Source organism: Pseudolactococcus laudensis (assembly GCF_013449735.1).
GTDB classification, from domain to species: Bacteria; Bacillota; Bacilli; order Lactobacillales; family Streptococcaceae; genus Pseudolactococcus; species Pseudolactococcus laudensis.
The window spans coordinates 1-52,675 of record NZ_JACBNY010000015.1; the positions used below are offsets into that span (position 1 = coordinate 1).

At 39.9% G+C, this 52,675-nt stretch carries 50 protein-coding genes and 3 pseudogenes; 6 read left to right on the top strand and 47 right to left on the bottom strand.

Translation table 11 applies throughout. The features are described from left to right. On the top strand, positions 1 to 73 hold a 73-nt coding region (locus HZR21_RS12055), incomplete at its 5' end, for an IS3 family transposase (RefSeq protein WP_330872713.1). A gap of 10 nt (positions 74 to 83) precedes the next feature. On the opposite strand, the gene HZR21_RS08145 is transcribed toward HZR21_RS12055, so the two are convergent. The 19 genes from HZR21_RS08145 to fabT form a co-directional block, all read right to left on the bottom strand. Further along, a complete protein-coding gene (locus HZR21_RS08145) occupies positions 84 to 1,112 on the bottom strand; it encodes a hypothetical protein (protein WP_180747224.1) in 1,029 nt (342 codons plus the stop codon). Positions 1,113 to 1,354: 242 nt separating this feature from the next. After that, on the bottom strand, positions 1,355 to 2,290 hold the full coding sequence (locus HZR21_RS08150; protein ID WP_180747225.1) for an AAA family ATPase: 936 nt from the start codon (positions 2,288 to 2,290) through the stop codon (positions 1,355 to 1,357). Beyond that, on the bottom strand, positions 2,287 to 2,478 hold the full coding sequence (locus tag HZR21_RS08155; RefSeq protein ID WP_180747226.1) for a hypothetical protein: 192 nt from the start codon (positions 2,476 to 2,478) through the stop codon (positions 2,287 to 2,289). Before HZR21_RS08155 ends, HZR21_RS08150 begins: the two co-directional genes overlap by 4 nt. Positions 2,479 to 2,652: 174 nt before the next feature. Continuing rightward, positions 2,653 to 2,808, bottom strand: coding sequence for a hypothetical protein (locus tag HZR21_RS08160; RefSeq protein ID WP_180747227.1), 156 nt, complete (start codon positions 2,806 to 2,808; stop codon positions 2,653 to 2,655). 8 nt (positions 2,809 to 2,816) lie between these two features. Next, entirely contained in the window at positions 2,817 to 4,415 is a 1,599-nt protein-coding gene (locus tag HZR21_RS08165) for an NAD(P)/FAD-dependent oxidoreductase (RefSeq protein WP_180747228.1), read from the bottom strand. A gap of 148 nt (positions 4,416 to 4,563) precedes the next feature. Next, positions 4,564 to 5,160, bottom strand: coding sequence for an endonuclease/exonuclease/phosphatase family protein (locus HZR21_RS12185; protein WP_374940025.1), 597 nt, complete (start codon positions 5,158 to 5,160; stop codon positions 4,564 to 4,566). 99 nt (positions 5,161 to 5,259) lie between these two features. Beyond that, positions 5,260 to 5,598 carry a hypothetical protein gene (locus tag HZR21_RS12190; RefSeq protein WP_374940024.1) on the bottom strand — a complete coding sequence of 113 codons (339 nt, stop codon included), beginning with the start codon at positions 5,596 to 5,598 and terminating at the stop codon, positions 5,260 to 5,262. A 90-nt stretch (positions 5,599 to 5,688) separates the two neighbouring features. Beyond that, a complete protein-coding gene (locus tag HZR21_RS08175) occupies positions 5,689 to 6,447 on the bottom strand; it encodes an acetyl-CoA carboxylase carboxyl transferase subunit alpha (RefSeq protein ID WP_180747229.1) in 759 nt (252 codons plus the stop codon). Then, positions 6,440 to 7,321: an acetyl-CoA carboxylase, carboxyltransferase subunit beta gene (accD, locus tag HZR21_RS08180; RefSeq protein WP_180747230.1), complete on the bottom strand. Its 882-nt coding sequence runs from the start codon at positions 7,319 to 7,321 to the stop codon at positions 6,440 to 6,442. The genes HZR21_RS08175 and accD overlap by 8 nt, the downstream gene beginning before the upstream one ends. A 9-nt stretch (positions 7,322 to 7,330) precedes the next feature. Next, positions 7,331 to 8,701, bottom strand: coding sequence for an acetyl-CoA carboxylase biotin carboxylase subunit (gene accC, locus HZR21_RS08185; protein WP_180747231.1), 1,371 nt, complete (start codon positions 8,699 to 8,701; stop codon positions 7,331 to 7,333). A 63-nt stretch (positions 8,702 to 8,764) separates the two neighbouring features. After that, positions 8,765 to 9,187 carry a 3-hydroxyacyl-ACP dehydratase FabZ gene (gene fabZ / locus HZR21_RS08190; protein ID WP_180747232.1) on the bottom strand — a complete coding sequence of 141 codons (423 nt, stop codon included), beginning with the start codon at positions 9,185 to 9,187 and terminating at the stop codon, positions 8,765 to 8,767. After that, positions 9,184 to 9,660 (bottom strand): acetyl-CoA carboxylase biotin carboxyl carrier protein, encoded by a 477-nt coding sequence (gene accB, locus HZR21_RS08195; protein ID WP_180747267.1) that lies wholly within the window; start codon positions 9,658 to 9,660, stop codon positions 9,184 to 9,186. The genes fabZ and accB overlap by 4 nt, the downstream gene beginning before the upstream one ends. An 11-nt stretch (positions 9,661 to 9,671) precedes the next feature. Next, the gene (gene fabF / locus HZR21_RS08200; protein WP_180747233.1) at positions 9,672 to 10,919 is read right to left on the bottom strand and encodes a beta-ketoacyl-ACP synthase II; all 1,248 of its coding nucleotides are present in this window, start codon (positions 10,917 to 10,919) and stop codon (positions 9,672 to 9,674) included. Positions 10,920 to 11,006: 87 nt separating this feature from the next. Then, positions 11,007 to 11,741 carry a 3-oxoacyl-[acyl-carrier-protein] reductase gene (fabG, locus tag HZR21_RS08205; protein WP_004260961.1) on the bottom strand — a complete coding sequence of 245 codons (735 nt, stop codon included), beginning with the start codon at positions 11,739 to 11,741 and terminating at the stop codon, positions 11,007 to 11,009. Between the two features lie 114 nt (positions 11,742 to 11,855). Further along, on the bottom strand, positions 11,856 to 12,779 hold the full coding sequence (gene fabD, locus HZR21_RS08210; protein WP_180747234.1) for an ACP S-malonyltransferase: 924 nt from the start codon (positions 12,777 to 12,779) through the stop codon (positions 11,856 to 11,858). Positions 12,780 to 12,848: 69 nt separating this feature from the next. Next, positions 12,849 to 13,805: an enoyl-[acyl-carrier-protein] reductase FabK gene (gene fabK / locus HZR21_RS08215; RefSeq protein ID WP_180747235.1), complete on the bottom strand. Its 957-nt coding sequence runs from the start codon at positions 13,803 to 13,805 to the stop codon at positions 12,849 to 12,851. A gap of 97 nt (positions 13,806 to 13,902) precedes the next feature. Continuing rightward, on the bottom strand, positions 13,903 to 14,130 hold the full coding sequence (locus HZR21_RS08220; protein ID WP_004260973.1) for an acyl carrier protein: 228 nt from the start codon (positions 14,128 to 14,130) through the stop codon (positions 13,903 to 13,905). A gap of 81 nt (positions 14,131 to 14,211) precedes the next feature. Further along, on the bottom strand, positions 14,212 to 15,192 hold the full coding sequence (locus HZR21_RS08225; RefSeq protein ID WP_180747236.1) for a beta-ketoacyl-ACP synthase III: 981 nt from the start codon (positions 15,190 to 15,192) through the stop codon (positions 14,212 to 14,214). Continuing rightward, entirely contained in the window at positions 15,189 to 15,629 is a 441-nt protein-coding gene (gene fabT, locus HZR21_RS08230) for a fatty acid biosynthesis transcriptional regulator FabT (protein ID WP_180747237.1), read from the bottom strand. The genes HZR21_RS08225 and fabT overlap by 4 nt, the downstream gene beginning before the upstream one ends. A 214-nt stretch (positions 15,630 to 15,843) precedes the next feature. Here fabT and HZR21_RS08235 point away from each other — a divergent pair, with 214 nt between their 5' ends. Together HZR21_RS08235 and HZR21_RS08240 are read left to right on the top strand one after the other, a co-directional pair. Next, positions 15,844 to 16,941, top strand: a complete 1,098-nt coding sequence (locus HZR21_RS08235) for an NAD(P)H-dependent flavin oxidoreductase (protein ID WP_180747238.1) — start codon at positions 15,844 to 15,846, stop codon at positions 16,939 to 16,941. 120 nt (positions 16,942 to 17,061) lie between these two features. Beyond that, a complete protein-coding gene (locus tag HZR21_RS08240) occupies positions 17,062 to 18,006 on the top strand; it encodes a dihydroorotate oxidase (RefSeq protein WP_180747239.1) in 945 nt (314 codons plus the stop codon). Positions 18,007 to 18,544: 538 nt separating this feature from the next. On the opposite strand, the gene lpdA is transcribed toward HZR21_RS08240, so the two are convergent. The 5 genes from lpdA to lplA all read right to left on the bottom strand — a co-directional run bounded on the left by lpdA (position 18,545) and on the right by lplA (position 24,907). Further along, positions 18,545 to 19,957 carry a dihydrolipoyl dehydrogenase gene (gene lpdA, locus HZR21_RS08245; protein WP_180747240.1) on the bottom strand — a complete coding sequence of 471 codons (1,413 nt, stop codon included), beginning with the start codon at positions 19,955 to 19,957 and terminating at the stop codon, positions 18,545 to 18,547. Positions 19,958 to 19,961: 4 nt separating this feature from the next. Then, the gene (locus HZR21_RS08250; protein ID WP_180747241.1) at positions 19,962 to 21,290 is read right to left on the bottom strand and encodes a dihydrolipoamide acetyltransferase family protein; all 1,329 of its coding nucleotides are present in this window, start codon (positions 21,288 to 21,290) and stop codon (positions 19,962 to 19,964) included. A gap of 499 nt (positions 21,291 to 21,789) precedes the next feature. Further along, positions 21,790 to 22,770 (bottom strand): alpha-ketoacid dehydrogenase subunit beta, encoded by a 981-nt coding sequence (locus HZR21_RS08255; RefSeq protein ID WP_004260996.1) that lies wholly within the window; start codon positions 22,768 to 22,770, stop codon positions 21,790 to 21,792. Next, the gene (locus HZR21_RS08260) at positions 22,771 to 23,883 is read right to left on the bottom strand and encodes a thiamine pyrophosphate-dependent enzyme (RefSeq protein ID WP_004260998.1); all 1,113 of its coding nucleotides are present in this window, start codon (positions 23,881 to 23,883) and stop codon (positions 22,771 to 22,773) included. 40 nt (positions 23,884 to 23,923) lie between these two features. Further along, entirely contained in the window at positions 23,924 to 24,907 is a 984-nt protein-coding gene (gene lplA, locus HZR21_RS08265) for a lipoate--protein ligase (RefSeq protein ID WP_180747242.1), read from the bottom strand. 244 nt (positions 24,908 to 25,151) lie between these two features. Here lplA and HZR21_RS08270 point away from each other — a divergent pair, with 244 nt between their 5' ends. Beyond that, positions 25,152 to 25,937 carry an alpha/beta fold hydrolase gene (locus HZR21_RS08270; protein WP_180747243.1) on the top strand — a complete coding sequence of 262 codons (786 nt, stop codon included), beginning with the start codon at positions 25,152 to 25,154 and terminating at the stop codon, positions 25,935 to 25,937. 248 nt (positions 25,938 to 26,185) lie between these two features. Here HZR21_RS08270 and HZR21_RS08275 read toward each other — a convergent pair whose 3' ends face one another. The 23 genes and pseudogenes from HZR21_RS08275 to HZR21_RS08390 all read right to left on the bottom strand — a co-directional run bounded on the left by HZR21_RS08275 (position 26,186) and on the right by HZR21_RS08390 (position 51,276). Continuing rightward, positions 26,186 to 26,326, bottom strand: a complete 141-nt coding sequence (locus HZR21_RS08275; RefSeq protein WP_180747244.1) for a hypothetical protein — start codon at positions 26,324 to 26,326, stop codon at positions 26,186 to 26,188. Between the two features lie 25 nt (positions 26,327 to 26,351). Further along, a complete protein-coding gene (locus HZR21_RS08280) occupies positions 26,352 to 27,197 on the bottom strand; it encodes a class II fructose-bisphosphate aldolase (protein ID WP_180747245.1) in 846 nt (281 codons plus the stop codon). A 19-nt stretch (positions 27,198 to 27,216) separates the two neighbouring features. Beyond that, positions 27,217 to 28,149, bottom strand: a complete 933-nt coding sequence (locus HZR21_RS08285; RefSeq protein ID WP_180747246.1) for a hexose kinase — start codon at positions 28,147 to 28,149, stop codon at positions 27,217 to 27,219. Between the two features lie 14 nt (positions 28,150 to 28,163). After that, positions 28,164 to 29,312 (bottom strand): annotated as a pseudogene (gene nagA, locus HZR21_RS08290) (N-acetylglucosamine-6-phosphate deacetylase). Positions 29,313 to 29,326: 14 nt separating this feature from the next. Further along, positions 29,327 to 30,499 (bottom strand): SIS domain-containing protein, encoded by a 1,173-nt coding sequence (locus HZR21_RS08295; RefSeq protein WP_180747247.1) that lies wholly within the window; start codon positions 30,497 to 30,499, stop codon positions 29,327 to 29,329. A gap of 205 nt (positions 30,500 to 30,704) precedes the next feature. Further along, a complete protein-coding gene (locus HZR21_RS08300) occupies positions 30,705 to 31,433 on the bottom strand; it encodes a GntR family transcriptional regulator (RefSeq protein WP_180747248.1) in 729 nt (242 codons plus the stop codon). 167 nt (positions 31,434 to 31,600) lie between these two features. Further along, entirely contained in the window at positions 31,601 to 32,617 is a 1,017-nt protein-coding gene (locus tag HZR21_RS08305) for a PTS system mannose/fructose/sorbose family transporter subunit IID (RefSeq protein WP_180747249.1), read from the bottom strand. Then, the gene (locus HZR21_RS08310) at positions 32,607 to 33,614 is read right to left on the bottom strand and encodes a PTS sugar transporter subunit IIC (RefSeq protein WP_180747250.1); all 1,008 of its coding nucleotides are present in this window, start codon (positions 33,612 to 33,614) and stop codon (positions 32,607 to 32,609) included. Before HZR21_RS08310 ends, HZR21_RS08305 begins: the two co-directional genes overlap by 11 nt. A 2-nt stretch (positions 33,615 to 33,616) precedes the next feature. Further along, positions 33,617 to 34,057, bottom strand: a pseudogene (locus tag HZR21_RS08315) (PTS sugar transporter subunit IIA domain-containing protein). A gap of 320 nt (positions 34,058 to 34,377) precedes the next feature. After that, positions 34,378 to 36,993, bottom strand: coding sequence for an alanine--tRNA ligase (alaS, locus tag HZR21_RS08325; RefSeq protein ID WP_180747252.1), 2,616 nt, complete (start codon positions 36,991 to 36,993; stop codon positions 34,378 to 34,380). 25 nt (positions 36,994 to 37,018) lie between these two features. After that, a complete protein-coding gene (locus HZR21_RS08330; RefSeq protein WP_180747253.1) occupies positions 37,019 to 37,519 on the bottom strand; it encodes an LURP-one-related/scramblase family protein in 501 nt (166 codons plus the stop codon). Positions 37,520 to 37,754: 235 nt separating this feature from the next. After that, complete coding sequence (locus HZR21_RS08335; protein WP_180747254.1) at positions 37,755 to 38,672, bottom strand: peptidylprolyl isomerase PrsA; 918 nt, start codon at positions 38,670 to 38,672, stop codon at positions 37,755 to 37,757. Between the two features lie 105 nt (positions 38,673 to 38,777). After that, positions 38,778 to 39,482, bottom strand: a complete 705-nt coding sequence (locus tag HZR21_RS08340) for an O-methyltransferase (protein ID WP_180747255.1) — start codon at positions 39,480 to 39,482, stop codon at positions 38,778 to 38,780. Beyond that, positions 39,475 to 41,271: an oligoendopeptidase F gene (pepF, locus tag HZR21_RS08345; protein WP_180747256.1), complete on the bottom strand. Its 1,797-nt coding sequence runs from the start codon at positions 41,269 to 41,271 to the stop codon at positions 39,475 to 39,477. The genes HZR21_RS08340 and pepF overlap by 8 nt, the downstream gene beginning before the upstream one ends. Before the next feature lie 148 nt (positions 41,272 to 41,419). After that, on the bottom strand, positions 41,420 to 42,337 hold the full coding sequence (gene mmuM / locus HZR21_RS08350; RefSeq protein ID WP_180747257.1) for a homocysteine S-methyltransferase: 918 nt from the start codon (positions 42,335 to 42,337) through the stop codon (positions 41,420 to 41,422). After that, a complete protein-coding gene (locus HZR21_RS08355; RefSeq protein WP_180747258.1) occupies positions 42,315 to 43,706 on the bottom strand; it encodes an amino acid permease in 1,392 nt (463 codons plus the stop codon). The genes mmuM and HZR21_RS08355 overlap by 23 nt, the downstream gene beginning before the upstream one ends. 208 nt (positions 43,707 to 43,914) lie before the next feature. Further along, positions 43,915 to 44,895 (bottom strand): competence protein CoiA, encoded by a 981-nt coding sequence (locus tag HZR21_RS08360; protein ID WP_180747259.1) that lies wholly within the window; start codon positions 44,893 to 44,895, stop codon positions 43,915 to 43,917. An 83-nt stretch (positions 44,896 to 44,978) separates the two neighbouring features. Beyond that, entirely contained in the window at positions 44,979 to 45,938 is a 960-nt protein-coding gene (locus tag HZR21_RS08365) for a Gfo/Idh/MocA family protein (protein ID WP_180747260.1), read from the bottom strand. Positions 45,939 to 46,083: 145 nt separating this feature from the next. Next, positions 46,084 to 46,704 (bottom strand): C40 family peptidase, encoded by a 621-nt coding sequence (locus HZR21_RS08370; protein WP_180747261.1) that lies wholly within the window; start codon positions 46,702 to 46,704, stop codon positions 46,084 to 46,086. A 113-nt stretch (positions 46,705 to 46,817) separates the two neighbouring features. Beyond that, positions 46,818 to 48,488, bottom strand: coding sequence for a formate--tetrahydrofolate ligase (locus HZR21_RS08375; RefSeq protein ID WP_180747262.1), 1,671 nt, complete (start codon positions 48,486 to 48,488; stop codon positions 46,818 to 46,820). A gap of 180 nt (positions 48,489 to 48,668) precedes the next feature. Beyond that, entirely contained in the window at positions 48,669 to 49,157 is a 489-nt protein-coding gene (locus HZR21_RS08380) for a MepB family protein (RefSeq protein WP_180747263.1), read from the bottom strand. A gap of 112 nt (positions 49,158 to 49,269) precedes the next feature. After that, a complete protein-coding gene (locus HZR21_RS08385) occupies positions 49,270 to 50,262 on the bottom strand; it encodes a hypothetical protein (RefSeq protein ID WP_180747264.1) in 993 nt (330 codons plus the stop codon). Positions 50,263 to 50,547: 285 nt separating this feature from the next. Further along, positions 50,548 to 51,276 (bottom strand): LysR family transcriptional regulator, encoded by a 729-nt coding sequence (locus HZR21_RS08390; RefSeq protein ID WP_180747265.1) that lies wholly within the window; start codon positions 51,274 to 51,276, stop codon positions 50,548 to 50,550. Positions 51,277 to 51,464: 188 nt separating this feature from the next. Between HZR21_RS08390 and HZR21_RS08395 the strand changes: the two genes are divergently transcribed. Then, positions 51,465 to 51,992, top strand: coding sequence for a DUF4865 family protein (locus tag HZR21_RS08395; RefSeq protein WP_180747266.1), 528 nt, complete (start codon positions 51,465 to 51,467; stop codon positions 51,990 to 51,992). A gap of 96 nt (positions 51,993 to 52,088) precedes the next feature. Then, a pseudogene (locus HZR21_RS08400) lies at positions 52,089 to 52,675 on the top strand (transposase); the annotation flags it as partial.

The window sequence follows — 52,675 nt, forward strand, 5'->3', positions numbered from 1 at the left end:
TTATAATTCAAAACGAATCCATCAAAGTTTAGGGTATCTTACACCTAATCAATTTGAAAAGGTAAGTGCTTAAAATAAATAGATTAAAATTCTACGTTTGTTACTCTAAAAAATTGACTTAACGTCAGAAACTCAACAATATAAAAATCAGAAAAAATATCCTGACTAAATTTTTCGTTCTTAGTCATATCAATATGCACTTTAGCAGTAATCTCTGATTTTTCACTAGGTGAAAGTAAAGCGTTAACCACTTTTGGAGACTTATCATCAGATTTTCCAATTCTTTGTTTTGATAAAGCCTGAACCAAAAAGTGATAAGCAATTTGTTTGTAATTAAAATCAGAAATACGATGATAATATTTGGCATCAAACACATAGATGTTATCGCTATTTTTTGACAAGAAATCATAAATAACTTCAGTTTGAACACCATTTTCTATCTTATGTTTAACTTGTTTATCAAATCTGACTGGACTGATCGGAAAAATATCTGGATTTTTACTATTACCAATTTTGGCTAATTCATTATATGAGTTTAACAAAAAAGTATCCATTATTTTTTCCAAAATATGATTAAAATTCCGAATCAAGAATACTGTTTTACTTGAATCCAAATAGGATTGCCAGTTAAAGTAAGAGATTAGATTAATTATCAGTTTACGTTCAATATCTTTAAATGTTGTTGAAAGCAAAACTTTCAGATTTTTGACAATATACCGAGGATTACTTTCAAAAATATCAACATTAATCTGTTGATTAATAAAAGTACCAAATTTAAAATCTTGTCCTAAACGTTTAAAACCATCATTTATTACATAAATCATGCATTGCGCAATAAAAGATTCATAATTAACCTGCTTTTCACAAATAAAAGGAAATGTCACCACTTGATTATTTGAGAAGTAAACAGGCGATTTTTGAAGCGTTTTACTCCAGTTTATCTTATTTGAATAACCAGAAAAATATTGTCGTTCACTATAAGTATGGAGACCAAATTGATGATAATAAGTATAAACTTCAAGATAGGCACTTATTGGGAAATTATTCGTTTTCTGATTATTTTCAAAAACACCTGGAACATTGAGATTGATTTTTAAAAAAAGTTGTTTCAAAATTACGATATCAGTCTCTTCAGCATAAAAATGGTCTGGAAAACTAATGATACTTCTACCATTTTTCGTTTTGACACTTACAATATTTTCTAATATCTAGCTTTTGAGCATCTTTTTCATTAATTTCTTCTTTGTGATTAAAGATAAAATAATCATCAGTTATCTTCATGTTATTCTTCCTGATTTACTGCAATAATTTCAGGATTAAAAATCGCTTTACTTTTTTGGAAAGCAAAATAAATTTAACTAAAATTACCATCTTTATATTCATCTGCAAACAATGATTTTTCACTATTAAAAATACTTGATTTTTCAACATCTTCCCATAGATAGTTTAACAATTTATTTTGAATTTGAACTTCTGGATCTACACTTTTGGAGATAAAAAATGCTCCTAGTTGTTTATCCTCAGATAACTTCATTTCTTTTGTTATAAACTGATTGAGGTTAACTCGAAATGTGTTCCATGAGATATCTTGTCCAGCATATTTAAAGTACCAATCCTCAAAATTACCTGGCTCATCAATAGAGGTATAAATCATTTCAAAGCGTCTTTTAAAAGCAGTATCCATCGCAAAAACATTTTGATCACTGGTATTCACTGTACCTATAATCGTAAGATTATTTGGGATATAAATTTTCTTACTCTCAGCATTAGGCTCTGAATAGATAGATTTAGCAATAAATGCATTATTAACGTGATACTCTGAATCACCATTTTTATTACGGTCTAATAACTGAAATAAATCACCAAATACAGCAGCAACATTGGCACGACTCATTTCTTCTAGAATTAGAAAGATGTGCTGATTAGGACTAGCTATTGCCATTTTCAGCGCTTGTGTAAAAATACCAAGATTTTCAATAAATTTAGCATTTTGCCCTTCATCAGTAGTCGGCATAATTTGACCTACAAAATCGCTATAAGAATATTCTGGGTGCAAAGTTGTCCGGAAAACAAAAGCAGACTCTGAATCATTGAACTTATCAAAATTAGGATATATTTCTCTAATTTTTTGCGATACAGCATACGATTTTCCAGTTCCAGGTGCACCAAAATACAAGAGATTTTTCCCTACCACAGAAGATTCAGCTGTATTATTTGAAATAAATACGGCTGTCCCATCAGAATTTGTATTTTTTTCAATATATTCATTAATTATATTTATAGTTTTCACTGCCGTTGGGGTGTGATATTATTAAGAGATATTTTATCACCAAATTGCTTCTCAATTTCTTTTTGACGATCAATTCCAAAATGATAGAGGAGTATTAACATCCTTTTCCCTTTATCCAAATCATCATTAAAACTAATTTTTTCCAACTCAGTTGAATAAATATACTCAATCAGTTCTTCTGTTGTCATGCTCTGATCTTCCTTTTAGTGTAGTTTATTTCTTTCTTAAAATTTATTTTTCTTAATTTTTATTATAACATATTTTTTATATAAAAAATCGAAGTATAAAAACACTTCGATAATTAATTTATTCAAAAACAAACCTATATATGATAATAATTTATCTCCCCTAAACATCATAAATCATAAATTGTAATCCATACGAATATCAGAAAACACACTTTCCGCAGATTTTGTACGGCCTTCAAGCATATCTGTATAGCCTTTTAAAAGTTCAATATCCATATGTTCAGCCGTCAGTGGACTTATTTCAAGAATTTGAGCTCGTGTTTGTTTCATATTGACTCCTACTCAACAGCAGAAAACTCCCCAATCAAAGCCTCAGCACATTTCAAGCCGTCAATGGCAGCTGAAACAATCCCGCCTGCAAAGCCAGCCCCTTCTCCACTCGGATAAATACCTTTAGTTGAGACAGATTGGAAACTGTCTTCATCTCGATTAATTCGCAAGGGTGATGACGAACGTGATTCAACGCCTGTCATTACGGCATCTGCCATGGCAAAGCCGTGTAATTTTTTATCCAATCCCGTCAGGGCTTCTCTCAATGCCTCCGTAATATAATCTGGGAATAAGGCTGACAAATCCGTTGGCTTAACGCCTAGAGAATAGCTTGGTGTGACACTTGCCATTGCTGTCGACGGTTGTTTTTTGAGGAAATCTCCAACTAATTGGGCTGGTGCTTGATAGGTGCTACCGCCTAACTCAAAGGCTTCCTGCTCTAACGCTCGTTGGAAGGCAATACCTGCCAGAGGATGATCGCTGCCAAAATCTTCCGGGAAGACTTGGACTAAAAGCCCGCTGTTGGCATTGTTTTGATTCCTTGCGTGTTCACTCATGCCATTGGTCACGAGGTGGCCTGCCTCAGATGCTGACGCGACGACAAGACCACCTGGGCACATGCAAAAGGTATAAACACCTCGGCCGTTGCTGGCTTTGTAGGTCAAGCGATATTCCGCAGCGCCAAGTCTGGGATGCCCAGCGAACTCTTTATATTGAGCACGATTGACGACTTCTTGCGGGTGCTCCACGCGAACGCCAACTGCAAAGGGTTTAGCCGTCATCTTCACGCCATCCGCATAGAGCTCGCTAAACGTATCACGCGCGCTATGCCCAATCGCCAAAATCGCCTGTTCAGCCAAAATTTCTTCACCTGTTGTCAGAACCAAGCCTTGCAGCTGACCATCCGAAATCTTGAAATTTTTAACCTGCGTCTCAAACCGCACCTCGCCACCTAGCGCGATGATTTCCTTGCGGATATTTTTCACGATATCACGCAACAAATCCGTTCCAACATGCGGATGCGCCTTGTAGAGAATTTCCTCCGGCGCGCCAGCATTGACGAACTCCGTCAGCACCTTGCGCCCACGCAAATCTTTGACACGACTGGTCAACTTTCCATCCGAAAACGTCCCTGCGCCACCCTCGCCAAACTGCACGTTCGACTGAGGATTCAACTCCCCTTTGGTCCAAAATGCGTCTATGGATTTAACACGGTCATCGACGGCTTCGCCGCGTTCCAGAACGAGTGGCTTGTAGCCCATTTGCGCAAGGAGGAGTGCAGCATACATGCCAGCCGGTCCAAAACCGATAACGACTGGTCGGCATGACATTTTCTTAGTCCCAATTTTGGGATTTTTGTAAGTCAAATCCGGTGAGGGTGCCACATTTTTATACTTGCCGGTCAAAAATTTGCTTTCATCTTTAAGCTTTACATCTACCGTATAGATAAAGTTGATTTCGCCACGTTTTCTGGCATCAATGGATTCCTTGTAAATTCTGAAATCCAGAATATCAGTCGGGCGAATTTTCAGCTTTATAGCCACTTGATTTTTGACCGCTGACATCTCGTCATGGATTGAAATTTTGATTTGTGTGATTCTTAGCATAGGTCTCTTTCCATTTGGCTATTATCTTAGCGCGAAAGCAGCTTAGATAAATAGCTATGTACCACGTGCCTTAGTGGTTCTACCACTTAGGCGTGGGACAATAAGTCTTAATTTGGCAAAAAATAACTCCAATTTTTCGCTATTGTCTTTAGTTACTCGTACTTAATTCAAAAGTCATGACGACTGGATTGTGGTCACTTGATTTAAAGTCATTTTGAATGGTTTTGATATTCAAGCTCTTGATATTTTCCGATACCAGAAAGCCATCAATCACGCCCAATGTAGAATGGTCGCCATAAGCTGTCCCATTGCTGCGGACTGAAGGGGCATTTGTTGGTGCAACGACTCGCAGCTTATGAGATAATTTAGCCGTCGGAAATGGTTTCATCCAGGTCAGTTCAGGATGCGCCTCACCTGATAACACATGGTTATAATCCCCACCACAAATCACATAATCTCCAGCATCAGCATGTGCTTTCATATTGTCAAAAAGCTTGATCAACTGCGCAGCCTGAATCACCTCATCTTTGATGAAAGCAGACAAATGAACATTGTAAATAAAAAGTTTCTTACCATTGTCAACAGTTACTTCACTCACACTAAAGGCGCGGTCAAGGTCGAAAAACTTATTAAAATTCGTCTCTATCGGTAAGCGATAGCGTGTGGCTTGAGTCATCTGACCTTTGGATAAAGTCAGCAATCCTGACTTGGCCTTGCCAATCGGCTGAGTAACAGGATAAAACAAATAGGCAGAATGATAGTTGTTAGCAAAACTACTATTGTATCCAGGATTTTTAGTCCTGAAGAAGTCGGGTTGGTCTACTTTAAATGATCGATCACCCTCTTAGTCAACTTCTTGCATGTTAACAAAGTCAGGGTTTTCAGACGTTAAAAGACGATGATCCTCTGTTAAATTTGCTAGGACATCTGCCTTTGAGCGCGCACGGACTTCCTTGCCACCATCCATAAAGAAGGTGTAGTCAGCAGGATAAGCACCATAACCAATGTTAAAAGTCATGATTTTATAGACTTGATTGGGTGAAATTTGTTTTGAGTGCTCTGCCCTTTTAATTGGCAAGGTCTGCTTGTCAGGTAGGCGGTCATATTGCAGGTAAACGTAGGCGATATAAATACCTACGATTAAAATCAACAATACAAGCAAACTTAAAATAATTTTTATCATGTTTCTCATCCCTTTATTATACTAAAAAATCAGTGATTATGCGTGGTTGCTTTATATCATAACACAAAAAAACGCTTCAAGCGCTTCTTTTTAATATTTTCTAAATCGTTGATAGCGGGCTTCAACCAGCTCGTCAGTTGTCAGCTTAGACAAATTGTCGAGTTCTGTTATCAAAGCTGCTTTCAAGATGTCAATTGTGTTTTCTTCTGAGATAATCTTGTCAATTACGCCATTTTTGAGCAAATCTTTAGACGTAATCTTCAAAAGTTCAGCCGCTTCAGGCGCACGTGATGAATCTTTCCAAAGAATCGTCGCAAAACCTTCTGGCGATAAAATGCTATACATGGCATTTTCCAACATCCAAACACGGTCAGCAACTGCCAAAGCCAGCGCTCCACCAGAACCACCCTCACCATTAATAATGGCAATAATCGGCACTCTAAGGTCACTCATCTCTAGCAAATTGCGCGCAATCGCTTCACCCTGACCACGTTCTTCCGCGCCAGAGCCAGGAAAGGCACCTGCCGTATTAATGAAGGTGATGATTGGTCGACCGAATTTTTCAGCCTGCTTCATCAAACGCAAAGCCTTGCGGTAACCTTCCGGATGCGGTTGACCAAAATTACGGTCAAGGTTATCTTGCAAGCCCTTGCCCTTTTGAATCCCGACAATGGTCACTGGACGCCCAGCAAGACTAGCAATACCACCAAGAATAGCCCCATCATCTCTGAAATTGCGGTCACCGTGAAATTCGATAAAGTCATCGAAAATCTGTGTCGCATAGTCAAGCGTCGTCAAACGGTCTTGACTCCGTGCTAACTGGACAATTTTATTTGCACTATCAGCCATTTGATTGTCCTCCTGTTCCACGTGTATGCAATTTCAAAATTTGACCGATTGTCGTCGCAAGTTCTGTGCGTTTGACAATCTTATCAACAAACCCATGTGCTTGCAAAAATTCAGCCTTTTGGAAATCATCTGGTAAATTTTCGCGCACTGTTTGCTCAATTACACGTCGTCCTGCGAAACCGATAAGGGTCTGAGGCTCAGCCAAGATAATATCACCTAGCATGGCAAAAGATGCTGTCACACCACCCGTCGTTGGATCTGTCAATACCGTCAGGTATAACAAGCCAACATTAGAATGGCGCTTAACGGCAGCAGATATTTTAGCCATTTGCATCAGGCTCATAATCCCTTCTTGCATGCGCGCGCCGCCAGAGGCTGCAAAAATGACAACGGGTAATTTTTCAGTTGTCGCGTATTCAAACAAGCGGGTAATTTTCTCGCCAACAACCATACCCATAGATGCCATGATAAAGTTTGAATCCATAATCGCAAGGGCTATTTTTTGACCTTTAATCATAGCAGTACCAGTTAGGACGGCTTCATCAAGTTCTGTTTTAGCTTTAGCAGCAGCTAATTTATCCAGATAACCTGGAAAATTAAGCGGATCAGTCGTTTCAATGCCTGTAAACAATTCAGAAAATGTATCTGCATCTGCTACAAGATTCAAACGTTCCTGTGCTGAAATTCTAAAATTGTAACAGCAAAACGGGCAGACTTTCTCTTGTCCTAAATCCTTGGTGTAAATCGTGTGCTTACAACTTGGACATTTGGCGAAGAGTTCATCTGGTACTTCTGGCGTGCTATTTTGCTCATTAAGACGCGAACGGTTGGGATTGATGCGAATGTATTTACTTTTTTTCTTAAATAAAGCCATAGTCTTCTATCAATCCTCTTTTTTTAAGTAATTAGGTAAAAATGTTTCACCCAGAAAAGCTGTGTCGTAATCACCTGCGATGACATGACGATCAGAAATCAAATCAAGTTGGAACTCAGCATTGGTTTTAACACCTTCAACTTCAAGCTCAAAAAGCGCACGTTGCATTTTCATCAAGGCTTCGAAACGGTTTTCACCATGAACGATGATTTTCGCAATCATACTATCATAGAAAGGTGGAATCGTATAACCTTGATACATGGCAGAATCAACCCTTAAGCCGACCCCACCAGAGGGCAAGTATAAGTCCGTAATCTTACCTGGACTTGGCGCAAAATTGAACTTAGGATTTTCAGCGTTAATCCGACACTCAATGGCATGACCAGTGATCTTGATATCTTCTTGCGTGATATCAAGTGCTTCACCTGCTGCAATCTTGATTTGATTCTTAACGATATCTACATTGGTTACAAATTCAGTAACTGGATGTTCCACTTGAATCCGTGTGTTCATTTCCATGAAATAGAAATCACCAGTCGACTCGTCTAATAAGAATTCAATCGTCCCAGCATTTTCATAGCCTACATGTTTAGCCGCAGCAACTGCTGCTGCACCAATTTTTTCACGTAAGGTATGACCAATTGCAATTGAAGGTGCTTCTTCAAGCACTTTTTGGTTGTTACGTTGCAATGAGCAATCTCGCTCACCCAAATGGACAACATGACCTTGCTCATCAGCTAAAATTTGAACCTCGATATGGCGTGCAGGATAAATCACACGTTCCATATACATGGCACCATTACCAAAAGCGGCTTGAGCCTCAGCTTGAGCAGAAGAGAAATTAGGAAGTAGTTCTTCTTGCGAATTAACTTTACGAATCCCTTTACCACCGCCACCAGCTGATGCCTTAAGCATCACCGGATAGCCAATTTTTTGTGCGACTTCAAGGGCTTGCGTGGCATCATAAACTTCACCATCAGAACCTGGAATGACTGGCACATTAGCAGCAATCATTTGCGCGCGCGCATTGATTTTATCGCCCATTGTATCCATCACTTTAGCAGAAGGTCCGATAAATTTAACGCCAACTTCTTCACAAAGATTGGCAAATTTTGAGTTTTCACTTAAAAAACCAAAGCCTGGATGAATAGACTCTGCCTGCAGGGTGACAGCAGCTGAAATAATTTGGTGCATGTTCAGGTATGAATCAGTCGCTTTAGCTGGGCCAATACAAACCGCTTCATCTGCTAACAAAGTATGCAAAGCTTCACGGTCAGCCTCAGAATAAACAGCAACAGTTTGAATGCCTAATTCGCGCGCCGCACGGATAATCCGTACCGCAATTTCACCACGATTGGCGATTAATATTTTTTTAAACATATCATTTCTCTTTTATTAACGCCATAATGGCTTATTTATTTCTTTTTTACTTGTTTGTAAGCTTTACTCACCAATCGCGAACGTCAAAGTACCTTTAGCTGCTAACTTACCGTCAACTGTTGCTTTAGCTTCTACAACTGCAATTGGCCCACGGCGTTTGATGAATTTAGCGTTCAAGATTAATTGATCACCAGGGACTACTTGTTTCTTGAATTTCACACCATCCATGCCTGCGTAAAAGACCAATTTGCCTTTGTTTTCAGGTTTAGACAATTCCAAAACACCCGCAGCTTGTGCCAAGGCCTCCATAATCAGGACACCTGGCATAACTGGATACTCTGGAAAATGACCATTGAAAAAAGGTTCATTGATAGTCACATTTTTAAGCGCTGTAATCTCGTCCTCAGAGTGTTCAATCACGCGGTCAACCAACAAGATAGGGTAACGATGTGGCAACGCCTCTTTAATCTGATTAATATCAATCATTTGATGCGTACCAGTTCCTCTCCGTATTCGACCATGGCCTCAGCTTGGACCAAAATTTCAGTCACGACACCATCACGCGGCGCAGGAATCTCATTCATGACTTTCATCGCTTCAATAATCAGCAAAGTCTGACCTTTTTTAACTGTATCACCAACCGCGATAAAGTCTGATTTGTCAGGTGCCGACTTAAGATAAGCCACACCAACTAAAGGACTCGTCACAACATCGCCTTCGGCAATGGCTGCAGGCGATACTTCAGGTGCTGAAACTGTAACCGGTACAGACACTTCAGCGCTCTGAGTTGGCATAACTTCTGTTGCAACAAGTGGCGCAGCCGGTGATGTTGCTGACGGTGTTACAGCACCATTATTTTTAGAAAATGCCAAGGTGAACTCATTTGTTGCGTAAGAAAATTCACGTAATGATGAGCCATCAAATTGGCTGATTAAATCTTTAACTTCGTTAATTTGAATAGACATATGTGTTATTCACCCTCCCATTTTTTAAGGGCAATGACTGCATTATGACCACCGAAACCGAGTGAGTTTGAGATGGCATATTTGATGTCATGTTGTTTCCCTTGACCCAATACAACGTTGATGACTGATGTATTGTCATCCAATTCAGTCGTACCAGCGTTAACTGGTGCGTATTGGTTGAGGATGGCTTGTAGGGTCGCAACGGCTTCGATACCGCCAGCGCCACCAAGGGCGTGACCTGTCAAGGCTTTAGTTGAAGAAACAAGAACATTTTCATCATCGCCGAAGACAGTATGAATGGCAAGTGCTTCACCTTTTTCATTGGCTTGCGTTGATGTTCCGTGCGCGTTGATATAACCAACATCGCTAGGTTGGATACCTGCTTCTTCGAGAGCAAGTTGCATGGCTTTAGCCGCACCATAACCGTCAGGAAGTGGTGTCGTCATATGGTGGGCGTCATTTGTTGAGCCGTAACCGACGATTTCAGCTAAGATGTTAGCACCACGCGCTTGTGCGTGTTCTAAACTTTCAAGAACCAAAATACCAGAACCTTCACCCAATACAAAACCAGAACGGTCTTTATCAAAAGGAATTGAGGCACGTTTAGGGTCTGTTTCAGTTGTCAAAGCAGTCAAGTTAGCAAAACCAGCCACACCAAATTCACAAATCGCCGCTTCAGTACCACCCGCTAACATCACATCCGCATAACCATGTTTGATTTCACGGAAGGCTGAACCAATAGCATTTGTACCTGCCGCACAGGCAGTCACTTCGGCACGGCTTACACCATTTGCTTTAACACGTAAAGCCACATTACCTGTCGCCATATTAGCGATTGAAAGTGGCACGAAAAGCGGTGCGACACGTTTAGGACCACGTGTCGCAAGGCGTTCACCTTGTTCCTGAATCACCGGCAAACCACCGATACCAGAACCGATGATCGCACCAAAACGATCATGGTTAAGCTCTGTATCTTCTGGGTTAATACCAGCCATATTCAAGGCTTCAAGCGCAGTATAAACAGCATAGAGACTAAAAGTATCCATGCGTTTTTTATCTTTGTGCACGAAGTATTTATCAAAAGGAAAATCTTTAACTTCACCAGCAACGCTAATCCCAGTCGCTGTCGCATCAAATTTTTTGATGGTATCAATTCCGCTGTTACCAGCTTCAAGATTTTTCCAAAATTCTTCAGGGGTGTTACCAATCGGCGATGTAATGCCATAACCTGTAATAACGACACGATTTGTCATGTGACTTACTCCTCATTTATATGTAGATAAGCGCTCAGAATGCTGATATTAAATAGACGCATTTCAAAGCCCTTTTTATTCTTAAATTTATTGCATGACCATGCCACCGTCAATGGCAATGGTTTGACCTGTGATGTATTCTTGTGTTGCGACAAACAAAGCAGCCGTTGCAATTTCTTCCACGCTACCAAAACGTTTCATCGGAATTTGTGCTTTCATAGCGTCTTTCACTTTATCAGATAAGACAGCGGTCATGTCACTTTCGATAAAACCTGGCGCAATGGCGTTGACGCGAATATTACGGCTCGCGACTTCTCGCGCAACGGATTTAGTCAGGCCAATTAACCCTGCTTTTGAGGCAGCGTAGTTGGCTTGTCCGATATTACCAATTAAACCAACAACAGAAGTCATATTGATAATCGCACCTTGACGTGCTTTTGTCATCGGTTTCAAGACAGCTTGTGTCATGTTAAAAGCACCCGTCAGATTAATTTTAAGTACGCGCTCAAAATCATCTGCTGTCATTTTTAACATAAGTTTATCTGCTGTGATACCTGCATTATTAATCAAAACATCAACACTACCAAGTGCCTCAGTCGCTTCTTGAATCATGCGTTTCGCATCTTCAAAATCACTGACATCACCAGAAACACCTACGACTTGCACGTCATATTGATCAAATTCACCAATCAGTTCTGATGTAATCTCAGAACGACCGTTAAGCACGAGATTTGCACCATTTGCGGCAAAGTGATGGGCGATAGCAAGACCAATCCCACGTGTTGAGCCTGTAATAAAGACATTTTTATTTGTAATTTCCACTTTTTATTTCTCCAAAATTGTCTGTATACTCATTTAAGTAAAGAAAGTGTACAACATTTTTGAGATATTTTTTGTCAACGAAGAAGTGACGGAAAATAGCCAAAAACGTTCGCTTTATTTACTTAATTGAGTAAACGTCGTCACATCTTCGACATGTGTGATACTAACCGTTTTATCAATTTTTTTCACAAAACCTGATAAAATTTTACCTGATCCGATTTCAATAAAGCCTGTCACGCCCATGCTAATCATCGTTTCAACAGAGTCGTAGAACTTAACAGGTTCCATGACTTGACGTGTCAACAAAGCTTTGATGTCATCAAAAGCCATCACTTGTGCGGTTGTGTTAGAAATCAAAGGTTTCTCAAAAGGTTTGAAAGCCACTGTTTCTAATTCGACTGCTAGTTTTTCAGACGCTGGTTTAAGCAAAGCTGTATGGAAAGGGCCTGAAACTTTCAAAGGAATCATCCGCTTCACACCAGCAGCTGTTAAAAGTTCAACCGCTGCATCTACCGCTGCGACTTCCCCACCGATGACGATTTGTCCTGGCGTGTTGTAGTTAGCAGGGCTCACAATCCCCTTGCTATTGAATGAGGCTTGCTGGCAAGCCGTCTCAATCACATCAGCCGCTGTATTCATGACTGCAACCATTTTACCCGAACCTGTCGGTGCTGCCTCTGCCATGTACTGACCGCGTTTTGCGATAAGTTTCACGGCGTCGGCAAATGGTAAGCTGCCACTTGCGACAAGTGCTGAATATTCACCCAAGGAAAGGCCTGCAACCACATCATAAGCGATATGGTGCGCATCAAGCAAACGTAAAATGGCGACAGATGTCGTCAAAATCGCAGGCTGTGTGTACTTTGTTTCACCTAATTTGTCGGCATCGTGATCAATTAGCTGACGTAAATCGTAGCCAAGAATTTCAGATGCTTCATCATAAGTTGCTTTGACAATGTCAAAATTGTCATATAAATCGCGTGCCATACCTAATTTTTGGGCACCTTGACCCGCAAATAAAAGACCCGTTTTTGTCATGCTATACTCCAATAATTACTGTGTTTTACTGGCTGTTGATGTCATCAACAGTCGGTCTATATCACATTTTTAATCCAACCATTTCGCAGAGGCTTTAATTTCTGCTTGGAATCCGTGGTACAAGTCCAAGATAATCTCTTCAACGGTTTCTTCTTTACGAACGAGACCGGCGATTTGACCTGCCATGACCGAACCATTGTCAACGTCTCCGTGAATGACTGAGGCTGGCAATTTACCAGCGCCCATTTCTTCAAAGACACTCAAATCAGGATCAACTTGTTTGAAGGCGGCCATTTCTGCTGCATCAAAGTCTTTTGTCAACTGATTTTTAATGGCACGAACGGCATGACCAAAATGACTAGCCGAAATGACCGTCGAAATATCTTTTGCTTTCAAAACTTTATCTTTATAGTTTTGATGTGCATTTGACTCTTTGGCTACGATAAAACGTGTGCCGACTTGGACTGCCTCAGCACCCAACATAAAGCCTGCTGCCATGCCTTTTCCGTCAGCGATACCACCTGCTGCAATAACAGGCAAATCAACAGCGTCAGAGACCTGACGGACAAGCGTCATCGTCGTTAATTGACCGATATGACCGCCTGCTTCCATGCCTTCAGCGACAATGGCATCTACGCCAATTCGTGACATTGATTTTGCTTGTGCGACGCTTGCTACGACAGGAATGACAACCATACCTGCTGCTTTGAAACGCTCCATGTATTTTTTAGGAGAGCCTGCGCCAGTCGTTACGACTTTAACACCCTCTTCGATGACGAGATCTACAATGTCATCCACAAAAGGTGAGTGTAACATGATGTTCACGGCAAAAGGTTTGTCCGTAATTTCGCGGATACGTTTGATATGACCTCTGATTACGTCCTTAGGCGCATTACCACCACCAATGATCCCAAAGCCACCTGCTTTTGAAACAGCACCAGCTAAGTCACCATCAGCAATCCAGGCCATACCACCTTGGAAGATTGGATATTCAATGTTCAATAGTTCAGTAATTTTAGTTTTCATCTTTTATTTATTTTTAGTTTTTTAAAATAGTTTGATAATCAAACTATAGGGATAAAAATTTTGAGAACGTGTGACACGCTCTCAGAATTTTTATGGATTATTCAGCAATTTTAGCGTCTACGAATTTGACCAAGTCACCAACAGTGTTAAGGCCATCTTCAGTTTCGATTGCGATATCGTATTCATCTTCAATTTCGTTGATGATTTGGAAGATGTCAAGTGAATCAGCATCAAGTGATTCAAATGATGTTTCAAGCGTGATTTCGCTTGCGTCTTTACCGAGTTCTTCAACGATAATTTCTTGAACTTTTTCAAATACTGCCATGATTAAATCTCCGTTTTTTCTATATATAGATGTATGGGACGCATGACGCCTAAACGCATTTCGTCCTTGCAATAAGATTACCTAAATTTTAACAACAAGTGTGCCCCATGTCAAGCCACCACCAAAACCAGTTAAAACAAGTTTTTGTGAGCTGCCTAATTTAATGGTACCAGCATCAACCGCTTCAGATAAAAGAATTGGAATACTAGCTGCACTTGTGTTACCGTATTCCTGCATATTTTGCAGGAATTTACAACGCTCAGTTTTGATTTTGCGTGCCATTTTATCTAAGATTCTTGAATTAGCCTGATGTAAAAGCAGATAATCAATATCATCTGGATTTAATTCGGCTTTTTCAAGACTTTCTAAAATATTTTTAGGCACATCTCGAACGGCAAAATCAAAAATCGCACGACCATCCATTTTCAAAAACAAGTCATCTTCCGACTCAGATTTTGAAAATGGTGAGTTAGCATGTGTTAGATTACTGGTCAAACTCATGCCACGATTACCGTCAGATTTCAAAGACTCTGCTAAAATTAACGGCGTATCTGATGATGCTTGGAGCAAAACACCTCCTGCACCATCACCGAACAAAACGCTTGTCGAACGGTCTGACCAGTCGACGATTTTTGACAAGACTTCAGCACCGATGACAATACCATTACGATAAGCACCACTCGCAATCAACTTATCAGCAACCGATAGGGCATAGACAAAACCACTACATGCTGCTGTTAAATCAAAAGCAAAGGCTTTAATTGCCCCTATTTTAGCCTGAACAAGGCTAGCAGTACTAGGCATATTACCATCAGGTGAAACTGTTGCGACGATGATAAAGTCAAGGTCTTCAGCTGCTAGTGATGCTTTTTCAAGTAATTGTTGCGCAACATTAGCGGCTAAATCGGATGTATTTTCATCTTGAACGATATGGCGTTGTCGAATCCCTGTTCGGGATGCAATCCATTCATCAGATGTCTCCATGATTTGACTTAAATCATCATTTGTCACGACTTGCTCTGGTGCATAGTGCGCAGTTGCCGTTAATTTGGCAAAAGTCATTTAATTTCCTCCAAAAATGTGTGAAGATTTTCCAGACCTGTTTGTAAAATTTTCACGGAATCATCTGGTAGGTCTGCAACAAAGCGTTTGACCATTTCACGGTGAAACTTACGATGTAAGCGATAGAGCAGGCGACCTCGGCTAGACAAGGACACATTAACGACTCGCCTATCATGTTCACTGCGGTAACGTTTAATGTAGCCTTTCTTCTCCAGTCGATTAAGCGACACGGTAACCGTGCCTACCGTCAACATTAAGTCTTTAGCAATATCACTTGGTGTCGTCATTTTGGCTTCACCAATGCTGTCAATCGTATGCATCTCCTTAATAGAAACATCTGAAAAACGAGATGTCCGTAAGGTTGCCTCCTCAATAATCAAAACATTGTTGAAAATATGAGTGAGATATTTATTTATTTTTGTATAATCTACCACCAACCATAGTCCCTTTCACGAATATCGTTTTGATTGTCAAGTTGTTTGATTATCAAATTATATCAGGATATGTTTTGACTGTCAAGATAAATTTTTTTTGAATAAATAGTTTGACAATCAAGCAAGTTTTGTTAAAATAAGTTATATGGTTTAGATTATCTAGTTATCAAAACAATGAAAAAATATAATGATGATTATATCTATAAGAGGAAGAATAATGAAACTACCAGAACTTAAAATAGGCGACTTGACAGCGAAAATCCCTGTCATCCAAGGTGGTATGGGGATTGGTATTTCCCTAAATAGACTGGCAGGCACTGTTGCTGCCGAGGGTGGGATTGGTATTTTATCAACTGCCCAAATTGGTTTCCAAGAAGAAAATTTTCAACGTGCTTCTGTTAGAACCAACCTGCAAACAATCAAAAAACAATTAGACAAAGCGCGTAGCTTTGCTAAAGGTGGGATTCTCGGTTTCAACGTCATGGTGGCGAGTTTCCGTTATGACGATGTGGTCAGAGCGACAGTCGAAGCCGGTGCTGATGTGATTATCTCTGGCGCTGGTCTACCAATGAACTTACCTGATTTAGTTGGTGATGCTAAAACAAAGATTGCGCCAATTGTATCATCTGTTAAAGCTGCCAAACTCATCTTACGAAATTGGGCTAAAAAATATAACCGGACAGCTGACTTTGTCGTCATTGAAGGCCCTAAAGCTGGTGGTCACCTCGGTTTTAAAGCGGATCAAATCGACGAAGCCATCCTAACCATGGACGATGAAGTCGTTAAAATTATCGCGCACGTTAAAGAATACGAAGAAAAATTCAATATGAAAATCCCTGTGATTTTCGCAGGCGGTGTTTGGGATCGTTCAGACATTGACCATTACTTGAGCCTTGGGTGTTCTGGCGTGCAAATGGCAACGCGTTTCATCGGGACTCAGGAATGTGATGCACCAGATGACTTTAAAGACCGTTTCTTAAAAGCAACCGAAGATGATATTCATTTGACAACATCCCCTGTTGGTTTACCAGGTCGTGCTATTGATAATAAATTCACTGAAACCATTACCAACGGAGTTGCGGCCTACAAGGAGCAAGAAGCACCTAAAACGCCGATTATTCCAATCGCTAAATGTTTGAACTGCTTGCAGCACAAACTCTGTGACCGCAAAACGATTCCATATTGTATCAGTGAAGCTTTGCTGAATTCTGTCGAGCATAACACGGATATGGGCTTGATTTTCTCTGGGACTAATGGTTACCGGATTAATGAAATCACGACGGTTAAAGCGATTTTTGATGAGATTGCGGTTTAATCAGCACCTGACAAGTTTCTTCGCAGACTTGTCTTTTTTACCCTTTGTCTAAAGCCTTAAAATTTGCTAAAATAAGACTAACACTCATCTACAAAAATTGAAGAATATATGGAGACGCTCATGCCAACTTTACAAGCCACTTTCTACGGTCACACTTATGACAATCCGTTTATGAACGCTTCAGGCGTGCATTGTATGACGATGACAGAACTTGATGCGCTCGCAGATTCTGCAGCTGGTTCATTTGTGACCAAGTCTGCGACAGCAGAGGCGCGCGAGGGTAACCCTGAGCCACGCTATGTCAATGTTGATTTAGGTAGTATTAATTCTATGGGATTGCCAAATTTAGGATTGGATTACTATCTTGATTACGCGATTAAGCGTCAAGCTAGTCATCCAGACCAACCTTTTGTGATGAGCGTTGCCTCTTATCAAGGTTTCGATGAATACGTTGCTAACATGCGCAAAATTCAAGAAAGTGACTATACTGGCTTGGTTGAATTAAATCTGTCTTGCCCTAATGTGCCTGGCAAGCCACAAATGGCCTATGATTTTGAAGATACGGACAGACTTTTGACTGAAATCTTTGCCTTCTATACCAAACCTTTTGGGGTGAAATTACCGCCATATTTTGACATCATGCACTTTGATAAAATTGCGGCCGTCCTCAACCAATTTGACCTCAAATTTGTCAACTGTATCAATTCTATCGGAAATGGCTTGTATATTGATGAAGTAACTGACACGGTAGTCATTAAACCTAAAGGTGGTTTTGGCGGCATCGGTGGCGAATATGTCAAACCGACTGCCCTTGCCAATGTCCGTGCCTTGAAGCAACGTCTGAACCCAAGCATCGAAATCATCGGTACTGGTGGGATTTTGACTGGGCGTGATGCCTACGAACATTTGCTTTGTGGCGCTTCTATGCTCCAAGTTGGGACGCAGCTTGAAAAAGAAGGCCTTGGTGTATTTGAGCGTTTAACTAAGGAATTGCTGGCAATTTTAGAAGCGAAAGGCTATGCGTCGATTGCTGAGTTTAAGGGGATGCTTGGGACTTTGGATTAAGTATTATAAAATAAATTGGAGGCTTAGATAGATATCCTCTAAAAAATAGGTTATGAACGACTTTCCGTGTTAGTTGCAATCGTTCATAGCCTATTTCTTTTTTATTTTGTGATAACTTATCAAGCAACATAAGTAATCGAATATTTTGGGGAAACAATACCAAATTAGTAAGAATACCGTTGATTTTGTGCGAAATCGATATTCTTTCTCAGAAACAATGACAAATTGGTAAAAAACCGTTGTTTTTGTGCGAAATCGGTATTCTTTCTCAGAAACAATGCTAAATTAGTAAGAAAACCGTTGATTTTGTGCGAAATCGGTATTCTTTCTCAGAAACAATGCTAAATTAGTAAGAAAATCGTTGTTTTTGTGCGAAATCGGTATTCTTTCTCAGAAACAATGCTAAATTGGTAAGAAAATCGTTGTTTTTGTGCGAAATCGGTATTCTTTCGAAAATAAAACAAGGCTGAGGACTTTTGTCCCAGCCTTGTTTTATTTTGTCTGAACTTTACGTTTCAGAGCTATTTTCTTCTATAGATTAAATATGAATCGGCACACCATCAGCAAGCTCACTTGTGTCCATAATCGCTTCACCAAGTGTTGGGTGAGGGTGAACAGTCATTGAAATGTCTTCTGTTGTCAGACCATTTTCAATTGCAAGCGCGAACTCACTAATCAAGTCACTGGCACCAGGACCAGCGATTTGAGCGCCAATTACGACGCGTGTTGCTTTATCACTCAAAATTCGAATAAAGCCCTTTGTTGCATTCATCGTAATGGCACGACCATTGGCTGCAAATGGGAATTTGCTGACCATGAAGTCTAAGTTTTTCTCCTTAGCTGTATCAATGGTTTCACCCATTGTCGCCAATTCTGGATCACAGTAAGCAACTGCAGGAATTGAAATCGCACAGTTTCTCATGTCTTCGCCAGCAACGTTTGCTGCAGCGACTTTAGCTTCATAGCTAGCTTTGTGCGCAAGCATTGGGCCTTCAACGATATCACCGATAGCATAAATGTGCGGTACGCTTGTTTGTTGACGGTCATTGACAATGATTTGTCCGCGATCTGTCAATTTAACGTCAGTTGTATTCAAACCAAGTTCATCTGTATTTGGTTTTCTGCCGACTGAAACGAGACAGTAGTCTGCTTCAATTTCAACTTCTTTACCGTCAACTTCGTAAGTGACTTTTACAGAGCTGTCATCTTGAACCGCTGCTTTAGCTTTAGCATTAGTAATGATTTCTACGCCTTTTTCTTTAAAGTCATCAACAACAAAGCTATACATTTCTTTGTCAAAACCATTTAAGATGTGTGGTAGGCCTTCTAGAATCGTGACTTTTGAGCCAAGGTTGGCATAAGCACCTGCTAACTCACTACCGATGACACCACCACCGATAACAACAAGATGTTTGGGTACTTCAGGCAAGCTAAGTGCACCTGTTGAATTTACGACACGACCTTTAAATGCAAAGCCTGGGATTTCAATTGGTCGGCTACCTGTCGCAATGATACATTTTTCAAATTCCAAAAGATGGCTTTCATCTTCAGAAATGACATTCACCACTTGATTGTCATTGAACCGGGCTTCACCGCGGACAATATCAATTTTATGTTTTTTCAAAAGCATGGCAACACCACCTGTTAAGGTATTGACAACTTTCTCATTTTTCCATTTTTGTGTTGCTTCCCAGTCCAAAGTTGCGCCTTTAGACTGCACACCCATGATGCTATCCATTTGGTGGTTTTGACTATAATAAGCATGACCTGCATTGATCAACGCTTTAGATGGAATACATCCGATATTGAGACAGACACCACCGATGGCATCACGTTCAATAATCGTTACTTTTTGACCCAATTCAGCAGCACGGATGGCTGCGACATAGCCGCCAGGTCCACTTCCGATAACGATTGTTTCAACACTTTTTGCTTGACTTCCTACAACCATTACATTAAACCTCCATCAGCATATATGCTGGATCATTAAGCATTTTTTTCAAGTCATTCATGGCGCTTTGTGCCAACATACCATCAATGAGACGGTGGTCGAATGACAATGATAATTTCATCATGTTACCAACGACGATTTCGCCTTCTTCATTGACGATTGGCTCTTTGGCAATGGTGCCCAAGCCTAGGATTGCTGCTTCATTGACATTGATAATAGGGGTAAACCAGTTACCTCTTGCACTACCGATGTTTGAAATCGTAATCGTTGAACCCGAAGCCACGTCTGGTGTTAATTTACCATCGCGCGCACGGACTGCCAAATCAGCGATTTCTTTAGCGATCGCAAGGATTGATTTTTGATCCGCATTTTTAACAACTGGTACAAATAAACCGTTTGGTGTATCAACTGCAATCCCAACATGGATGCCTTCTGGGTAAACGATTTCTGATTTTGCCATGTCAACATGCGCATTCAAATCAGGGAAACGTTTCACCAATGATGCCAAAGCTTTGGCAACATAGGCCATGTAAGTCAATTTAACATCTTGTTGCAAAGCCACATCTTTAAATGTCGCACGGTGTGCCATCAATTTAGACACTTCAACTTGCTCAAACAAGGTTACGTGTGGCACATTTTGTTTTTGACTTGTCATGTTACGCGCAATCGCTTTTCTGATTGGCGTCATTGGCACGCGACCTGCTTTTTCAGCTGGTGCGCTGGCTGGCGCTGCAGGTGCCGCAACCGCTGCTGATTCAGCAAGAGGTGCTACTTCAGCTTCGGCTGGCGCAACAGGTGCACCAGTACGGTTCAAGGCATTCTTCACATCATCTAAAGTCAAGTTACCGTGACGACCTGTTGCCGCAACGGTAGTCAAATCAATGTTATTTTGACGTGCAAAACGACGAACTGTTAGCATGGCACGGACTTTACCAGCAATGACTGGTGCTGTTTTGCCTTCAACTGGCGCTGCTGCTTCTTGCTCAACTGCTTCGTTGATTGCCGCAATTGGTGCAGGTACAGCTGGTGCTGCTTCTGCTACGGGTTCGCTTGCTGCTGGTGCCGGTGCTGCATCCCCTGCAGCAGAACCTGAGCCATCGCCATCAAATTCGATCAACGGTGCGCCAACTTCAACGACTGTCCCCGCTTCAACAAACAATTTTGTAATTTTACCACTGTAGGGTGATAAAATTTCTTGTAGCAATTTATCATTTTGAATTTCTGCTATGGCATCATCTACCTTAATCGTATCGCCAACTTTGACTAACCAGCTAGCAATCTCCCCTTCGTGCATGCCCTCGCCAACGTCTGGCATCCGAAAAATTTCTGTCATTTTACTACTCCCTCTAATCTAGTTTATAAACCGCAATACCTAGTGAAAAAGATCAATCACAGAACCGGCGTAAACGCCGAACCATGTGATTGCCTATTTTCATACGGCGCCAAGCGCAGTTTAACACCTTTTTTCTAATCTAGTTTATAAACCGCAACGCCTAGTGAAAAAGATCAATCACAGAACCGCCCTAAACGCCGAACCATGTGATTGCCTATTTTCATACGGCGCTAAGCGCGGTTTAACACCTTTTTTCTAATCTAGTTTATAAACCGCAACGCCTAGTGAAAAAGATCAATCACAGAACCGCCCTAAACGCCGAACCATGTGATTGCCTATTTTCATACGGCGCTAAACGCGGTTTAACACCTTTTTTCTAATCTAGTTTATAAACCGCAACGCCTAGTGAAAAAGATCAATTACAGAACCGCCCTAAACGCCGACCCATGTGATTGCCTATTTTCATACGGCGCTAAACGCGGTTTAACACCTTTTTTCTTTACTCGTAAGATAAAACATTTTTAACTGAGTTAATCACGTCATCAACTTGTGGCAACCAGTCATTTTCAGCTGCACCGAAAGGATAAACACTATCTGGTGCTGAAACGCGACCGATTGGCGCTTCCAAGCTCATGATGAAACGCTCAGAAATTTCTGCCATGACAGCACTGCCAATTCCCGCTTGACGTTGTGCTTCCTGCGCCACAACAACACGGCCAGTCTTCTCAACTGATTTGCCGATCGTCTCGATATCCAACGGGCTTACTGTCCGCAAGTCGATAACTTCCGCATTGATGCCTTCTTTTTCAAGCATTTCTGCTGCTTTCAAACAAACCGGTACCAAACCACCATAGGTAATAATGGAGATGTCTTCACCTGCTTTAGCAACTGCTGCTTTATCTAAAGGCGTTGTGTAGTAGCCCTCTGGCACTTCGCCTTTGATTGAACGATAAAGTTTGAGGTTTTCTAGGTAAACGACTGGGTCATTGGATTCAATCGCTGATAGCAAGAGACCTTTAGCATCTGCCGGGTTACTTGGCATGACAACACGCAATCCTGGCGTTTGAGCCATCAAGCCTTCCAAGTTATCCGCGTGCATTTCTGGCGTGTGTGTTCCACCACCATAAGGCGCACGGACAACAATTGGAAACTCACGAGTACCGTGGAAACGGAAACGATTTCGTGCCATTTGACCTGAAAGTGAATCCATGACTTCAAAGATGAAACCGAAGAATTGGATTTCCATAATTGGGCGGAAGTTTTGTGTTGTCAAACCAATAGCCAAACCTCCGATGGCACTTTCAGCCAAGGGTGTATCAAAGACGCGTTCGTCTCCATACTTTTGGTTTAAACCATCTGTTGCTCGGAAAACACCACCATTTTTACCGACATCTTCGCCAAAAATGAGGACATTTTCATCTTTTTCAAGTGCTAAATCTAATGCTTCTGTAATCGCTGCGATATAAGTTTTGACTGCCATTTATTTGCCCGCCTCTCTGAATTTTTCGATTTGTTCTGCTTGTACAAAACCTGGTTGCTCAAATGTAGTTTCGATAAATTCTGACACTTTTTGTTTTTGAACATTATCAGCTTTTTTCACAGCGTCGTCGATTTCTGCATTCACTTCTTCTTTGTACTCTGACTCAATCGCTTCGTTCCAGAGATTTTTGTTTTCTAGGAAGATACGCATGCGGATGAGTGGCTCAAGTTTTTGCCATTCTTCGATAGATTCTTTTGTCCGATAACGTAAAGGATCGTCACCACTCATTGAATGTGGTTCAAGACGGTCAGTCATCGTTTCAATAAGAACAGGACCATTTCCAGCTACTGTCCATTCACGCGCTTTTTTAGCCGCGAGGTAACAAGCAATGGCATCCATCCCGTCAACGACGATACTTGGAATCCCTGCACCCCAACCTTTAGAGGCTAAGTGTGTTGCTGCTGTTTGAACTTTACGTGGTGTTGAAATGGCATAGCCATTATTTTGGATGATAAAGACTGCATTTGCTTTAAAAGCACCCGCAATATTCATCCCTTCATAGGTGTCACCTTGTGATGAACCACCATCACCTGTATAAGTGTAGGCACAAGCATCCAGTTGACGTTTTTTCATGCCAAGACCGATACCTGCTGCTTCAACGAATTGTGCACCAATGATGATTTGTGGGAACCAAGTGTTGATCCCTTCCATCAAGTTACCTTCGTGATGCCCACGGCTCCAGAGAAAGGCTTTATAGATTGGAAAACCTTTGTGGATCATTTGGGGAATATCACGGTAACCTGGCATCAAGTAATCGGCATCGTTAAAGGCGAAACTTGTCGCTGTTTGACTGGCTTCTTGACCACGTGTAGGTGCCACAAAACCAAGTCGACCTTGTTTGGCTAACTTGACACTACGTTCATTGAGGACCAATTGTTTGATCATGCGTTTCATGAGTTCAACCAATTTGTCATCTGATAATTCAGCTGCTTCAAATCCAGCTTCGTCGATGATATTTCCGTCTTTATCCAAGACGCTTAATTCTTTAAAGCTATCATCTTGTACTTGCAATTGTTGTTCGAAATTTAAAATTTCTAATGCTTGACTCGTCATTCTTTGCCTCCTATAATATAGTACTTGCGTGTTGTAGCTATCAGTCGTTGATGAGTGACAGCACTTCGTCATTTGAAATCGTACCGAAATATTTTTTATCTTGATTTTGAACCAAAATATCTCGAATGGTTGCTTCTTCAAATGGCACACCGATGAGTTGTGGGATCAATCTCTCGATATCTTCCACACCCAAGAAATCACCACCAAAGTGAATATCTTGAATGATCCCTTGGACAATGTCTGCTTTAATGTCTAAGATACCACCTGCAAATTTTTCATGTGCATGGTAGTTAAAAGCAGGACTTTCACCGTAGTTCCATTCCCAAGTTGAGAATTTTTCTTTTTCTAGCGTTTTGATTTCGTTTAATTGTGTTTCAGTTAATTGAATCGGTTGGTCTTGACCATTGCGGCTCAATTCATCTGTCAATGCTGCTTGAAAATCTTCTAATGTTAAGTCTGGCGCGTATTGTTTGATACTGCCGACACGACTTCTAACACTTTTAACAGCTTTCGAGATGAATTTTTCATCGCTCACGTTCAAGACACGCACCATGGTTTCAACATCCACATCAAACATGAGTGTGCCATGATGCATTAAGTAACCGTCTTGATAACGTTGCGCATTGCCGCTGATTTTTTTACCGTCTAAGACCAAGTCGTTACGACCGGTAATCTCGACTGGAATGCCTAATTTGTGAAGGGCATCTACAACCGGTTGGACGAAAACTTTCCAATCCACATCTTCTGGCCGTGCAACCGGAATGATAAAGGTGAAATTTAAATTCCCCAAATCATGGTAAACAGCACCTCCGCCTGTAACACGGCGGATGACTTCAATGTCTTTTTCTTTGACAACGGCTTCGTTGACTTCTTCATAGGTATTTTGATGTTTACCAACGATGACTGCATTGTTATTTTGCCATAAAGTAAAAACAGGCGACTCAGGTTTTAAATGAGTCAGCAACCATTCATCCATTGCAATGTTAAATGGTGCAGTCCTGTTTTTATTTACAAAATATCGCATTAACTAATCCCCCTAATTATTTTGACTTCAAATACATTTGCAGAGCATCTGTCATCTTCTCTTGTATGAGTTAATAACTTCGCTCTATCGGAGCTTTTCAGCATGATACCAAATGATGATTTGAAATCGCTTTCCATGTTCTATTATTCAATGTTTTCATTAATTTTTCAACTAATTTGACTGGAAATTAATCAACCTTTTTGTTTATAATGGATATACGACTAAATATAAGGCGGAAATCGAATTGAATTTTAAGACAAGTGATGGTGTAACCCTAGAGTTTTCAAGCGTTGGCGAGGGGATACCGATTATTTTTATCGCGGGTTATTCTGGGCATGAATACAGTTGGTCTGCGCAAACGGATTTTTTGAGTCAGAGTGGTTTTAGATGTCTTCATCTTGATAAACGAGGGCACGGCAAAAATGCCGATGTGATTTCTGGTCTGCGGATTAGTCGCCAAGCAAAAGATATCAAAGAAATGGTTGACTTACTTGGACTTGAAAGTTACCATATCATCAGCCACTCCATGGGGTGTGGGGTTGCTTTTGAGTACATTAGTTTATTTGGTGACCGTGACGTCAAGAGCGTAACTTTTATAGATAGCAGCCCGAAACCGATTAATACACCTGACTGGCACCTTGGTATGTATGGCTTGACTTGGCAGACGATTACTGAGGCCAATACGACTTTGGCGAGTCTCTCATTGATTAAAAAGAAAATCGATACAGATTTATTGCGCAAGATGATGCGAGGCAATCAAGTTTTTAAATTTGAGCAAACCGAGCCTTTATTGCTTGACCTACTAACTAAGGATTACCGAGACGTGCTCAAGCAAACCACACGCCCGATTTTATTTATTTCAGGCGAGCTATCGCCACTTTTCCCAACGCAATTAACGACCTATTATGTTGAGACCGCCCAACACGCGCAAAGCTTTCTAGCTAAAGGTGCAGGCCACTTACCTTACGCTGAAAGCCCCGATGAAACGAATCACGTCCTCTTGAGTTTCTTACAGGAAAATGGTTGCTGATGATTTTTAAGGTTTGTTAACATACAAAAAACAGCCATAAAAACATGACTATTTTGAAAGTATTACAAATGATTTAAAAGTCTACTGAACTATAACCATCTTCTATTCATCCCTCTAGGATTAATCTTGTAAAATTATAGTATAATTGACTTGCAGGCAATTATTTTCGTGTGTTCGCAATCAAAAGTTAACGTTTCTTTTCATCACAGTTTCAGTGCTCCCCAGCTACTTGATTGACTGTTTTGAATTTAAGTGATGAGGTGTCTAGATGACATCATTGACTTGACAATAACTTTGGATTGTTTGACCACTTTGATAATCGCTTGTTTTTTTGCGCCTTCAAATCCGTCATAAACAATCCTTTCATTTTTTTCAATTGTCAACATCATCGTTGTCTTCCTTTCATCACATGGTTTAAGCCTTGTTATCACTGCCCACAACTTTAATTTTAGCTGCGACCAAATCACAAACCTCTTTCATACCAGCTTGACCGTATTTCTTAGGGTCAATGACCTTATCATCAGTCAGGTTAGCCCGAGCACCTTTCGTATAGGCAATGCGTAAGTCTGTCGCATAATTGACTTTACAAATCCCCCGCTTAATTGCTTCCCTAACTTGTTCATCTGGTACACCAGACGTACCGTGTAAAACAAGCGGAATTGAAACAACCTGACGAATTTCGCTAAGACGTGCCATATCAATCTTTGGTTCACCTTTATAGATGCCATGAATCGTACCAACTGCAATAGCCAGAAAATCTACATCTGTTTGTGCCACAAATTCTTTCGCCTCAGCAGGTTCAGTATAAGGATTATTCGTACCACCATCTAGCTTATCTTCTTTACCGCCAACTTTGCCAAGTTCTGCTTCAACCGGAATATCATTTGGATGACAAGCATCAACAACACGTCGACTAACTGCTACATTTTCATCAAATGGCAGATGACTACCATCAATCATAATAGAAGTATAACCTGCATGCAGTGCTTGCATGGCAAGCTCAAAACTTGAGCCATGGTCTAAATGAATCGCAACTGGTACTTTTGCCTTATCCGCAATCGCTTTCTCATTGGCAAAATACAATTCCAAAGTCGCATATTCAACCGTTCCCGGTGTCGTCTGCAAGATAATTGGCGACTTCAAACTCTCAGCCGCCTTTACAGCTGCCATCGCCATTTCCATATTCTCAATATTAAAAGCACCAACTGCATAATTCCCCGCTTGAGCCTTCAGAATCATTTCTTTACTCGTTACTAACATGCCCTATTCTCCTTTTTTACTAAACTTCATAAACCCTTATCTGACGATAAAAATCATCATAATGCGCCAAATTGACATGACCAGTCGTTTCTTCTTGCGCATTTAACATCCCCAAAACCATCGCTTTTTTCAAATAATCCGTTAGAGGTTGCCCGCGGTAAATGCCGGAAACTAATCCTGCAACGGTTGCATCACCAGAGCCAACAGGATTTGTAACCTCAATTTTTGGAATATCGACCTTATAAATTTTTTCTTCTGCCTTGACTAAAGCCCCGTCAGAACTTAAAGAAACAACAATGACTGGTATATCACACAAGAGCTCAGACTGTAAACTCGTCTTCAATTCAGTCACATTCTTAATTTCTGAAATACCTAAGAGACCTGCAACTTCCTCTGCATTTGGTTTGTTTAGAAAAGGCTTATTATCATGCTGCACCGCTGCTAATAGCGAGTCGCCTGATGTATCCAACACAACTGGTATCTGTTTTAGTTTAGCTAAATCTAGAACTTGATTATAAAAATCAGTCGGTGCACCTTTTGGTAGCGAGCCAGAAATAGAGATGACAGTCGCCTCTTTAAATAGGTCGTTTAACGCCTGATAAAAAGTTACTAATTCAGATTCAGATACTGTTGGTCCACTTTCTAAAATTTCAGTCTGCTTACCATCATGCAAAATTGCAACGCAATTTCTAGTTGCCTCAGATATTTCTGAAAAAGCAAAACGCATACCTGCTGCTGCAAGATTTTCTTTGATAAACTCACCTAGCGCACCGCCAACTAGACCTGCAGCCACAAGTGGGTCATCTAGTTGATGTAAGACACGACTGACATTTAGTCCTTTACCACCTGCTGTTTTACGGGCAATGTCGCAGCGATTAAATGTATCAACTTTAAATTCCGTCAATGGATAAGAGATGTCAACGGCTGGATTCATCGTGATTGTAACAATCATTTATCACGCTCCTTTCACTTTTTATAGACAGATACACCATCTAAATAAGTCTCTTCTAACTCAAGTTTATCCGACAAAACAATGAAATCAGCTGCTCGACCTAAACGGATACTGCCACAGACATGGTCAATATGACAACTCCTCGCCGGAACTTCTGTTGCCATTTATATCGCCTCAGATACCGTTGCCAAGTCCCAATCGACGACATTTTTAACGCCTTCAAATAATCGTAAGATGCTGCCTGCTAAACTGCCACCATTTTTCAAACGCGCTGCGCCATCCTTAACGATGACTGGAAATTCACCTAGGAAATAATCTCCATCTGGCATGCCACCCGCACGCATACAGTCTGTAATTAAGGCGACGTTATCAGGTGTTTTCGCCTGAATCAATGCCTTAGCAGCAATCGGATGAACATGATGACCATCACAAATTAACTCTGCTACTGTGCCAACAGTCGTCATTGCCGCACCAACCATCCCAGGTTCCCGGTGATTCAAACCACTCATACCATTGTAAGTATGAATAAAAACTGTAGCACCTGCCTCAACTGATGCTTTGGCTTGATTGTAAGTCGCATCACTATGACCTAAAGCGACAACGACTCCTTCATTTGCAAGAGCTGCCGTAAATTCTGCAGCACCTTCTCTTTCTGGTGCAATTGCGATTTTTTTAATCAAACCACCAGATAACTCTTGCCATTTTTTAAAGACAGCCAAATCTGGGTCTGTGAAATAGCTTGGATTTTGAGCCCCTTTATGTTTTTCAGTAAAGAAAGGGCCCTCAAAGAAAATCCCTTGAATTTTCGCTCCTGTTACTTTTTTGTGATACTGCCCGATTGTATCACACACCTCGTTCAACGTCTCAACCGTTGATGTTAAGGTACTCGGCAGAAAGCTTGTGACACCACAACTTAGCAGACCTTTAGAAATTTCTTCAAGTCCTACCACATCGTGGTCCATGACATCATGACCGTTATAACCATGAATATGTGTATCCACTAATCCTGGAGCTATCCACTTACCAGAATAGTCAAGAATGTCTCCAACTGGTTTTTCTTTGGTATAGGCACCAAATATGCCATCTTCAACTGCTAGATATCCCCCTATCTCAACCGAGTTTGGCAAGAAGAATTTATCGGCATGTAGATAATATTGACTCATTTTAATCTCCCACTTTACTTATCAAACGCATGAATCGTGACACCTTGTACAACACGGTTTACAGTACCAGTTGCTGAAGGTGTATCTGGTGTATTGCCCACTTTAAGTGATGTCAACACAGACACTATTTGCGCAACTACAATACAAGGAAAAGCACTATAAGCTTCTGGCAAAAGAGGTAAGCCCTTTTCAAATTCAATGGTTTCACCATCAAAGTCTTGACCAACTTTAGGTTGTGCAATGGTAATCACGGAGTTAGCAATACCATCTTGTTTCATTTCATTTAAGATATCAATATCATACTGTCTGGCGTAATCATCATTATTAACAAAATTAAAGACCAACGTTTTATCATTAATAAATGACTTTGGTCCATGTCGAAAACCTAAAGAGGAGTCAAAGATTGTCGCAACCTGTCCAGCAGTCAACTCCAATACTTTTAACTGTGCCTCACGTGTCAATCCAGCTAAAGCACCTGTTCCCAAATAGATAATTCGATTAAAATCACGGTTGATAATATCTGCAATCTCACACTCACGATTAATCATATCCGCAGCTATTTTTGCCATTGTCTTGACATAAATTCTTTTGTCACTATCACTTGCAACATCGAAAACAAGCAGTGCTGTTAGCATTATACAACTAAAACTACTCGTCATGGCAAAACCTAAATCGAGTGACTTTTCTGGTTGCAATAACAATAAATGATTGGCATCATTTTCAGCGGCTTTCGCAAGCAAACCGTCTTGGACACAAGTAATCGAAATATGACGAATATTTTTAACAACTTGATTAGCAATCTCAACCGCTGCGACACTTTCAGGACTATTCCCACTTCTAGCAAACGAGACTAAAATTGTCCAATCGTCAGGCCGTAGATAATCTAAAGGACTACCAACAATATCTGTCGTTGCAACACTTTCATAAATAAAACCAGAATCTCCATGCTGATTCAAATAAGGTGTGACAGTATCACCAACATAGCATGACGTTCCTGCACCAGTAAAGATAACTCTTACTCTATCTCTCGTTTCTGACTTAACTTGAGCTAAGAATGCATCAATCTCTTTTTTGTATGACATATAATTGTCAAAAGCCTCTAGCCACACTTTGGGTTGTTGCTTAATTTCGAGTGTTGTATGGATAGCACCTAACTTTTCTAACTCTTTTGTTGCGTAATTAAACATTTTTTCCTCCTTAAAATGTACGACTGATGCGCAAGTTATGAACAAGGTTATTTATTGCGCGTCATACTCATTAACGCCTTTGACTTGGGTACCATAGCATAAAATTAAGCTATGTATCACACGCCACATCTTTTAGATAGGCGTGCTAAATTTAACTATGTCAAGTTCAACAGTTTCAGTGTCAAACTTGTGTGTCTCTTTTTGATTAAGGGCGAAGATGAACAGTTTTATACTTGAATTGGTCTCCTCTCGCGACACTCAAGGTGTATTCTATAATTTCATTTTTAGCATTATAGGTTGTTCTAACGAGATTTAAAACTGGTGTTCCTTCATGGATATCTAAATATTCACTATCGTTAATCCTTGCAACACCTGCATAAAATTCTTCTTCCGCCATTTTCACAACTTGACCATAATCTTCTGAAAAAATATCATAGAGCGGTTTTTCTGCCAAGTGTTCCTCAGTCAATGATAAGAACAGTTTCAAAGGTAGATAAGTTCTCTCTAACATCATCGGCACACCATCGGCAAGCCTTAAACGTTTGATTTTAATCAGTTTGTCACCTAAAGCAACATTGAGTTTATCCGCGAAATATTTCTTGGCCTCAACCACACGATATAATAAAATTTTCGTTTCGGGATTTTTCCCTAAGGATTTCATCTGATCTGTAAAACTATAAGCCCCTGATAAATTTGTCGCATGATTTCGTAAATCAGAAACAAATGTTCCTTTACCATGACGACGATAAATATAGTTCATCTGCTCTAATTCTTGTAGGGCTTGTCGAACAGTCGTTCGACTCACACCGTACTGCTCGACCAACTCCCGTTCTGACGGGAGCATAGAATCAGGTTCAAGCTCATTTTCTATTTTTCCTTTTAGCAAATCAACCAATTGATCATATAGTGGTCTCTTTCTACTTGTCGTAACCATTTCTTCCTCCTTGTATGTGGTTATTACCACTAAGAAGATTATACTATATTCTACTTCAAAGATAAAAAGATAAAGGGTGAATTTTCGAAATGTTTAACCTTCAGATGACATAGTTAGCTTAGGCAACTACTTGACAGTTGTTGAGCAGTTTGATCTATTGCTAGTCTTTATTGTGGCCAGATTGTTGGCCAGATACCTAAACCTGAACCTAACAAGCCTAGAATAAGCAGCAAGCCAATACATTTAAGTGGCGTGAAATTCTTCTTAGCCATCAAGAGATACAACAACAAAGTCAATGCCAATGGAATGATTTGTGGTAAAATACCATCCAAAATGTTTTGAATATTGATATTGACAGGAACTTTATCATACTTATTATAAGTAATTTGATAATCACCTGTACCTAAATCTTTAACTGATGAACCTTCTTGGAAAGTTGCCTCATCTCCATCAACATAGAGTTTGTCGCCATATCTTTCAAGACCCTCTTTGCTGACTACCGTCGTAATGGCAGTGGCTTCATTCGTTGTCCCATTCGGAATTTCTAGACCTAATTTTGTAGACCCATACACACAAGTTAATGACCCAACGATGAAAATTCCCAAAATACTAGCAGCACGTGTAAATTCTTTTGCATTTTCCGTCAAAACTGAAATGGCATTTGTCCCTAACTTATAGGACCAGTGCATCAGATACCAACGAATGGCAAATTGTGCGATATTAAATACCAGTAGGAAGATGAAGGGTCCTGCTATGTTACCATCAATCGCCATATTTGATGTGATACCAGCTGTAATTGGTACCAAAGTAAACCAGAAGAGAGCATCCCCGATACCGCCTAGAGGTCCCATAGCTGCAACACGGACAGCACGGATTGTTGGAATATCTGTTTTATTTTGTTCTAATGAAAGGATAATCCCCATTACAAAGGTAACCAAGAACGGATGTGTATTAAAGAACTCCAAGTTATGGCTCATAGATGCTGCAAGGTCATCTTTATTGTCTTTGTGAATTTTTTTCAGCCCTGGTAAGATACCATATAACCAACCGGCTGCTTGCATTCTTTCATAGTTGAAAGAGGCTTGCAAGAATAAAGAGCGCCAAACCATTTTATTTAATGTTTTTTTATCCAATGGTTCAGAGGGTGTTAAATTTTGATAATTATCTGGAATGTTATATGCCATCTTCTTCACCTCCAAAATCACTATGAGTACCTGTTGTTAATTTGAATTTTGCTTGAATTTGATAGTCCCAGAAAGCAATCGCAAAGCCGATAAATGCTAAGATAATGAGTGCTGGACCTGATAAACTTGGGGCAGCCATGACAATTGTCGCTAAACCGAATCCCATGAAATAGAATCCCCACATCTCTTTTGAAACCATTACTTTTAACAATATTGCAAAACCAACATAACGCATCATACCACCAGCGGCACCAAGACCGCCCATCAACCATTTAGGAATTGTATCAACTACTTGTTGTCCAAAAGTGGCGCCACCGATGAAAAATAGTGTGACAACAAGACCAAATGACGCACCAATTGCTGCCATAGCAAGATAATTGATTTTATCGATACCTGTTGTATTACCTTCATGTGCATAACGGTCTGCAATTGACATAACTGGTGACATCAAAGAGAAAAGTAACGTCACGGCATACTGACCTAATAGCGAGAATGGAATCGCTGTCGCTACCGCAACAGTCGGCTCCAATTTCAAGGTAATCGCAAGCACTGCAGCCATAATCCCACCGATAACAGCATTAGGTGGTTGAGCTCCCCCAACTGGCATATTACCAATGGTCATCAATTGATATGTCCCACCGACAATCAGCCCTGTTTGCAAGTCACCCAGAATTAAACCAACAACCATACCAGTGACGATCGGTTGGTATAAAGATTCCAAGAAACTGAACTGATCAATCGCTGCAATGAATGTGATTAGAAAAATGAGTAAAATTTGTAAAATGTTATAATCCATTTCCTTTCCAACCGTTCTTACCGTTCCGAAAATACCATTAGATAATTGTACTTTTTGACCTTCAGCCAATCCAGTGTGTAAATCTGCAAAATATTTTTTTTGCTTTTTCATTTTTGTGAAACTGAACAAGTAATAGATGATGATAAATGCGACAATAAAACCAATTAAAGTGATTGATGATGCAAAAATTGATTCCCACATAACTAAATCCCTTCTTCTTCGTCAAACGCCTGTGCCTCAGTTTCTTGTGGTAATTGCGCATGAACTAAGCCAGTTTTTCCAGCTTCCAGAGCTAGCTCAATAAAATCAGCTAAACTTTCAGCAGAATAACGTAGTACCATTGACTCTAACAACAAAGGTAAATTAGTACCCGCCATAACTTCGACATCATCAAAGTCCTGTGCTTCTAACATCGCCGTCCGAAATGGCGTCCCACCTAATAAATCCGAGAAAATAATAACACAAGTGCATTTTTGACGTCATTTTGATATGGCATTTCGCATATCATCAGCAAACACTTCCAAAGACTTTTCTTCCAAAAAACAAACAGTTTTAAAATTTTCTTGCTGTCCTGCAATCATTTCGAGTGCACCACCAAGTCCCCTTGCAAAATCCCCATGTCCAGTTAAAATACACCCTATCATACCATCTGCCTCCTTTTCAAATCATCTAATATTATTGAACACCCCCGAGAAACTTACGGTCTTAAATCTAGTTAAATCGATTCAACCACTCAACTGGTCATTACCACCATACACCTCATTTACATATTAGCATGCTTTAATCTAAATGCCAATAGATTTTTAAAAATAAATAAAACGTTTTCATAAATAAGTACCACATTAATGCTTGCAAAACAGCAAATAGATTTTACATCCAATAAAACAAGTTAGAGCGTAACTAAAAAATTGGCATCAAAAAAACAGCCTTTCGACTGTTTCTCATTATTTAAAATAAATACTACTTACAAATTAGCACCTACATTTTCAAGTAATTCAGCAATACCAGCTGGTTTAGTTCCACCAGCCATGGCCATATCTGGTTTACCACCACCGCGGCCATCGATAAATGGTGCTAGTGCTTTAACTAGATTACCTGCTTTAATGTCGCTTGTTTGGCTTGCAACTAACAGATTTGCTTTCTCACCGATTTGCGCAACAAGCACCAAAACGTCTGAGCTATTTTTTTGTTTCCAAATATCTGCAAGATTACGCAAAGCACCTGCATCTGTAGCTGTGACCTTGGCTGCAATAAAGCTTGTGCCATTAGCCGTTTGTACATTTTGGAAGATTTCGTCAGACTGGGCTGATGCGATTTTAGCTGACAGGCTTTCAACTTCTTTTTGAGCTGACTTGAGTTCAGCTTGCAAGTTTTCAACTTTAGCAACTGTTTGGCTAGCTTGTGGTGATTTCACCAAGGCTTGCACGTCTTTCAAAATTGCTTCTTGTGCTTTGAAAGCTTCAAAGGCTTGTTGACCAGTAACTGCCATGATACGACGCGTACCAGAACCGATGCCTTCTTCTTTGACAATCTTGAACAAACCGATTTCGCTTGTGTTGGCAACGTGCGTACCGCCACAAAGCTCAACTGAATAATCACCAATCGTCACAACACGGACAACCTTACCATATTTTTCGCCAAAGAGCGCCATAGCACCCATTTCTTTAGCCGTTGCAACATCCGTCTCAACGGTCAAGACATCAATGGCGTTCCATATTTCTTCATTGACTTGACGTTCAATTTCAGCCAACTCGTCAGCTGTCACAGCTGCGAAATGCGTAAAGTCAAAACGTAAAAAGTCGACTTCATTGAGCGAGCCAGCTTGTGTCGCATGTTCTCCCAAGATATTGTGCAAGGCGGCATGAAGCAAGTGAGTTGCCGTATGGTTTTTGATCACACCGTTGCGGCGTTTTTGGTCGATAGCAAGCGTGTAAACTTCGCCTTCAAAGAGTTCAGTCAAGATCTCAACCGTATGCAAAGACTGACCGTTCGGCGCTTTCTGCACATCCGTCACGTTCGCGACAACCTCACCTGCTGCATCTTGAATCACACCGTGGTCAGCAACCTGACCACCCATTTCAGCATAAAACGGTGTTTCAGCAAAGATCACTTGGGCTGTTCCTTTAGCCGTTTTCACGCGCTGATCATCTTGGACAATGGCAGTCAGTCTTGACGCAAGCGTTTTTTCTGTATAAGAGAAAGTTGATGGATCCTCTAGGGCAGTCAAAACTTCTGACTGTTTATTCATTGAGCCACCTTTAATGACTGCTGCACGCGCACGGTCTTGTTGGGCTTTCATGGCTGCTTCGAAGCCAGCATGGTCGATGGTGAAGCCAGCATCTTCTGCCAACTCCTCTGTCAGTTCAACTGGGAAACCGTAAGTATCGTAGAGTTTGAAGATATCAGCACCGTCAAGTGTTGTTTTGTTTGCCGCTTTTAGTTTACCGATAACTTCGTCAAAGAGTTTGCTACCCGCATCAATCGTCCGCGCAAAAGTTTCCTCTTCACGTTTGACAATTTTTTCGATGAACTCACGTTTTTCCAAAACTTCTGGATAGTAAGATTGCATGATTTCACCAACGATTTTAACGAGTTTATACAAGAAAGTATCTGTGATGCCAAGTTTGCGACCATGCATGACGGCACGACGTAGGAGACGACGCAAGACATAACCACGGCCTTCGTTACCTGGCAAAGCCCCGTCACCAATAGCAAATGAAAGTGAGCGAATGTGGTCAGCGATGACCTTAAAGCTCATGTTATCCCCGTAAGGATCGTAAGTTTTACCTGACAATTGCTCAATTTGACGGATAATCGGCATGAACAAGTCTGTCTCAAAGTTAGTGTGCGCTCCTTGAATGACCGCAACCATCCGTTCAAGTCCCATACCCGTATCAATATTTTTATGCGGTAGTTCTTTATATTCACTACGTGGCACACTTGGATCTGCGTTAAATTGACTCAGAACAATATTCCAGATTTCAATATACCGGTCATTTTCGATGTCTTCAGCCAGTAATTTAATCCCGATATTTTCAGGATCGAAGTCTTCCCCACGGTCGAAGAAAATCTCAGTGTCCGGACCACTTGGGCCAGCACCAATTTCCCAGAAGTTATCTTCGATTGGAATCAAATGGTCAGGTGACACCCCAACTTCAATCCAACGGTTATAAGAATCTTGGTCTGCTGGATAATAAGTCATGTAAAGTTTATCGACTGGGAAACCGTACCACTCAGGACTTGTCAATAATTCAAAGCCCCATTCAATCGCCTCTTTACGGAAATAATCACCGATTGAAAAGTTACCTAACATTTCAAACATAGTGTGGTGACGTGCAGTCTTACCAACATTTTCAATATCGTTAGTCCGAATAGCTTTTTGCGCATTGGTAATACGCGGATTTTCAGGAATGACTGAACCATCGAAATATTTTTTAAGTGTCGCAACACCCGAGTTAATCCAAAGCAAGGTTGGATCATTGACAGGTACTAAGCTAACAGACGGTTCAATCGTATGTCCTTTTGATTTAAAGAAATCAAGGAACATTTGGCGTACTTCTTGTGATGTCATTTTTTTCATGTGAGGTTATATTTTCTTTCTATTTTTAATTGCTAGAGGATGCCGATGAGGCTGCAGCTTGCTGTGCTTTAACATAATCAATAGCGATCACTAAAGAGATGACAGCATCCGCATATTTATCATCATAAACATCGATATTGTAAGTTGAATTAATTTTAAACCATTCTTGTGAAATTTGTGCCACTGGCACACCATTATGTTGAAGTTCAAAGTCCATATCCCAGAAATTCCCTTGAATTTCCAAACCAAAATGTTCAATTTGATAACGGGGTTTAAAAATCGTAAACTCTTTCCTTATCTGAAAACGAGAGCCAGCTGCTAAAGTCACATCAAATTTAGGAAAAATCTGAAACATTACTTTTTTAATCCGAGACACTAATGTCCCATCAGGTTTTGTAATGGTAAACTGTTTTGGGATTTTCATAAAGCTCCCTTGAACAAGATAAGCCAAGTTACCTGCGTTATCTATAATCTTAAATTTACCACCAAGCGACCAAAAATTTTGTTTGATTTGATACTGGACCATCTCGACACCTCCCAAAGAATGTGATGTTTTTAACAATAAATCAAGAAGATACTCCACCGTAAGCAAGGGGCGCTTAAACGCGGTACCACCCTCATTCACGATAAAGTATCGTCTCAAGTTGTTTGATAGAGCAGGAGTCTCTGCTGTCCTCTATCCTGTGGACAAAAGGATAATAAGCACTTACCAAGTATGACAACTCTCACCACCGCTGTCTCTCTGTATCACTTGATTATTTTTATTTTGATTTAGAAGATGATGAGCTACTTGTTACAGCTGCCTCATAAGATGAAAAGATATTTGAAAACTCAGTTGGTTTTACTTTAACGTTATAGTCTTTCAAGTAACCAGCAATGATACCATTAACAAATGTCGCGTCGTTTTGCTTGTTTGTTGTGATGATTTCTTTGAGCTCTGTCTTATATTTTTTCCAGTCAGTACCTTTATCAGCATTTTTAATCATTTTAACTACATAAAAAGATTTTGTACCTGTTTGGGTATTCGTAACAGCAATTGGTTCAGCAGATACTTCACCATCTTTTAACTTAAACGCTGCAGTTTTAACTTCTTCTGGAATTTGCGTATTAGATGAATCAAATTTCATCTCTGCATTCTTCTCTTTAGCAGTTTTATCAAATGCAGCTGCATCATTTTTAGCATCTTCAACTAATTTCTTAGCAGCATCTTCTGTCGTTTCTGGTAAGATGTAAGCCTCAACTGTTGGATGATACGTTTCAAATGCTGCCTTGTATTCAGCATCTGTGAACTTGATTTTGCTTGTTACAACTTCTTTTAACAAAAGTTGTGAGCGGATAGAATCTTTATAAGACGCTTCCGTATAGCCAGCTTGTTGTAAAGCACTTGCAAAGTTTGAACCAAGTGATGCTTTTTGAGTGTCGAACTCTTTGTTCACATCTTTTTCAGAGACTTTCTTACCAAATTCTTTTTCAAAAATTTTGTTGAAGGTCATGTTTTGCAACAAAGTTGCTGTGCCAGTTGACGGATATTCTTTTGCCTCTTTATAAAGGTCAGACACACGAATCGTGTCACCTTTCATCGTTACGATGTCAGAGTTTGCACCATCTTGACCACAAGCTGCAAGTGTTACAGCAGCAACTCCTGTTGCAGCGATTAAACCAATTTTCTTTAAATTCAAAATAATTTTACCTTTCATATCCTGGTGATACTGTTTCATTTTTGTTAAGGCTCAAACCTTAACAACCTCCACCATTATACCACAATTTCTGATAGAAACCTTAAATTAGACTAAATCGACCTTTTCAGCATTCTTTCGAATCATCAAAAGGCCATCACCTAATGGCACGAGAGTAGCTGTCAAATATGGATGTGTCAAGCTCGCATCAAATAGCTTATGTAAACCACGATAGATGCCACGCTGATTGCGCTTGACCTCTTCGATAGGTTTTGCCACATCGCCACCTTGAAAAACATCATCAATCAAGACAATGCCGCCAACAGACAACCGATTCAAAATCTCAGGTAAGAAAACAATGTATTTCGACTTGGCCGAATCCATGAAAGCAAAATCATAGCCATCTGGTAGGCTCGCCAATACATCAATAGCATCGCCTTCAATTACCTCGATTTGCTGAGCCGAATCATATTTGGCTAAGTTTTCTCGCGCCAAAGTCGCCATCTCAGGATTGCGCTCAATGGTCGTGATCGATGCATCAGGGGATGCTTGCGCCATTAAAAGTGCAGAAAAGCCAATCGCTGTCCCAATTTCTAGAATTTTTTTCGGTTGCAGTGTCTGTAACAAAAATTGAAAGTAAACCACCGTTTCATGCGGAATAACAGGAATATTTTCAGCGTGCGCAAAAGCCTCAACATCTGCTAAAAAGCCTGTCAAAGCTTTTTGCTCCCCTCGCATCAAGGCAACAATTTCAGGCTTGACGATAGGTCTGCGCATATTGTGATTGGAATATTCATTGTAACTCTTAACCATGTTTCGCCACCAATGCTTCTAATTCTGTCAACCGTTTTTCAAAAACTGCAAAGGCAGCATTAAGATAATCAGATGACGTCATATCAACACCTGCTTTTGCAATGACATCTAGTGGATAGTCTGATGAACCCGCACGCAAGTAATTTAAATAGTCTGTCTTATCTTGCTCAGTACCATTCACGATTTTATCTGCTAAAGCAGACGCAGCTGCAAAGCCTGTCGCATATTGGAAAACATAGTAATTATAATAGAAATGCGGAATTCTTGCCCACTCATACTGAATTTCTGGATTGCTACTAGCTGCTAAACCATAATATTTTTCGTTCAATTCAGCATACAGTTGATTCAAGAACTCGCTGGTTAAGACAGTTCCCGCAGCATCCGCCTCATGAATGGCATGTTCGAACTCGGCAAACTGCGTTTGTCTAAATACAGTGCCTCTAAAGCCATCCAAAAAGTGGTTGAGCACCGCGAAACGCGTCTCTTCATCTTCAACGTCATTGAGCAAAGTTTCTGTGAGGATGTTTTCATTAGTTGTCGACGCAATTTCAGCAAGGAAAATACTGTAATCACCGTAGACATAGGGTTGACTTTCACGGGTAAAGCTACTGTGCATGCTATGGCCCATTTCGTGCACTAGGGTAAAAAGATTATCTAGCGTATCTTGCCAGTTAAGTAGCATAAAGGCATTGGTATCGTATGAACCACCTGAATAAGCACCTGAACGTTTACCTTTATTTTCTTGAACATCAATCCAATTTTCTTTAAAGCTGCGTTTAACCTTTTCCAAATAATCTGAACCAAAAATCGCAAGAGTTTCCTGAGTTTTAACAACTGCTTCTTCATAGGTAAATTTATAATCCGTCGTTGACAAGGGTGCGTAGACATCATACATTTTAAGGTCATCAATTTTAAGGATATCAGCACGTAGGTTAATATAGCGATGAAGTAAAGGCAGGTGGTCATTGACAGCTTGGACTAAAGTGTCATAGACCGCTTCTGGGATGTGGTTACTAGACAGAGCAGCCTCACGCGCTGACTGATAATGACGCGTCTTCGCTGTAAAATTATGGACTTTAACATTGGTTTGTAAAGTCTTAGCATAGGTATGCTGATACTGTTCGTAAATACTATAAAGCGCTTGGTAGGCTGCTTTTCTAACGTCGCGGTTCGATGATTCCATGAATGAAATATAGTTACCATGTGATAGCTGAACTTCATGACCTTGCGCATCCGTAATCGTTGGAAAAACAATATCTGCGTTATCCAAGATTTCAAAGGTCTCAGCACCCGCCCCAAAAATCTCTGATGCTCCTGCCAACAATGCCTCTTCCGCACTTGACAAAACATGTGCTTTTCTGTCAAATAGCTGCTCAAAAAAATGGCCATATGTCTGTAATTTAGGTTGGTCAATGACAAACTGGGCAAATGTTTCCTGCGACAAAGTCATGAACTCAGGTTCATAAAAGGCAAAAACTTCACTGAACTTAGCATACAGTGCCGTCACTTTAGCTTGGTATTCTTGATAAAGGCTAACCATTGTATCCTGGTCATTCTTCATTGACGCATAGACATAAAGCTTTTCTACCCGTTGCATGAGCGCTAACTCTGTTTCAGTGACTGCTAATAAATTTTCAGCAGAATCTGTCAAAGTACCCGCTAACGCTCTAGCATCCTCTAGCGCAGCTAAAACATCAGCGAGTTCCACTTCAAAAGCCTCATCTGTCTCGAAAATTGTGGTCAAATCCCATTTATATTTTTCATCGATTGCTTCACGTTTTTTTACCATTGTAACTCCTATCCAGTTTATCTAGCGACCTCATATCAGACGCGTATTCCCTACTATTTTATCATAAAATCGTATGAGATTCACCGTCACAGCCTTTTTTAGTGCGCTAACAAAAAACAGCGCCCAATTTGGACACTGTACGTTCATGCTATTTGGCTTGGCCAAATGTTCTTGCTAATCGAGCAATGTCCTGTTCTGTCGAACAACAGCAACCACCAATTAACTTAACACCCTTTTGGTGCCAGCACCTAGCGTCTGCGGAGAAGACCTGTTCGACACTAATTTCCTCTGACCACGTTTTGGTGACAGCATCAAATATAGCACCTGAATTCGGGTAGGCGACCAGCGGTTTAGTCGCTGCCACAGACAAGGTTTCAATGACTGGCGCCACTAGCTGAGGGCTGACACAATTAATCCCATAGGCAATGACGTTCTGATCTTGCTCAACAAGCTGCTGAAAGTCCGACAAGCTGTCACCATTTGCCAAATGCCCAGTGTCTTTTAAGGAGACACTTACCCAGACTGGAAAGTTGACGGCTGCAACAATGTCTAAAATCACGCGCAGCTCATCCAATCTCGGGATAGTCTCAATAGCTAGGACATCCACGCCCGAGGCAATCAAGGTCTTGATGCGGCTTTCGTGAAAGGTCTTCATATCAGAAGACGAGAGTTGATAAGCACCGGTATATTCAGAACCATCTGATAAATAAGCACCATAAGGGCCGACAGAGCCTGCAAGCCACTTGGTTTGGTCGCCTTTGCTGTCTTGCTTGGCCTTTTGCGCCAAGGTGACACTGTGCTTGATAAAGTCAATGGCCTGTTCTTCTGAATATCCGACATCCGCAAAACTCTTGACCGTTGCTTGATAACTAGCGGTAATCGCGACGTTAGCACCTGCATCAAAGTACTGTTTGTGAACCTGGTAGATAGCCTCTGGTTGCTCAACTAGAGCCAAAGCTGTCCACAAGCGGTGGTTTATCTCAAGTCCTTGTTCTTCAAGTAGACGAGACATGGAACCATCAAGAATAACGACATCCTGTTCATTAATCCACTGTTGAAATGTCATAGGCGCTCCTTTTTTGTTTCCGATAAAATAGTTGATAAACGAGAGTTGTTAAAACTGTAAAAGGGATGCCAAAATATAAGGCAATCCGTTGATTGGGGTCAAAATAGATACCGATCAATGAAATTGAGCATAAGATAATGACGAGCCAAGGTACAAGCGGATAACCTGGTGTCCGATATTTGAGTTCAGTCAATTGATGTTGCTTAATAAATACTTGTCTAAAACGCAATTGACTGACACCAATAGACAACCAGACGGCTACCACAGCAAAACCAGAAATGGAGACGAGTGCTAAATATACCGTATCCTCCGCATAGATACTTGAGAATAAAGACAGTAAACCACCCGCAAGTGTTAAAATAAGACCATTGACTGGTAGGCCGTGCTTAGACAGTCGGGAAAATATTTTGGGTAAGGTGCCATCTTCTGCGAGCGACCAAAGCATCCGGCTTGCAGCATAAAGTCCAGAATTAGCGCCTGAAAGAATGGCGATAAAAATAATGAAGTTCATGATATCACTAGCAAAGGGAATCCCTAAGTTTTGTAAAATGATAACAAAAGGACTTTCAGTCAGAGCTTTCGAGTTAGCTGGAATCAAGGCACCAATGACAACAATTGTCCCGATGAATAGGGTCACTAATAAAAATAAAGTTCTTTTAATGGCTTTAGGAATGTTTTTCTCAGGATTGCTAGTCTCACCAGCAGCAACCCCTATCAGCTCAGTCCCACTAAAGGCAAAATTTGCAGATAATAACACAATAAAAACAGCACCAAAGCCATGTGGAAAGAGACCATTAGCTGTTAAATTGTGAAATAGAGGGGCACTGCTCGCATGAACAGGCAGTACACCTGTGATAGCTGTTATACCTAGAATGACAAATATACCAAGCGCCACAACCTTAATTAAGGATAACCAAAACTCACTGACCGAGAAAATCTTGACATCTAAAACATTTAAGAGCAAAATTATGCCAGAAAAAATTGCGCACCAAATCCAAATTGGCATCTGAGGGAACCACTTTTGCAGCGTAATTCCCATGGTGATAAATTGCGAGCCTAATGCAACCGTCCAAGTCAACCAATACAGCCAAGCTACAGTAAAACCAACGCTAGGATGAATATACTTTGATGCATACATATGTAGTGAAGACGTATCGGGATGCTGTACTGATAGTTCACCTAGGCACATCATGACAAGCGTCGCAAGAGCGCCACCCACCATATAAGCAATAATCGTGCCAATCGCACCTGCTTCCTGAATTAAATAGCCAGAACTCAGAAAAATCCCAGTGCCAATGACACCACCTAATGAAAGTGTCACCAAATGCTTGCTACTCATTTTTCTCATAAAATGGTTTTCGTTCTTCATTAATGAGGTCTCCTTTTGTTGTTTGATAGCCACTCTAAACCTATTAAATAACGCTTTATCATGATGAAAATTAAAAAATAATTTTATCAGTCTATTCATGACAAGCATTGCATTTTCCTAGTATAACATCAAACAATGCCTACTCGTCTTACCAAAAAACTATGACGGCCTTTACCTTTTACGAACTCAAAACCCTCTAACACTCACTTCATGCATCTCTTTTTTTCGCAACTTTAGCATAAAATCCTGGCGGATAGAACGTTTCATCTTGCAGATAAGCTATAAAATGGTTGTAATAAACACTAACATCGTTTGTAATTTGACAAAATTCAGGCTTGATAACGCCTTCGAATTGACGAGTTAAGACATTTAAGCCTATTGGGTAAACCTTAATCGGGAAATTTTTGACTGTCATTAAATTTCGACCATTCTGGTAATACTTTTCTTGAATTTTTAACCATTTGGGACTCTGATAATAAAGTTGTCGCGTGATAAAGGTTTGGATATCTTGTGATAATTGGACTATCAACTTTTCTGATGTTGACGCAAATGGTGTTCGAAGAACTTGAAGTAAACACCCCGAATCAAAATCAAATTCACGCTGTAAATGATGCAAACGCCCTGTCAAATCTTCATGGCATAAATATTTCAAACGCAACTTTTCACGCTGCAAGTCCAACTCCCAATAGTAAAAACCAGCATTTTGCGTTAGATAGAGTAACTGTCGCTTAAATTCCGTCATATTCTCATCTAACCATAAATCCTTCCCCATGAGCCAAAGAACAGTATAACCATTTGCCCGATACATTTCTGTCCGCTCGCGTAGACGTTGAATAGATAAATGACTGCATTGAATTTCAATCGCAAGAGTTTTATTAACCAGTAAGTCAGGTGTTTGCTGTAAGTCAGGTAAAAAATGTTCGATTTCAACTTGTTCGGTCTGCTTAAACCAGTGATATAAGCGTTTTTTCAGTGTTAGGTGTTGCAGACTTTCATTTTCTGAATAATACTGACAAGTTGCTAAACTCACATGAGCAAAATGAGGGGTTTTGATACGACCATTTTTTAAACGTACCTGACTTTTACAGGCGGGACAACGCAAAAACTGTCTTGCTAAATCTGCAAGGTATGTGGGGTTAAGTTCTAATAAATTGACGATATTTTCAGTTTCATTCAGTGCGACTAACATAATCACCTCTTACTCTCTTATACGAAAAAAATCTGTGATTGCTCACAGATTTTTAAAAGTCATGATGTTGAGATTATGTTGTCTTACTGCCAAGATTGATAGAGACTATCCATAATCTTCACACCAGTTAAGGTCATGTCTGCTGTCATCTTAGGACTAAGACGTTCTCCGGAAAGAATAAGTTCATTGACATGCTGAACTTCGTAGACAAAATCACTTTCAAAATCAGCATTAAGTTGACGTTTGATACCACCATCCGCAAATCTAACGGTTGCTGTTTTAGCACGCCAAAACTCCGGAATAACGAGTTTTCCTTTTGTCCCCTGAATTGTCATGACTTTATCCAAGGCTAATTTAGTCGTCAAGAAGATGTTAACCAAGACACCGTTATCAAGTTTTAACAAGACTTTGGCTTGTGTGTCTGATTCACCATTTACCATATCGGCAATACCTGAAAAATCTGTGATTTGAGCATCGAAAATATATTGCAAATAACTTATCGCATAAGGCAACATGAAATGGACGGTACCCCCGCCAGCTTTAAGGTCATTGAACCAACTGATGTGGTCAATACTAGCATAGGCTGTTACACTATCAACTGATAAAATGTCACCGATTTCATTTGATTGTACAACTTCTTTGACGAGCTGTGTGACAGGTAAAAAGACTGATTTTTGTGCCTCCATTAAAAATAAATTTTTCTCACGCGCTAGCTCAAAAAGTTCTTCTGCCTCAGCTAAAGTCAACGTAAACGGTTTTTCTAACAAGACATTTTTGCCTGCCAACAAGGCTTGCTTGGCTTCTGGAAAATGCCCTTTATTATAAGTCGCGATATAGATAACATCCAGCTCTGAATCTGCATAAAGTTCAGCGTGACTACCATAGGCTTTCGGGATGTTATATTTCGTCGCAAATGCTTGCGCTGTTTCCAGACTACGACTCGAAATCGCAGCTACTTCGCCGTTATCTGTTAAACGAACACCTTCTATAAATCTAGGTACAACTTGTGCTGTAGATACAATACCATATTTTACTTTTTTCATGATTTTATTGTATCATAAAAAAACGTAAACATTATAATAAAAAGTTACAATTTTTTGATAAAATCTTATTTGATATAACATCAAAAGCACCTGCTCTGGCAGATGCTCCATTAACTTTTTAAAAAATAAAGTCTCATTGTTAGTCTCAAAGATGAAGGGCAAAATCTGCTGGCATCGTTGAAAGTGACGAAACACTGACAACATCCCCCGGTTGTGGCGCATGGATAAACTGACCATTTCCCAGATAGATACCTACATGGTTCCCACCGAAAAATACGAGAACATCGCCGACTTTGGCCTCTTCAACCGAAACTTGCTGACCAGCAGACATTTGAGCCCAAGTCGTGCGGCCGATTTCTTGTCCTAGTGCCTCTCGGTAGACATACGATGTAAAACCAGAACAGTCAAAGCCGTCAGGCGTCGTGCCACCATAAATATAAGGGACACCTTGGTAACGATTCGCTGTTTCAATCAATTTTTCTTCTCGTGTTTTTACTGGTGGTGGCGGTGGAACAGCTGCTTTTTCAGTCTCATGAGCTTGTTTTTGAACACTTGCCTGTTCTTTTTCAACAGACTTAACTGTATCATGAACAAGTCCTGTAAAATAGTCTAGGTTAAGCCCTGTGCGATGATTTATTACCTCATCTTGGATTTTTAAATGTGGTTTTGTTATCTCTTCTGCTTTAGTAGAGACACTGAATCCGGTTGATATAAGTATAAAAGTTGCTACGATTAATTTAATTTTGTTATTTCTATTTTTTAACATAAGTAGCATTGTACCATAAAAAAACGCCCCAAAAGGCGTTTTCATCATCTCTTAACCGACTTGTCAAATTGTCATGTTACTGACAAACGTGTTATTGATTTGTCATATTTAAATTAGAACAAACCTGAGATGTGACCTGCATTGTCCACATCCATATTAAGAGCCGCAGGTTTTTTCGGCAAGCCAGGCATGGTCATGATATCCCCTGTCAATGCGACAATAAAGCCAGCACCGAGCTTGGGAACAAGTTCCCGAATCGTAATATCAAACCCTTCTGGTGCGCCTAAAATGTTTTGGTCATCTGAAAAACTATACTGGGTTTTTGCCATACAAATCGGTAGATTATCCCAGCCATTACGTTCAAAAGTAGCGATTTGTGTTTGTGCTTTCTTGGTCATAGTAACAGATGCACCACCATAGATTTTGGTCACAATCGTTTCAATTTTCTCAGGAATTGAACTTTCTAAATCATATAAGTAATGGAAATCAGACGTTTTTTCAGTTGCTTTAACAACTTTTTCAGCCAAATCTAGACCGCCAGCACCACCTTTAGCCCAGACTTGTGTGAGTGAAAAATCAACATTTTTAGCAGTTAAAAGCTCAGAAAGAACTGAGATTTCTTCTGCCGTATCTGTCACAAACTCGTTAATCGCAACAACTACTGGCAAACCATAACCTTGGATATTATCAATATGTCGATTGAGATTTGCAAATCCTTCACGTAGTGCAGACGTATTTTCCACGGACAAGTCGTTTTTAGCCACGCCACCATTCATTTTTAAAGCACGGACAGTTGCGATAATGACGACGGCATCAGGATTTTTAGGGAGTTCACGTGTTTTAATGTCGAGGAACTTCTCTCCGCCGAGGTCAGCGCCAAAACCTGCCTCAGTGACAGTGAAATCAGCTGCTTTCATAGCAGCTGTTGTTGCAAGCACGCTGTTACAGCCGTGAGCGATGTTGGCAAATGGTCCACCGTGAACAAAGGCCGGTGTGCCTTCAATCGTTTGCACGAGGTTGGGTTTGAGAGCGTCTTTAAGTAAAACTGTGATCGCGCCTTGAATTTCAAGGTCACCGACTGTCACTGGTTTACGGTCATAAGTATAGGCAACAACGATTTTAGCCAATCGTGCTTTGAGATTGTCGATAGAGGTCGCTAAGCAGAAAACAGCCATGATTTCACTAGCTACGGTAATATCAAAACCATCTTCACGTGGGACACCATTCATTGGCGAGCCAAGTCCAGCAATAATCTGACGTAATTCACGGTCATTGAGGTCAACAACACGTTTCCAGATGACACGACGTGGGTCAATATTGAGCTCATTACCTTGATGAATGTGATTGTCTAATAGCGCAGCAATCGCATTATTAGCTGTTGTAATGGCATGCAAATCACCTGTAAAATGGAGGTTAATATCTTCCATCGGTAAAACTTGAGCATAGCCACCACCAGCTGCCCCACCTTTGATGCCCATGACAGGTCCAAGAGAAGGTTCTCGCAAGGCAATCATAGCTTTCTGACCAAGTTGATTGAGGGCATCACCCAGACCAATCGTAACAGTTGATTTACCTTCACCAGCAGGAGTTGGATTGATAGCTGTAACTAGAATCAATTTCCCATTATCATTTTTTTGTAACTTATCGAGTGCTTCAAAAGTAATTTTTGCCTTGTATTTGCCGTATTGCTCAATATCATCACTTGAAATACCAGCTTTAGCAGCAATGTCCGTAATGGCTTTCATAGATGAGGCTTGAGCGATTTCGATATCAGATTTTACCACGATGCGTCTCCAATTTCTTCATTATTACCTTATATTATATCAAAAAACACTTAGATTGCCATTGTTTACTGATATTTACTTATAATGTCGCCTTCAATGTTCGGCTTTTGTTTTGATTTTTTATGGCTTTATCATTTTTTCTAACTTTTATTATCAAAAACAGTCCTTCCAAATGACAAATCAAGAATAATATAAGGTTTTTAAAATATGACAGTCAACTTCAGAACTTAAGTCAATAAAATAAGGGACTTGCCAATTTTGTGTTTTTTGAGCTGAAGGATTTAAGTCTTTGACCCAACTTGGATAAACTCTGGTTGCCATTTTACCTGTCTGATTAGGACCACTAAGTATGCCTTTTTCTAAAAGAATAGACTTCGGAAAAATAAACTGCCCTTGCAGATGTCCGTCAATTACAGAGATGATAAGTTTATCTGGACTATCGGCAAACTCGTAAGGCTGATTCTGATTTTTATCGTCTTTCTCCCAAAAAACAACAAAATAACCTTTTTTCTTAGGTGTCATTTTTGCTAGTCTACTTCTATATTGATGACCATTTAGTTCAAAATAAGTGCCTTCATAGGCTGCGTTTTGCTGCTCTACTTTTATTTTTGAGATGCTGAGTTTACCTAGATAGTTGAGCAGCTCTTTAATTAAATTAATTGATTTCATTACTTTCCTCTGATTCATCATAACAGAAAAAGATTAGCTTGTCGAAAACAAAAAGATCATGTCGTTTTTAACGTCATGATCTTATTTTACAATCTGTAGATTCATTGAACCTTTATGAAACTTTATTTTGCATGTCGAAAGTACCAATTTCTGTTGCTTGCTGTTTTATTTCATCTACACTATTGACTTGTATCTTATAAATGGATGTTTTATCTAAAGCACTCATGTCAAACGATAGTTTGAATTGTGTTTTATCACCTTTCGGCTTAGTCGTGAAACTTGGTGATTTAATTTTAACCCCATCTTTATAAATCTCCAGATCAGGCATGGTTTCTGCCCTAACTGGTATTGTAAACGCAACGGTTGTTTGAAGTGCATCACTATCAGCTTTAATGTCCTCAATATTGTTCACTTTAGTAATCTGTGGCTTACTTGTTTGAGTTAATGGCTGATAGGTAATATTAAAGCGCCAATCGCCGTCATATTGTAATGCCGTTGGTACTGTAAATGAACTGCCCGCTTCCGATACATTAGCTTGTGCCTCTGCTGTACGACGCTCATCCCAATCTTCCCATGATAACTGCGAGATTTGTAGCGTCAAGTTAGTATCATCTGGCAGTTTTTTTGAATCATAGGTGAAGTTAGCCGTACCGTAAAATGTATCGCCTTCAATTCGAAAAGCTGGAAACGAGATACCGCCACCAACAAGGTCATTTGACATATCACTGTCAGCAAAAAGAGAAAAGTGAATACTTTGATAGTTTGAGCCTGCAGCAAGTTGTTTGGTTAACAATTCTTTCAAGCGTTCATCATCAAGCTTAAACTGATAATCAAAGATAAATTTCTTTTTCGTAGCCATAAATTTGGTCAGCTTAATCTCACGACCGTTTTGCGTACTTGTCAAATTAAGTTCTGCCGGCGTTAGATTTTCTTCTGCTTTTTTTGTCAAAGTTTCAGATTGACTACTCACATCTTCTTTTTTGATATTTTTACCAAGTGAGGTTTCATATACTGCAATCAGTATAATGCCAATAATAAGGGTCAGCCCAGTTAAAACTATATAACGATTATGCTTTTTTTTATTTTGTTTAAGTGTTTGATTCATATCTTTATCCTCCGTTATTTAAACGTTTTCATACCAAACTATTTTTATCATAGCATGATTGACTATTTGTGTCAATTACATGATAATTTAAAAGCACTTTTTAATCATTCACTTAATTTAATTTTGACCTATTTTACAAGTTTTCACTTATTGTATCACTCTCTTGAAACATTATTATATCAAGGATAGGGGATATTTCACAGATAGATAAATGAAAGACAACAACCGCTCGTTGGATCAATATTCTGCCATTAACAATCCTCAAAAATATTGCAGCTCCACTTTTTATTCATATTTATAATAGCGTATTTCTTTCTTTTTCTCATCCCATTTTTGTAATTTTTTTGTTTTTAATAAATATTCAGGAAGTAAAGCGATACCCTTACCGCTTTCAACATAGTTGATAATATTTTCAAATGAATCAAGTTCAATTATTTTTTTGGTGTCTGAAAAATCATGAAGTGTCTTTTGTCTAAAAGGACAATTTTTATCACGATTAACAAAAAAATTTTGCGTTTCAGGATGCTCATGATTAGCAGAAGAGAGATAGAATGCTTTTAGGGCCTTCTCATCTTCTTTAAACCCTCTCAAATTGACAATCTTTTGAAAACTGTAAATGATGTCATACTTATTTTTGAGTGATTCTGTCGGAATATCCTTCGTTTTTTTAACGCTCACATTATCCTTACCAATATCAATTGATTGCTCCTGATTAAGATCATAGTTTAAAAGTAATTCTGAAATCAAGATTGCCTTTCCTTGAGATTTAAATTCTTTCTGCAGGCATTCTAAATTTCCAAGTGTCTCTTTTGCAAAATAGTAAAATTTATCACCATTTTTTGTTGGGACAATCCCATTATATTTTCTGATAAAAAAAAGAGTTGCCTGCTCACTTTCCAAATTTTTCAACCGAGCAGTTAAATTGGATTGTGCATAGCCAAGATTCACAGCACTTTGATTCAGAGAACCAGTTTCATAAATATCGATAAAAATTTTTAAATCAGTGAAATTCATATTGTCTCACTTCTACCTATCACTTTTTGTTATTAGTATATCACGATTTGGTATTATCCAACATTAAGTTTATCTTTTATAATAGGGTTGTGACATAAACTTAACTGAGTTACGGCTCCTTGGTGTGAGTAAAATAAATGAAAAGAACGCACCAAAGCAATCGCTCAACATCTTGAAGGAGAACACTTATGCAAGCAATGCGCTATGACATCACCCTACCAACTGACTATGATATGACAATCATTAGAGATAGGGTAATGAAAACTGGGTACTTAATGGACGGTTTTAAAGGCCTCTTATTTAAACTCTTCTTGATTTCAGAAAAGAAAAATGGTGACTACTATAATAGTTACAGCCCACTTTATATCTGGAAAAATTCTGAAGGTATGTCTCAATTTATCTTTGACGGATATTTTGATAATATATTAAGATCATTTGGTTGGCAACATATTGAAATCGGTGTGACTTCTTCTATTGAGCTTAGCGATGATTTTACCCAAAGTCAATTTATGACCGAAGAAAAGCAAGACATTCTACCAACTGACACTTTAAAAAACTTTGATATTCATGAAAAAGCAACTGAAGGTGAAACTGGAAAAGTAGTGATCTATAATCCTGATAAATGGCAGAAGGTGATTTTTACATTTTATCTCACGAAACCTCAGACCGAGCTTAGGTGTTTTGAAATTTTACATCTTTCTAATGGTGAAAATTAAAACTGCGCCTTCATATCCTATCAGCCTAACTTCATGTATTGGAAAGGTTATAATAAACTAGACACAAAGTTAAGAGAAATCGTGGAAAGGTTTATTATGGCAAGAAGAAAATTCGATAAACAATTTAAAAACTCTGCAGTAAAACTCATTCTTGAAGAGGGTTACTCTGTTAAAGAAGTCAGCCAAGAGCTTGATGTTCATGCCAATAGTCTCTATCGCTGGGTTCAAGAAGTTGAAGAATATGGAGAAAATGCTTTTCCTGGGAATGGGACAGCCCTAGCTGATGCCCAACATAAGATTAAATTGTTAGAAAAAGAAAATCGTTATCTTCAGGAGGAACTTGAACTTCTAAAAAAGTTCCGGGTCTTCTTGAAGCGAAGCAAGTAAAACGTTTTGAATTTCTCTTGAAACATCATGGGAAGATAAAAATTAAGCATGCAGTAAAAGTTCTTAAGGTTTCTCGCTCAGGTTTCTATGAATACATGCATCGTCGTCCTTCAAAACAACAAGTGGAACGAGAAGTCCTCTCTGAGAAAATAAAATCTGTCTTTCATGAGCATAAAGGACGCTATGGTGCGGTTAGAATTACCAAGGTACTTCATAATACTGGTATTTTGACCAACACGAAACGTGTTGGAAAACTGATGCACTTGATGGGACTTTATGCTAAGGGAAGCCGTTAT

Excerpts from the sequence above, each read along its gene's own strand:
- HZR21_RS08330 (WP_180747253.1), bottom strand. The coding sequence starts at position 37,519 with ATGGTCCAGTATCAAATCAAACAAAATTTTTGGTCGCTTGGTGGTAAA.
- HZR21_RS08300 (WP_180747248.1), bottom strand. The coding sequence starts at position 31,433 with ATGGTTACGACAAGTAGAAAGAGACCACTATATGATCAATTGGTTGAT.
- HZR21_RS08250 (WP_180747241.1), bottom strand. The coding sequence starts at position 21,290 with ATGACAGAAATTTTTCGGATGCCAGACGTTGGCGAGGGCATGCACGAA.
- mmuM (WP_180747257.1), bottom strand. The coding sequence starts at position 42,337 with ATGACATTTCAACAGTGGATTAATGAACAGGATGTCGTTATTCTTGAT.
- HZR21_RS12190 (WP_374940024.1), bottom strand. The coding sequence starts at position 5,598 with ATGATAAAAATTATTTTAAGTTTGCTTGTATTGTTGATTTTAATCGTA.
- HZR21_RS08395 (WP_180747266.1), top strand. The coding sequence starts at position 51,465 with ATGCAAGCAATGCGCTATGACATCACCCTACCAACTGACTATGATATG.
- HZR21_RS08370 (WP_180747261.1), bottom strand. The coding sequence starts at position 46,704 with ATGTTAAAAAATAGAAATAACAAAATTAAATTAATCGTAGCAACTTTT.
- HZR21_RS08280 (WP_180747245.1), bottom strand. The coding sequence starts at position 27,197 with ATGTTAGTAACGAGTAAAGAAATGATTCTGAAGGCTCAAGCGGGGAAT.
- pepF (WP_180747256.1), bottom strand. The coding sequence starts at position 41,271 with ATGGTAAAAAAACGTGAAGCAATCGATGAAAAATATAAATGGGATTTG.
- HZR21_RS08355 (WP_180747258.1), bottom strand. The coding sequence starts at position 43,706 with ATGAAGAACGAAAACCATTTTATGAGAAAAATGAGTAGCAAGCATTTG.
- accC (WP_180747231.1), bottom strand. The coding sequence starts at position 8,701 with ATGTTTAAAAAAATATTAATCGCCAATCGTGGTGAAATTGCGGTACGG.
- HZR21_RS08360 (WP_180747259.1), bottom strand. The coding sequence starts at position 44,895 with ATGTTAGTCGCACTGAATGAAACTGAAAATATCGTCAATTTATTAGAA.
- fabF (WP_180747233.1), bottom strand. The coding sequence starts at position 10,919 with ATGACAAATCGTGTCGTTATTACAGGTTATGGCATTACATCGCCGATT.
- HZR21_RS08340 (WP_180747255.1), bottom strand. The coding sequence starts at position 39,482 with ATGGTTAAGAGTTACAATGAATATTCCAATCACAATATGCGCAGACCT.
- HZR21_RS08240 (WP_180747239.1), top strand. The coding sequence starts at position 17,062 with ATGCCAACTTTACAAGCCACTTTCTACGGTCACACTTATGACAATCCG.
- alaS (WP_180747252.1), bottom strand. The coding sequence starts at position 36,993 with ATGAAAAAAATGACATCACAAGAAGTACGCCAAATGTTCCTTGATTTC.
- HZR21_RS08305 (WP_180747249.1), bottom strand. The coding sequence starts at position 32,617 with ATGGCATATAACATTCCAGATAATTATCAAAATTTAACACCCTCTGAA.
- lplA (WP_180747242.1), bottom strand. The coding sequence starts at position 24,907 with ATGCGATATTTTGTAAATAAAAACAGGACTGCACCATTTAACATTGCA.
- HZR21_RS08275 (WP_180747244.1), bottom strand. The coding sequence starts at position 26,326 with ATGATGTTGACAATTGAAAAAAATGAAAGGATTGTTTATGACGGATTT.
- HZR21_RS08380 (WP_180747263.1), bottom strand. The coding sequence starts at position 49,157 with ATGAAATCAATTAATTTAATTAAAGAGCTGCTCAACTATCTAGGTAAA.
- HZR21_RS08235 (WP_180747238.1), top strand. The coding sequence starts at position 15,844 with ATGAAACTACCAGAACTTAAAATAGGCGACTTGACAGCGAAAATCCCT.
- fabK (WP_180747235.1), bottom strand. The coding sequence starts at position 13,805 with ATGAAAACTAAAATTACTGAACTATTGAACATTGAATATCCAATCTTC.
- HZR21_RS08225 (WP_180747236.1), bottom strand. The coding sequence starts at position 15,192 with ATGACTTTTGCCAAATTAACGGCAACTGCGCACTATGCACCAGAGCAA.
- HZR21_RS08295 (WP_180747247.1), bottom strand. The coding sequence starts at position 30,499 with ATGTTTAATTACGCAACAAAAGAGTTAGAAAAGTTAGGTGCTATCCAT.
- HZR21_RS08310 (WP_180747250.1), bottom strand. The coding sequence starts at position 33,614 with ATGTGGGAATCAATTTTTGCATCATCAATCACTTTAATTGGTTTTATT.
- HZR21_RS08260 (WP_004260998.1), bottom strand. The coding sequence starts at position 23,883 with ATGACGAGTCAAGCATTAGAAATTTTAAATTTCGAACAACAATTGCAA.
- HZR21_RS08390 (WP_180747265.1), bottom strand. The coding sequence starts at position 51,276 with ATGAATTTCACTGATTTAAAAATTTTTATCGATATTTATGAAACTGGT.
- HZR21_RS08255 (WP_004260996.1), bottom strand. The coding sequence starts at position 22,770 with ATGGCAGTCAAAACTTATATCGCAGCGATTACAGAAGCATTAGATTTA.
- HZR21_RS08365 (WP_180747260.1), bottom strand. The coding sequence starts at position 45,938 with ATGAAAAAAGTAAAATATGGTATTGTATCTACAGCACAAGTTGTACCT.
- HZR21_RS08155 (WP_180747226.1), bottom strand. The coding sequence starts at position 2,478 with ATGACAACAGAAGAACTGATTGAGTATATTTATTCAACTGAGTTGGAA.
- HZR21_RS08385 (WP_180747264.1), bottom strand. The coding sequence starts at position 50,262 with ATGAATCAAACACTTAAACAAAATAAAAAAAAGCATAATCGTTATATA.
- fabD (WP_180747234.1), bottom strand. The coding sequence starts at position 12,779 with ATGACAAAAACGGGTCTTTTATTTGCGGGTCAAGGTGCCCAAAAATTA.
- fabZ (WP_180747232.1), bottom strand. The coding sequence starts at position 9,187 with ATGATTGATATTAATCAGATTAAAGAGGCGTTGCCACATCGTTACCCT.
- accD (WP_180747230.1), bottom strand. The coding sequence starts at position 7,321 with ATGGCTTTATTTAAGAAAAAAAGTAAATACATTCGCATCAATCCCAAC.
- HZR21_RS08160 (WP_180747227.1), bottom strand. The coding sequence starts at position 2,808 with ATGAAACAAACACGAGCTCAAATTCTTGAAATAAGTCCACTGACGGCT.
- HZR21_RS08285 (WP_180747246.1), bottom strand. The coding sequence starts at position 28,149 with ATGATTGTTACAATCACGATGAATCCAGCCGTTGACATCTCTTATCCA.
- HZR21_RS08165 (WP_180747228.1), bottom strand. The coding sequence starts at position 4,415 with ATGCTAAGAATCACACAAATCAAAATTTCAATCCATGACGAGATGTCA.
- HZR21_RS08175 (WP_180747229.1), bottom strand. The coding sequence starts at position 6,447 with ATGGCTGATAGTGCAAATAAAATTGTCCAGTTAGCACGGAGTCAAGAC.
- HZR21_RS08220 (WP_004260973.1), bottom strand. The coding sequence starts at position 14,130 with ATGGCAGTATTTGAAAAAGTTCAAGAAATTATCGTTGAAGAACTCGGT.
- lpdA (WP_180747240.1), bottom strand. The coding sequence starts at position 19,957 with ATGGTTGTAGGAAGTCAAGCAAAAAGTGTTGAAACAATCGTTATCGGA.